Annotated in this window: 50 protein-coding genes, 1 tRNA gene, 2 pseudogenes, 1 riboswitch and 1 other annotated feature (1 of these 55 running past the window's edge); of the genes and pseudogenes, 39 read left to right on the forward strand and 14 right to left on the reverse strand. The window is 43.0% G+C overall.

Features of this window, described 5'->3' with window-relative positions:
• The first annotated feature begins 128 nt into the window (after window positions 1-128).
• The 6 genes from DXB52_RS05470 (at window position 129) to DXB52_RS05490 (ending at window position 6,179) form a co-directional block, all read left to right on the forward strand.
• Window positions 129-2,111, forward strand: a complete 1,983-nt coding sequence (locus tag DXB52_RS05470) for a sodium-translocating pyrophosphatase (RefSeq protein ID WP_117542092.1) — start codon at window positions 129-131, stop codon at window positions 2,109-2,111.
• 282 nt (window positions 2,112-2,393) lie between these two features.
• On the forward strand, window positions 2,394-2,963 hold the full coding sequence (locus DXB52_RS05475) for an ECF transporter S component (RefSeq protein WP_117542091.1): 570 nt from the start codon (window positions 2,394-2,396) through the stop codon (window positions 2,961-2,963).
• Between the two features lie 70 nt (window positions 2,964-3,033).
• On the forward strand, window positions 3,034-3,435 hold the full coding sequence (locus DXB52_RS16725; protein WP_472519972.1) for a hypothetical protein: 402 nt from the start codon (window positions 3,034-3,036) through the stop codon (window positions 3,433-3,435).
• The gene (locus tag DXB52_RS05480; RefSeq protein WP_472519973.1) at window positions 3,435-4,202 is read left to right on the forward strand and encodes a M24 family metallopeptidase; all 768 of its coding nucleotides are present in this window, start codon (window positions 3,435-3,437) and stop codon (window positions 4,200-4,202) included. The genes DXB52_RS16725 and DXB52_RS05480 overlap by 1 nt, the downstream gene beginning before the upstream one ends.
• 175 nt (window positions 4,203-4,377) lie before the next feature.
• Window positions 4,378-4,914: a nitroreductase gene (locus DXB52_RS05485; RefSeq protein WP_055173405.1), complete on the forward strand. Its 537-nt coding sequence runs from the start codon at window positions 4,378-4,380 to the stop codon at window positions 4,912-4,914.
• Window positions 4,915-5,060: 146 nt separating this feature from the next.
• A complete protein-coding gene (locus tag DXB52_RS05490) occupies window positions 5,061-6,179 on the forward strand; it encodes a 5-methyltetrahydropteroyltriglutamate--homocysteine S-methyltransferase (RefSeq protein ID WP_118106700.1) in 1,119 nt (372 codons plus the stop codon).
• A gap of 48 nt (window positions 6,180-6,227) precedes the next feature.
• Here the strand turns inward: DXB52_RS05490 and DXB52_RS05495 are convergent, their stop codons facing one another.
• A complete protein-coding gene (locus DXB52_RS05495) occupies window positions 6,228-6,467 on the reverse strand; it encodes a hypothetical protein (protein WP_015528097.1) in 240 nt (79 codons plus the stop codon).
• Window positions 6,468-6,653: 186 nt separating this feature from the next.
• Between DXB52_RS05495 and DXB52_RS05500 the strand changes: the two genes are divergently transcribed.
• The 3 genes from DXB52_RS05500 (at window position 6,654) to DXB52_RS05510 (ending at window position 9,868) form a co-directional block, all read left to right on the forward strand.
• A complete protein-coding gene (locus tag DXB52_RS05500) occupies window positions 6,654-7,538 on the forward strand; it encodes a LysR family transcriptional regulator (RefSeq protein WP_117542088.1) in 885 nt (294 codons plus the stop codon).
• A 181-nt stretch (window positions 7,539-7,719) separates the two neighbouring features.
• On the forward strand, window positions 7,720-8,520 hold the full coding sequence (locus tag DXB52_RS05505) for a DUF4866 domain-containing protein (RefSeq protein ID WP_117542087.1): 801 nt from the start codon (window positions 7,720-7,722) through the stop codon (window positions 8,518-8,520).
• A gap of 16 nt (window positions 8,521-8,536) precedes the next feature.
• Window positions 8,537-9,868, forward strand: a complete 1,332-nt coding sequence (locus tag DXB52_RS05510; RefSeq protein ID WP_117860887.1) for a threonine/serine exporter family protein — start codon at window positions 8,537-8,539, stop codon at window positions 9,866-9,868.
• A gap of 69 nt (window positions 9,869-9,937) precedes the next feature.
• Here the strand turns inward: DXB52_RS05510 and DXB52_RS05515 are convergent, their stop codons facing one another.
• Window positions 9,938-11,815 (reverse strand): Na/Pi cotransporter family protein, encoded by a 1,878-nt coding sequence (locus DXB52_RS05515; RefSeq protein ID WP_117542085.1) that lies wholly within the window; start codon window positions 11,813-11,815, stop codon window positions 9,938-9,940.
• A gap of 176 nt (window positions 11,816-11,991) precedes the next feature.
• Window positions 11,992-12,924, reverse strand: coding sequence for a D-2-hydroxyacid dehydrogenase (locus DXB52_RS05520; RefSeq protein ID WP_117542084.1), 933 nt, complete (start codon window positions 12,922-12,924; stop codon window positions 11,992-11,994).
• A 261-nt stretch (window positions 12,925-13,185) separates the two neighbouring features.
• Between DXB52_RS05520 and DXB52_RS05525 the strand changes: the two genes are divergently transcribed.
• From DXB52_RS05525 to DXB52_RS05595, 16 genes are all read left to right on the forward strand, one after another.
• Complete coding sequence (locus tag DXB52_RS05525) at window positions 13,186-13,728, forward strand: stage V sporulation T C-terminal domain-containing protein (protein WP_117960438.1); 543 nt, start codon at window positions 13,186-13,188, stop codon at window positions 13,726-13,728.
• A gap of 76 nt (window positions 13,729-13,804) precedes the next feature.
• Window positions 13,805-14,185, forward strand: a complete 381-nt coding sequence (locus tag DXB52_RS05530) for a TIGR04086 family membrane protein (protein ID WP_117541967.1) — start codon at window positions 13,805-13,807, stop codon at window positions 14,183-14,185.
• 97 nt (window positions 14,186-14,282) lie between these two features.
• Complete coding sequence (gene scfA / locus DXB52_RS05535; RefSeq protein ID WP_015528090.1) at window positions 14,283-14,426, forward strand: six-cysteine ranthipeptide SCIFF; 144 nt, start codon at window positions 14,283-14,285, stop codon at window positions 14,424-14,426.
• Window positions 14,427-14,651: 225 nt separating this feature from the next.
• Complete coding sequence (gene scfB / locus DXB52_RS05540; protein ID WP_118106701.1) at window positions 14,652-16,052, forward strand: thioether cross-link-forming SCIFF peptide maturase; 1,401 nt, start codon at window positions 14,652-14,654, stop codon at window positions 16,050-16,052.
• A gap of 36 nt (window positions 16,053-16,088) precedes the next feature.
• Window positions 16,089-18,497, forward strand: a complete 2,409-nt coding sequence (gene secD, locus DXB52_RS05545; RefSeq protein WP_118106702.1) for a protein translocase subunit SecD — start codon at window positions 16,089-16,091, stop codon at window positions 18,495-18,497.
• 102 nt (window positions 18,498-18,599) lie between these two features.
• Complete coding sequence (gene recJ / locus DXB52_RS05550; protein WP_118106703.1) at window positions 18,600-20,324, forward strand: single-stranded-DNA-specific exonuclease RecJ; 1,725 nt, start codon at window positions 18,600-18,602, stop codon at window positions 20,322-20,324.
• A gap of 136 nt (window positions 20,325-20,460) precedes the next feature.
• Entirely contained in the window at window positions 20,461-22,764 is a 2,304-nt protein-coding gene (locus DXB52_RS05555) for a RelA/SpoT family protein (RefSeq protein WP_117579806.1), read from the forward strand.
• A gap of 28 nt (window positions 22,765-22,792) precedes the next feature.
• Window positions 22,793-23,413, forward strand: a complete 621-nt coding sequence (locus DXB52_RS05560) for an MBL fold metallo-hydrolase (RefSeq protein WP_117579808.1) — start codon at window positions 22,793-22,795, stop codon at window positions 23,411-23,413.
• Entirely contained in the window at window positions 23,410-24,003 is a 594-nt protein-coding gene (locus tag DXB52_RS16730; protein ID WP_472519974.1) for a hypothetical protein, read from the forward strand. Before DXB52_RS05560 ends, DXB52_RS16730 begins: the two co-directional genes overlap by 4 nt.
• Window positions 24,003-24,836, forward strand: a complete 834-nt coding sequence (gene hemZ, locus DXB52_RS16735; RefSeq protein WP_472519975.1) for a coproporphyrinogen dehydrogenase HemZ — start codon at window positions 24,003-24,005, stop codon at window positions 24,834-24,836. The genes DXB52_RS16730 and hemZ overlap by 1 nt, the downstream gene beginning before the upstream one ends.
• A 212-nt stretch (window positions 24,837-25,048) precedes the next feature.
• Complete coding sequence (locus DXB52_RS05570) at window positions 25,049-25,219, forward strand: hypothetical protein (RefSeq protein WP_020436816.1); 171 nt, start codon at window positions 25,049-25,051, stop codon at window positions 25,217-25,219.
• 77 nt (window positions 25,220-25,296) lie between these two features.
• Window positions 25,297-26,562, forward strand: coding sequence for a histidine--tRNA ligase (gene hisS / locus DXB52_RS05575; protein WP_015529458.1), 1,266 nt, complete (start codon window positions 25,297-25,299; stop codon window positions 26,560-26,562).
• Between the two features lie 26 nt (window positions 26,563-26,588).
• A complete protein-coding gene (gene aspS / locus DXB52_RS05580) occupies window positions 26,589-28,391 on the forward strand; it encodes an aspartate--tRNA ligase (protein ID WP_118106704.1) in 1,803 nt (600 codons plus the stop codon).
• A gap of 98 nt (window positions 28,392-28,489) precedes the next feature.
• Window positions 28,490-28,732, forward strand: a binding site (T-box leader).
• Between the two features lie 136 nt (window positions 28,733-28,868).
• Window positions 28,869-29,888 (forward strand): ABC transporter substrate-binding protein, encoded by a 1,020-nt coding sequence (locus tag DXB52_RS05585; RefSeq protein WP_118106705.1) that lies wholly within the window; start codon window positions 28,869-28,871, stop codon window positions 29,886-29,888.
• Between the two features lie 26 nt (window positions 29,889-29,914).
• Window positions 29,915-30,802, forward strand: coding sequence for an ABC transporter permease (locus DXB52_RS05590; RefSeq protein ID WP_118106706.1), 888 nt, complete (start codon window positions 29,915-29,917; stop codon window positions 30,800-30,802).
• A complete protein-coding gene (locus DXB52_RS05595) occupies window positions 30,789-31,562 on the forward strand; it encodes an ABC transporter ATP-binding protein (RefSeq protein WP_118106707.1) in 774 nt (257 codons plus the stop codon). The genes DXB52_RS05590 and DXB52_RS05595 overlap by 14 nt, the downstream gene beginning before the upstream one ends.
• Before the next feature lie 69 nt (window positions 31,563-31,631).
• Here the strand turns inward: DXB52_RS05595 and DXB52_RS05600 are convergent, their stop codons facing one another.
• The gene (locus tag DXB52_RS05600) at window positions 31,632-31,910 is read right to left on the reverse strand and encodes a type II toxin-antitoxin system HicB family antitoxin (RefSeq protein WP_015529464.1); all 279 of its coding nucleotides are present in this window, start codon (window positions 31,908-31,910) and stop codon (window positions 31,632-31,634) included.
• Window positions 31,911-32,040: 130 nt separating this feature from the next.
• A tRNA-Gly gene (locus tag DXB52_RS05605) sits at window positions 32,041-32,113 on the reverse strand.
• A gap of 247 nt (window positions 32,114-32,360) precedes the next feature.
• Here DXB52_RS05605 and DXB52_RS05610 point away from each other — a divergent pair.
• From DXB52_RS05610 to ilvN, 8 genes are all read left to right on the forward strand, one after another.
• Window positions 32,361-33,638 carry a homoserine dehydrogenase gene (locus DXB52_RS05610; protein ID WP_117836581.1) on the forward strand — a complete coding sequence of 426 codons (1,278 nt, stop codon included), beginning with the start codon at window positions 32,361-32,363 and terminating at the stop codon, window positions 33,636-33,638.
• A gap of 21 nt (window positions 33,639-33,659) precedes the next feature.
• Window positions 33,660-34,508 carry a thymidylate synthase gene (thyA, locus tag DXB52_RS05615; RefSeq protein WP_118106708.1) on the forward strand — a complete coding sequence of 283 codons (849 nt, stop codon included), beginning with the start codon at window positions 33,660-33,662 and terminating at the stop codon, window positions 34,506-34,508.
• 12 nt (window positions 34,509-34,520) lie between these two features.
• Window positions 34,521-35,009, forward strand: coding sequence for a dihydrofolate reductase (locus DXB52_RS05620; protein ID WP_117579363.1), 489 nt, complete (start codon window positions 34,521-34,523; stop codon window positions 35,007-35,009).
• 52 nt (window positions 35,010-35,061) lie between these two features.
• Entirely contained in the window at window positions 35,062-36,138 is a 1,077-nt protein-coding gene (locus DXB52_RS05625) for a metal ABC transporter substrate-binding protein (protein ID WP_118106709.1), read from the forward strand.
• Entirely contained in the window at window positions 36,138-36,848 is a 711-nt protein-coding gene (locus DXB52_RS05630; protein ID WP_118106710.1) for a metal ABC transporter ATP-binding protein, read from the forward strand. The genes DXB52_RS05625 and DXB52_RS05630 overlap by 1 nt, the downstream gene beginning before the upstream one ends.
• Complete coding sequence (locus DXB52_RS05635; RefSeq protein WP_117579360.1) at window positions 36,841-37,665, forward strand: metal ABC transporter permease; 825 nt, start codon at window positions 36,841-36,843, stop codon at window positions 37,663-37,665. Before DXB52_RS05630 ends, DXB52_RS05635 begins: the two co-directional genes overlap by 8 nt.
• A gap of 255 nt (window positions 37,666-37,920) precedes the next feature.
• A complete protein-coding gene (ilvB, locus tag DXB52_RS05640) occupies window positions 37,921-39,639 on the forward strand; it encodes a biosynthetic-type acetolactate synthase large subunit (protein ID WP_117541944.1) in 1,719 nt (572 codons plus the stop codon).
• Window positions 39,640-39,690: 51 nt separating this feature from the next.
• Entirely contained in the window at window positions 39,691-40,188 is a 498-nt protein-coding gene (gene ilvN, locus DXB52_RS05645; RefSeq protein ID WP_330580631.1) for an acetolactate synthase small subunit, read from the forward strand.
• An 89-nt stretch (window positions 40,189-40,277) separates the two neighbouring features.
• On the opposite strand, the gene mgtE is transcribed toward ilvN, so the two are convergent.
• From mgtE to DXB52_RS05665, 4 genes are all read right to left on the reverse strand, one after another.
• Complete coding sequence (mgtE, locus tag DXB52_RS05650) at window positions 40,278-41,609, reverse strand: magnesium transporter (protein WP_015529472.1); 1,332 nt, start codon at window positions 41,607-41,609, stop codon at window positions 40,278-40,280.
• Between the two features lie 156 nt (window positions 41,610-41,765).
• Window positions 41,766-41,958, reverse strand: a riboswitch (M-box (ykoK) riboswitch).
• Between the two features lie 176 nt (window positions 41,959-42,134).
• On the reverse strand, window positions 42,135-42,497 hold the full coding sequence (locus DXB52_RS05655; protein WP_181966582.1) for a hypothetical protein: 363 nt from the start codon (window positions 42,495-42,497) through the stop codon (window positions 42,135-42,137).
• Complete coding sequence (locus DXB52_RS05660) at window positions 42,494-42,847, reverse strand: PqqD family protein (RefSeq protein ID WP_118106711.1); 354 nt, start codon at window positions 42,845-42,847, stop codon at window positions 42,494-42,496. Before DXB52_RS05660 ends, DXB52_RS05655 begins: the two co-directional genes overlap by 4 nt.
• Window positions 42,848-42,851: 4 nt before the next feature.
• Window positions 42,852-44,756, reverse strand: a complete 1,905-nt coding sequence (locus tag DXB52_RS05665; protein ID WP_118106722.1) for an OPT family oligopeptide transporter — start codon at window positions 44,754-44,756, stop codon at window positions 42,852-42,854.
• 544 nt (window positions 44,757-45,300) lie between these two features.
• On the opposite strand from DXB52_RS05665, the gene DXB52_RS05670 reads away from it, so the two are divergent.
• The 6 genes from DXB52_RS05670 to DXB52_RS05695 all read left to right on the forward strand — a co-directional run bounded on the left by DXB52_RS05670 (window position 45,301) and on the right by DXB52_RS05695 (window position 52,467).
• Window positions 45,301-46,059 carry a class I SAM-dependent DNA methyltransferase gene (locus DXB52_RS05670; protein ID WP_118106723.1) on the forward strand — a complete coding sequence of 253 codons (759 nt, stop codon included), beginning with the start codon at window positions 45,301-45,303 and terminating at the stop codon, window positions 46,057-46,059.
• A 47-nt stretch (window positions 46,060-46,106) separates the two neighbouring features.
• Complete coding sequence (gene hslO / locus DXB52_RS05675) at window positions 46,107-46,982, forward strand: Hsp33 family molecular chaperone HslO (protein WP_117861685.1); 876 nt, start codon at window positions 46,107-46,109, stop codon at window positions 46,980-46,982.
• 59 nt (window positions 46,983-47,041) lie between these two features.
• Window positions 47,042-48,958 carry an NAD(+) synthase gene (locus DXB52_RS05680; RefSeq protein WP_118106712.1) on the forward strand — a complete coding sequence of 639 codons (1,917 nt, stop codon included), beginning with the start codon at window positions 47,042-47,044 and terminating at the stop codon, window positions 48,956-48,958.
• A 165-nt stretch (window positions 48,959-49,123) separates the two neighbouring features.
• Entirely contained in the window at window positions 49,124-50,140 is a 1,017-nt protein-coding gene (locus DXB52_RS05685) for a molybdopterin-binding protein (protein ID WP_118106713.1), read from the forward strand.
• 22 nt (window positions 50,141-50,162) lie between these two features.
• A complete protein-coding gene (locus DXB52_RS05690) occupies window positions 50,163-51,137 on the forward strand; it encodes an XdhC family protein (RefSeq protein WP_118106714.1) in 975 nt (324 codons plus the stop codon).
• 55 nt (window positions 51,138-51,192) lie between these two features.
• Window positions 51,193-52,467 carry an amidohydrolase family protein gene (locus DXB52_RS05695; RefSeq protein ID WP_118106715.1) on the forward strand — a complete coding sequence of 425 codons (1,275 nt, stop codon included), beginning with the start codon at window positions 51,193-51,195 and terminating at the stop codon, window positions 52,465-52,467.
• A gap of 114 nt (window positions 52,468-52,581) precedes the next feature.
• Here DXB52_RS05695 and arcC read toward each other — a convergent pair whose 3' ends face one another.
• The 5 genes and pseudogenes from arcC to DXB52_RS05720 all read right to left on the reverse strand — a co-directional run.
• On the reverse strand, window positions 52,582-53,526 hold the full coding sequence (gene arcC, locus DXB52_RS05700) for a carbamate kinase (protein ID WP_020436837.1): 945 nt from the start codon (window positions 53,524-53,526) through the stop codon (window positions 52,582-52,584).
• Between the two features lie 117 nt (window positions 53,527-53,643).
• Complete coding sequence (gene ygeW, locus DXB52_RS05705) at window positions 53,644-54,840, reverse strand: knotted carbamoyltransferase YgeW (RefSeq protein ID WP_117498195.1); 1,197 nt, start codon at window positions 54,838-54,840, stop codon at window positions 53,644-53,646.
• Window positions 54,841-54,986: 146 nt separating this feature from the next.
• A pseudogene (locus DXB52_RS05710) lies at window positions 54,987-56,296 on the reverse strand (YgeY family selenium metabolism-linked hydrolase).
• Window positions 56,297-56,367: 71 nt separating this feature from the next.
• Window positions 56,368-57,572 (reverse strand): annotated as a pseudogene (gene dpaL, locus DXB52_RS05715) (diaminopropionate ammonia-lyase).
• A 28-nt stretch (window positions 57,573-57,600) separates the two neighbouring features.
• Window positions 57,601-57,671, reverse strand: the 3' portion of a protein-coding gene (locus tag DXB52_RS05720; protein ID WP_055171883.1) for a helix-turn-helix transcriptional regulator. It continues 568 nt past the right edge of the window; the window shows 71 of its 639 coding nt (coding positions 569-639); its start codon lies off the right edge, out of view — the gene reads right to left on this strand; the stop codon is at window positions 57,601-57,603.

Consider the following 57,671-nt stretch of genomic DNA (forward strand, 5'->3'; position numbering starts at 1 on the left):
ATGTGAAAAAAATACTATTTTATGTAAAGAGAGTTAAATAAATATAAAATTTTTCTTTAAAAACCTAAAAAAATGTGATATAGTGTAATACAACATATGATATTGAAATTCAGGAGGGAGAATTAAGAATGAACAATTATATGTATCTGGTTCCAGTTGCAGCTGTCATTGCTCTTCTTTTTGCAGCATACCTTGCAGCAAAGGTTAGCAAGCAGGATGCCGGAACTGAAAGAATGAAGGAAATCGCCGGTGCGATCGCAGAAGGTGCACGTGCTTTCCTGACAGCAGAGTACAAGATCCTTATTGTATTCGTAGTAGTACTTTTCGTACTGATCGGATTAGGAGTAGGTAATTGGGTAACAGCAGTTTGCTTCGTAGTTGGTGCTCTGTTCTCAACAATCGCAGGTTACTGCGGAATGACAGTTGCTACTAAGGCAAATGTCAGAACAGCTAACGCAGCTAAAGAGAGCGGAATGAACAAAGCTCTTTCCATCGCATTTTCCGGTGGTGCCGTTATGGGTATGTGTGTTGCTGGACTTGGTGCACTTGGTGTCAGCCTTGTGTACATCGTAACTAAGAATGTAGATGTATTATTTGGGTTCAGCCTTGGTGCTTCTTCCATCGCATTGTTTGCACGTGTTGGTGGTGGTATCTATACAAAGGCAGCAGACGTTGGAGCTGACCTTGTAGGTAAAGTAGAAGCAGGTATCCCGGAAGATGACCCGCGTAACCCGGCTGTTATCGCTGACAACGTTGGAGATAACGTAGGTGACGTAGCTGGTATGGGAGCTGACCTTTTCGAGTCTTACTGTGGGTCTCTGATCTCAGCACTGACACTTGGTGTTGCAGTAAGCGAAGTTTCAGGAGTATTATTCCCACTTGCAATCGCAGGATGCGGACTGATCGCTTCTATTCTTGGTACATTCTTCGTAAGAGGCGGAGAGAACACAAATCCTCAGAAAGCTCTTACAAAAGGAAGCTATGCTTCTTCAGCAATTGTAATCATTGCTTCTTTAGCACTTAGCTGGGTGCTTTTCGGAAACATGAACGCAGCAATCGCAGTTATCGCTGGTCTGGTTGTTGGTGTTATCATTGGTAACATCACAGAGTACTACACATCAGCAGATTACAAACCGGTTAAAGGAATCGGAGAGCAGTCTGAGACAGGTGCAGCTACAACAATCATCAGTGGTCTTGCAGTTGGTATGAAATCAACAGCTATCCCGCTGCTTCTGATCTGTGTTGGTATTTTTGTTTCTTATAATGTATTTGGTCTGTATGGAATTGCTCTTGCAGCAGTTGGTATGCTTTCTACAACAGGAATCACTGTTGCAGTTGATGCATATGGTCCGATCGCAGACAACGCTGGTGGTATCGCAGAGATGTCCGGTCTTGATGAGTCCGTTCGTGACATCACAGATAAGCTTGACTCTGTAGGTAATACAACAGCAGCTATGGGGAAAGGATTTGCTATCGGTTCTGCAGCACTTACAGCTCTTGCGCTGTTCGTATCTTATGCAGAGACAGTAGGTCTGAAATCCATCAACCTTCTTGACTACAAAGTAATCATCGGTATCTTTATCGGTGGTATGCTTACATTCCTTTTCTCAGCATTCACTATGGAGTCTGTATCTAAGGCTGCATATTCAATGATCGAGGAAGTTAGACGTCAGTTCCGTGAGAAACCGGGCATCATGAAAGGTGAAGAGAAACCTGACTACAAGTCATGCGTTGCTATTTCTACAACAGCAGCACTTCACGAGATGCTTCTTCCAGGTCTGATGGCAGTTATCGTTCCTGTAGTAGTAGGTGTTCTTCTTGGAGTTGATGCTCTTGGCGGACTTCTTTCAGGATCCCTCGTAACAGGAGTTCTTATGGCCATCTTCATGTCAAATGCAGGTGGCGCATGGGATAACGCTAAGAAGTATATCGAAGAAGGAAACCACGGCGGAAAAGGTAGTGAGGCTCATAAGGCAGCCGTTGTTGGAGATACTGTAGGAGATCCGTTCAAGGATACATCAGGTCCGTCCATCAATATCCTGATCAAACTTATGACAGTTGTATCACTTGTATTCGCTCCACTGTTCCTTTCTATCGGAGGACTTCTGTAATACTTTTGCAATCCATATATGGATGATATTAAGAATATAAGTTGAAAGAAAACGTTCTCCGGGGATTTCCCCGGGGGACGTTTTTTTTCTGTGTTGCTTTTACTTGTTTTGTTATATAACTATAAAACTGGCTTGTATAAATATTTTAAAACTGGATATATCTAACAGACCAGGGCGCTGATATAATAAGGCGGTATGTTGGGGAAATTCACTTACAAGTCTGACATTATCCGTCAGGTAATTACTCAACATAAGAGATAACAAACAGGAGATTTACAAAATATGAAAAACGAAAGTATCAGCACAAAGAAAATCGTAATGACTGCATTTTTTGCAGCTATTATTTATCTGGGAATCCAGTCTTTCCGTATTCCGCTTCCGGCGGCTGTCGGAACACCATTTCTGCATTTCGGACACATTTTCGTAATGCTTGCAGTATTAATGCTTGGACCTAAGCTTTCAACTGTGGCAGGAGTTCTCGGACTTCTCGTCTTTGATGTATTGAACGGTTATATTCAGGCAATCCCGAATGTATTCGTCAGCACAATTATCAAATGTCTGCTTGTGGGCATGATCTTTCAGTCTCTGAAGAAAAAAGCTCAGGGAGATGCGAAGAAGGAATATGGTTATGCAGTCCTCTGTGCGGCTATCTACGGTATTACGAATATTATCGTAGACTTTATCTGGTCAACAGTTGAACTGGTCGTTCTCGGCAGTTCCTGGAGCGCAGCGTTGGCGGCAGAGATCACATCTATCCCGGCTACGATCATCAATGCAGGATTTACAGTAGTAGGAATTGCGATTCTGTATGTGCCGGTGAAGAAGGCTTACAAGAGAATTCTTGGAGCATAAGGAATCAATGAGTATAGGAAGTCAATGCCATAGTACGTATGCCTGATAATCAAAAAGGAGAATTATTAAGTTGGATATTGCAAAGATACAGAAGTTATTGCAGGAAGCAAAACTTGACGGATGGTTATTTACAGATTTCCAGGGACATGATTTTATCACAAAAGAGTTTCTTGAGCTTGGAAATCGTTTCTGTACAAGAAGGTTGTTCTATCTGATTCCGTCGCAGGGAGAACCCACCAAGGTTCTTTCGGCAATTGAACCGCTTCTCCTTGATCATCTACCGGGGAAGAAAATATTATATCAAGGGATCGAAGGACAGAAGAAAGTGCTGTCAGAATTATTGAAGCCGGGTATGAAGATTGCCTGCCAGTACTCTCCGGGTGGAAATGTCCCGACAATCAGCTCTATGGATGCCGGCCTGATCGAGTATCTTAGAACTTACGGAATCGAGCCGGTTACAAGTGCAGACTGATGCAGCACTTCGGTGCAGTACTAACGGAACATCAGATAGAAACACACCGACAGGTCGGAGTTATCATACATAAGATCCTTACTGATACGTTTTCTTGGATCCGAGAGAAGATTGATGCGGGAACATATATTGATGAGTATGCAATGCTTCAGAAGATGCAGGAGCTGATCAGGCAGGAAAACATTTATATGGATTCTCCGCCATTTTTCGGTATTGATGAGCATGCTTGTGATCCGGGATATGAACCGAAGGAAAATGGTTCGAAGCAGATTCGTGAAGGCAGCCGTCTGATTATAGATATCGCCGGCCGTCTCCCTGAGGAAGATGCGGTATATTATGATGTATCCTGGTGCATGAATGTCGGAGAAAAGATTGATCCGGAGTACAAAAAATGGTTTCAGATTGTATATGATGCGCGTAAAGAGGCAAGACAGTTTATTCAGGCAAGATTAGATGCAGGAGAAACAGTCAGAGGATATGAAGTAGACCGCAGGCTGAAAGAACGGTTTGAACAGCTTGGATGTGCACAGTATCTGATGCACCGGACAGGACATAATATCGGTCACAGATGTCATGGAATCGGCGCAAATTTGGATGATTATGAGACACATGATGACCGCTGTCTGCTTCCGGGGACGATGTTTTCCATAGAGCCGGGACTGTATACAGAGAAGTATGGTGTAAGACTGGAATATGATGTTCATATTACTTCGGAGAGAGAAACGAAAGTGTACGGACCGGTGCAGGATGAGATTCTTGTGATTTGATCAAGGGTGAAAGGAATATAGTTGAAAAAGTGAAAGAAAAGGCGAAGATTTGTACCGATGAGGTGTAAGCTTCGCCCTTTTTGTTAAATACAATTCTTGATAATGTATAATAGGTGTAGTATTCTTATTAGAAACAATACATCAATGAAAGAAATCAACAGGGAGGGAATCCAAAATGAAACAAGTAGAGACAACAAGAGAAGCAATGATCAACAGACGAAGTGTTCGCAAGTATAAAACTGACATGATTCCAAGAGACATAATAGAGCGAATTGTAGAGGCAGGTACTTATGCAGCAAATGGAAGAGGACATCAGGCATCTATTATTCTGGCAGTGACAAATAAAGAATTACGGGATAAACTTTCAGAGATGAATCGTAAGATTGGTGGATGGGACGAAGGATTTGATCCGTTCTATGGAGCACCTGTGGTATTGGTTGTACTGGCAGAGAAAGACTGGCCAACACATGTGTATGATGGAAGTCTTGTAATGGGTAATCTGATGCTGGCAGCACATACAGAAGGAATTGGAAGTTGTTGGATTCATCGTGCAAAGGAAGAGTTTGAGAGTGAAGAAGGAAAGCAGATTCTGTCTGATCTTGGAGTGACAGGAGAGTATGAAGGTATCGGACACTGTGTACTTGGGTATCCGGATGAAGAAACAGCAGAGGCGAAACCAAGAAAAGATGATTATGTTTTTTGGGTGGAGTGATAGCCCATAAATATAATAGAGGGTTACTCACCATAGTTTCAAACTATGACAAACGCATAAATTTATATATTTTTCAAAATAAGCATGGAATGATAAGATGATTGCAGATAAAACATCACTTACAAAAATAAAAGGAGAATTAATTTATGAGTAAATATCAGACACCATGCAGATACGATTTTGTGGGAAGTTTTTTGAGACCGGAAGAGGTTAAGAAAGCGAATGCAGATTATCAGGAAGGAAAGATCAGCGAAGCAGAAAAGAATCAGATCATTGATAAAGCGGTTACAGAAGTTGTAGCAAAGCAGAAAGAGCTTGGATTTCATGTGATCACAGACGGAGAGTTCAGAAGAACTTACTGGCATCTGGATTTTATGTGGGGATTTGAAGGTGTCGGTCATGAACAGAGCGGCAGCGGGGTACAGTTTGATGGAGAGCTGGCATCACTGGAAGATACTTATCTGACAGGAAAGATAAAGGCAAAGGCGCATCCGTTTGTAGAACATTTCAAATTCCTGAAACAGTTTGAGGATGAGAACACAGTTGCAAAATATACAATTCCGGCGCCGGCGCAGATGTTCCAGCAGATGATTATTCCGGTCAACTATAAAAATACGAGAAAATATTATGAGACAAACAAAGAACTGATCCACGACATTGGAACAGCTTATCAGGAAGTGATCCGTCAGTTCTATGAAGCAGGATGCAGAAATCTTCAGCTTGACGACTGTACCTGGGGAGCAATTGTCGGAGATGCGGCAAAGCAGAGATACAAACTTCTTGGAACGGATATTGAAGATGTGAAAAAAGAGCTTCTTGAAGTGAATAACCTTGCACTGGAAGGAAAACCGGAGGATATGGTAATCACTTCCCACATCTGCAGAGGAAATTATCATTCAACATTTTTTACAAGCGGACCGTATGATTCTGTAGCGGATTATGTCTTTGCAAAAGAAAATGTGGATGCATTATTCCTTGAATATGATGATGCAAGATCTGGCGGATTCGCTCCTCTTGCAAAGGTGTCTCCGGATAAAAAAGTGGTATTAGGGTTAATTACAACGAAGACACCTGAGCTTGAGGATAAAGAAGTTGTGATCAAGAGAATTCATGAAGCTGCAAAATATATCCCATTAGACAGACTTTATCTCAGTCCACAGTGTGGGTTCGCTTCCTGTGAAATCGGAAACAAACTGACAGAAGAGGAACAATGGGCAAAGTTAAAACTTGTGAAAGAAATTGCAGAAGAAGTCTGGGGAGAGTAATAAGAGTTGAGTTGCTGCTTATACAGAGTGTAAACGGCAACTCAATTTTTATGCACAATACTTCTTCAACATTCTTCTGGCCATTTTTTCATCTTCTCCATGAATAACGAGGAGAAACGGAAGACCAAGCTGGATCGTGGCAAGCTCAGAAAGATCTTTTCCGTTGATATCTACGCGATTGTGGTTCTCAAGATCCTGGATGCGCACATCCGAAGAAAGATTTTTACAAGTGTGTGAAAAAGTGAGAAATTGTCCGGTTGTGAGAAATTTAATGTTTTGCTTGATCATGATATCGCCCCTCGTAAATGAATGTGTTTGATTTTTTCGTCATTCAGTATATAATAAATAACAAAGAAATAAAAATACATATTTGTTATGACAGATATACATTTCTTATATGATTTATCAGATGTGGTTTGACTCCCACCTCTGCAGGTGGAGAGTAACAGATTAGTGTCAGTTTAGGGGGGACTTATGGAAATTACTTATGATTATTACCGGATTTTTTATTATGTAGCAATGTATAAGAGCTTTTCTAAAGCGGCGAAAGTATTGATGAGCAACCAGCCGAATATTACTCATTTTATGAATAATCTGGAGAATCAGCTTGGGTGTAAATTGTTTGTCAGATCTAATCGAGGAGTTACGCTTACAGCGGAAGGAGAGAAGCTGTATCAGCATGTTTCTGTTGCATATCAGCATCTTCATGCGGCTGAAGCGGAGCTTGCAATGGAGCGAAGCATGGAGAGCGGAAGTATCACGATCAGTGCGAGTGAGATTGCACTTCATCTTTTACTTCTTCCTATACTGGGGCGCTTTCATAAGCAATATCCGGGTGTTCGGCTGAGACTTCTGAATCATTCCACGCCGGAGGCAGTTGAGTCCGTCAAGAATGGACTGGCGGACTTTGCAGTTGTGACTACGCCGCTTCAGGCAAAGAAGCCGTTGAAAAGTACTTCTTTGATGTCTTTTAAGGAAATTGCAGTGGGAGATCATTCTTTTCAGGGGAAAGAAAAACCAATAAGGCTGAAAGACTTAATTGAGAATCCGTTGATTTCTCTTGGGCAGGGAAGCACAACCTATGAGTTCTATTCCAAATTTTTCCTGGAGAACGATCTGGTTCTATCTCCGGATACGGAAGTTGAGACGATCGATCAGGTGTTGCCGCTTATTATGAATGGACTGGGCATTGGATTCCTTCCGGAGCTGTTCGTAAGACCAGTGATCGAGGAAAGAAAGGTCTGTCAGATTCCACTAAAGGAGAATATTCCGGAGAGAAAAATCTGTCTGGTTGAGAATCATACATTTCCGCCAAGTATTGCGGCGGAGATGTTCAAAAAAATGTTAGTTCTGAAATAAGGTATTGTTTAAGAAGATATTATGGATTCAATCTATTCCTATGTAGAAAATATATATCAGATATGTGAATAAAACAGTATGCGCCGGTTTGACTTTAGAACCGGCGCTTTCTATATTAATAAGTAGGATTTTATTCTGTTTTAACAGGTGAAAAACAAGAAATAACAAAGGAAGTGTGAGTATGCAGACAGTATTACCACGTGAAGAAGCTGTAGAAGGAGTTATATCTAAGGTTCTTGAGTCACAAGAGGCCTGTGATCGGCTAAATGAAGTATTTTATGAGCATTTGGAGAATTATCAGGAAATAAATGATGATGGTGACAGACATTTTGCAGAGGTCTTGCTCCAGGCGTATAAAAATGGAGATGTCAGCGCGTTGCTACTTGAATTGTGCGGAGGAAGTATGTTTGATCTGCTTCGGGACGCATATCTGATTCCAAAGAAATTTCATGGAAAATCAGGAGAGAATCCGGTTCTCCTGACTGATGTAGAGGGAAAGCTTCTGGAGAGTAAGAAAAGGGAAGTAACAGCTCGTGAATATGAAAAGTTCCATGAGACATACAGGCAACATCAATGTGCACCGAGATCAAAACTGTATCTTGCTGATGGATATGACATAGTTCGTTCCTATACAGAGGGCATGCAGATTCAGGAGAAAAAAGAGAACAAGAAGCGTGGCGTGATGGCGTTATATGCATTACCGGATACCAGAAAGCTTGGACTGACAGAAGCACAGGCCTATGCAGTTGTCTGGGATACTTTCCAGAAGATTCAGAAACAGGCTCCGAGAGTAGAAGTTTATTATGGGCAGGATACCGGTGAGAAGCGTCAGAAAGGATTTGACGAGATAGGGGTTTTACTTCCAATTCATGGATTTGAGAAACGAATGCTTCATCATTTGGATGAGATTGATGGGATTGTTCTTTCATGCAGAGAGAAGATGATGAAAAAGGCCGGAGCGGAAAGCCTTGACCTGGAATAAAGAGGAAGTGAATGAGATGCAGACACAGAAAATAAGAAAAAATCATATGGATATTCTCTGGCATGAATATACAGATAAAGGTGGAGAAGAAACACCGGTAACACAAGCAAGTTTGACGGAGAAAGCATCAATTGTCGGAAGAGTGGGGATTATGCTTCTCTCCTGTGGAACCGGAGCTTGGAGAGTGAGAAGTTCTATGAATGCTCTGGCAGAAGAGATGGGGATAACGTGTACAGCGGATATTGGTCTGATGTCGATTGAGTATACCTGTTTTGACGGTGACGACGGATTCACGCAGTCCTTGTGTCTGACGAATACGGGCGTGAATACATCAAAATTAAACAGGTTGGAGCACTTTATCCGTGAATTTGAGCAGGGAGAACAGGAAATGTCCGGAGAAGAACTGCATAAGCTGCTAGATCAGATTGAAGAGATTCATGGACTCTATTCTCCAACTGCATTGGGAATGGCAGCAGCATTGGCATGCGGTGGATTTACATTTCTGCTTGGCGGTGGATTGATTGAAATGTTCTGTGCCTTTGTCGGTGCAGGGATTGGAAATTTTATCAGGTGTAAATTGAGTAAACATCATTTTACATTGTTTTTGTGCATAGCCTCATCTGTTTCAGCAGCCTGTCTGGTTTATGCGGGACTTTTGAAAGCAGCAGAACTTTTGTGGGCAATTTCAATTCAGCATGAGGCGGGCTATATTTGCGCAATGCTATTTATTATTCCTGGTTTTCCTTTCATCACAAGTGGAATTGACCTTGCAAAATTGGACATGCGTTCTGGCATGGAACGACTCATGTATGCACTGATTATTGTTTTGGTAGCTACAATGTCTGCATGGATCATGGCGTTGATCTTAGGATTACAGCCGGTGGATTTTCAGAAGCTTGACCTGACGCAGGCAGAATGGATTGTTTTCCGTCTGCTTGCAAGCTTTTGTGGTGTGTTTGGATTCTCGATTATGTTCAACAGCCCTACGCGCCTTGCAGCAGTGGCAGCCGGAATCGGTGCTATTGCCAATACACTGCGATTGGAACTGGTTGATCTGACGGCATTGCCTCCGGCGGCAGCAGCATTTGTCGGAGCATTAACAGCCGGACTTCTGGCAACTATGATTAAAAATCAGGTTGGATATCCGAGAATTTCTGTCACGGTTCCGTCGATTGTAATCATGGTTCCTGGATTGTATCTGTACCGTGGATTTTATAATCTGGGAACAATGAATCTTTCTACATCAGCTTCCTGGTTTGCGGCGGCAATATTGATTGTTGCAGCTCTTCCGTTAGGGTTGATCTTTGCAAGAATTCTTACGGATAAGACATTTCGGTATTGCACGTAAGGAGAATACATACAAAAAAGGAACAGCTCTTTGTGAACTGTTCCTTTTTCAAATAAAATAGAAAGGAATTTATTTCTTTTTATCTTTTTTCTTGTCTTTGTCTTTCTTCTTTCCGGAAGATTTCTCGTTGTCTTTATCCTTTGCTTTCACAGAGATTTTCTTATCTGCTTCAGCTTCCGGCTGATATCCGTTGATATCATATTTCTTCTCATATTCCTCAAAGGCTGTAAGATAAGTTTCATCCTTCAGCTTGCGGACACTCTTTGTATATTCATGAATATCAAAGTTAGAAGAATCAAGCTCGAGAATCGCTACAGCAATGTTAGAACAGTGCGCTGCGATACGCTCGTAGTTTGTAAGCAGGTCATTAAAAGCAAATCCGGTATTCAGATCACACTGACCATTTCTAAGTCTCTTAATGTGACGAAGTTTCAGATCATTACAGAGAATACCAATCAGTTCGCGCAGAGGTTCAACCTTTGCAGCAGTCTCAAGATCTTCATCTACAAAAGAATTTACTGTAAGATCAACAATCTCAACCAATGCCTTCTCAAGCACATTCAGCTCATAAGTAGCAGATTCAGAGAATGTACGGGACTTTTCGTGAAGTTCCTGGGCAACTCTGGAAATGTTGACTGCGTGGTCACCAAGTCGCTCGAAGTCACTGATCGTATGAAGGAACTTGGAGGTCTGCTTCGCCTGATCAGGTGTCATATCATGCATACTTAACTGCATCAGATAAGTACCAAGTTTATCCTCGTACTTGTCGATCATGTTTTCCTTTTCCTGGATCTTATTGAACTTGCTGTCGCTAAAGTCTGTCAGAAGTTCGAAAGCGCGCATGAGATTCTTGCGGGCATTCTTCGCCATACCGTTAACAGCCATCTGACTCTGACTGATCGCCAGCGGCGGGTAATCCAGAAAACGTTCCTCGAGCAGATCAAAATCAGCCTGCTCTTCGTTGTCTTCGTCTGTATCCTTGATCAGGAAGAAGACAAGCTTCTCAATCTTGCTGATAAATGGAGCAAGGATCAGGATCGTAGCGATACGGAATACTGAGTTCAATAAAGCAATGCTGACAGGACTCATGACCATGTCCATAAATGTAAAGTGGACAACAGCATTTACTGAGTAAAATACGATAGACCAAAAGATCATTCCGAACAAGTCATTCAGCAGGTAAATAAGTGCTGTACGCTTTCCGTTCTTGTTTGTACCGATAGAAGAAAGCAGTACAGGACAGGCAGCTCCGACACCGATACCCATTGTAATAGGAAGTGCGGCAGCAAATGTAATAGAGCCTGTGATTGATAATGCCTGAAGAATACCGACAGATGCAGATGCACTCTGAAGCACTGCAGTAAATGCGATACCAACAAGGATACCCATGAATGGATTCTTAAACATTGTCAGAAGGCTGACAAAATGTGGGTTCTCTTTCAGAGGTGAAACCGCACCACTCATTGTCTGCATTCCGAACATCAGGATCGCAAAACCAAGCATAATGTCACCGATATCGGAATAAGGTTTCTTCTTTACAAATGTACGGAAGATGATACCGATGATCGCAACGATCGCAGAGATTGTCGCGGTGGACAGAAGCTGCGCGATGCCACTGGAGCCATCAATGTAAGAAAGACATAAAATCCAGCCTGTGATACTTGTTCCAATGTTGGCACCCATAATGATTCCGATTGCCTGAGCAACTTTCATCATACCGGAGTTTACGAATCCTACGACCATAACAGTAGTAGCTGATGACGACTGAATGATCGCTGTTACGACTGTACCCAGCAGCAATCCTTTGATTGGGGAGTTTGTGAGCTTGTATAAGATAAGTTCCAGTTTGTTACCGGCAACCTTCTTAAGACTGTCTCCCATGAGTGCCATTCCGTACAGGAAGAGGGCAACTCCGCTGAGCAAGGACAAAACCATTGTAATTCCCATTTTCTTTTTTCCTTTTTCTTAAGTTATTAAGTTGACATGTTACGTCTTGCAAAAAATTACGTACATGGCTATTATAAAACACTTTACCCAGAGTTTACAATTATTTTCTTTAAACTTTACAGAAAAATATTGATTGCAAATTGCAAAAAATTGTAGGGATAAACAAAATGTTGATCTTAAGCAAAAAAATCCTTGACTTGTCCGTGGATAATTTCCATCAGATGAGTTCTCGCTTCCACGCTTGCCCAGGCAATATGTGGCGTGATCAGCAGGCGCTTGCTGTCTTTGAATTGAACCAATGGATTATCTGCGGACATTGGTTCCTCACAAAGGACATCTAATCCTGCTGCGGCAATCTGATTCCTGACCAGTGCATTATATAATGCCTGCTCATCGACGATCGGTCCTCTTCCGAGATTCAGGAAAATACAGGAAGATCTCATTTTTTCAAACGCTTTGCTGTTGATCAGTCCTTCCGTATGCTCGTTGAGTGGAGCGTGGACGGAAATAATATCAGACTGCGTAAGCAATGTCTCAAAGTCAACCTGTTCATAACCTTCCTGCGCCGGAGCACCGGAGGCGGAGTAGTAAATGACCTTCGCTCCGAACGCACGCGCAACCTCAGCGACACGTCTGCCAATCGCTCCAAGTCCAATGATCCCCCAGGTTTTTCCATGGATTTCTGTGAAATGTTCTGCAAAATGAGTGAAAGAGACATCATTTACATAGCGCTCTTCTTTCACATAATCATCATAATAGCGCAGCTTTTCTAATAGAAAGAGAAGCATTGCAAATGTGTGTTGTGCGACAGTCTCTGTAGAGTAGCCGGCAACATTTCTCCAGGCAATTCCTTTTGAATCAAGATATTCCTTATCCAGGTTGTTCGTGCCTGTGGCTGTGACACAGACAAGTTTCAGATTCTTCGCAATTCCAATTGTCTGCTCATTGACCGGAACTTTATTTAATATAATCACATCGGCATCCGTGACACGCGCCGGGACTTCTTCCGGTGAAGAAAAGCTGTACTTTACAACTTCGCCGAGTTCATCATATGCGGAAAGATCAATATCCTCTCCAATTGTTTTGACATCTAAAAATACAATTTTCATTTAAAATCTCCTTGTTTCATAATCAGTATTAATTATTTTATCGTAACTGTTCAGAGCCAACCTCCAAAATGCTACGCATTTCGTCGGTGTAGCGTATCCGCTAAATAAAATTTCAAAAACAGTCTTAAAAATGCAAGCATTTTACACCTGTTTTATGAAATTTTGCTTGGCTCTGAACAGTTACATTTTATCATAAAAAGAACATAATTTCCTATATTTTACCACATACTAATTAAAATATAATTATGGAGGAAATGTGCCATGAAAGCCACAGGGATAGTCCGGAGAATAGATGATCTTGGAAGAATCGTAATTCCGAAAGAAATAAGAAGGACATTGCGGATCCGCGAAGGTGATCCACTGGAAATTTTTACAGACAGAGAAGGAAAGGTGATTTTAAAGAAATATTCTCCAATCGGTGAATTAGGAACACTGGCAGGGATTTATGCAGATAGTCTTTCAAAGACACTTGATTGTACAGTCTGTATCACTGATACAGATCAGGTGATCGCGGCAGCAGGAAACGGGAAGAAAGAACTTCAGGAAATGCTGTTGAGTGCAGAGCTGGCAGAAGTGTTTCAACAAAGAAAGACCGTGTTGACAAAGAGCAGTGACGCTGAGTTTGTAGCAATTACAAAAGACAGAAGTGAATACAGAGAGGAAATAATCAGTGTGATTCTCAGTGAAGGTGATATTGCAGGCGGAGTGATCTTTCTGCAGAAAAATGAGAAAAAGCATTTTGGAGAAATGGAAAAGAAGTTTGCGTCGGGTGTGGCAGATCTTCTTGGGAGGCAGTTGAGCTAAAAGCGTCATATTTTTCCAGAGGGATGCATAGAATAGTATCAGTGGAAAACCGGACATGCATCGAAAGGAAAAGAAAATGAGAGAAAATCATGGAAAAAAAGGGATAATATACGCAGAAAATCTGGTGAAGGCATTACTTTGCGCCTATCTGGTCACAGGAATGTTTCTGTTAATTCTTGCACTTCTCCTTTACAAAGCAGGATTGAGTGAAGAAAATGTAAATCTGGGAATTATTCTCATCTATGTAATAGGAACTTTTTCCGGAGGTTTTGTGATGGGAAAACTGGAAGGCCAAAAGAAGTTCCTTTGGGGGCTTGGAACCGGTGTGGTTTATTTTGTTTTATTACTGATCATCTCATTTGGAATGTACCGTGAGGTTTCATCGGGGGCAGGAGATTTGTTTCTGACATTTGTACTTTGTACCGGAGGTGGAATGCTTGGCGGGATGGTCGCATGAAGAAAAACCCGACGGATGTGTGAAAAAATACTTTAAAAACCTGGCTGTGTGTGCTATAATAGCGAAAGCAATATGTGCGAAGTTAGGAGGAGTAAAAATGAAACACATTAAAACACTGAATACACAGACACTGAACAACACAGTTAAAAAAGGTGGATGCGGTGAGTGCCAGACATCTTGCCAGTCTGCATGTAAGACATCCTGTACAGTAGGAAACCAGACTTGCGAAAACGCAAAATAAGAAAACCTGAAAATGAAGATTATGTTGCTGCAGAGTTGCTTTGAGCGGTGATACTGCCTGCAATTATGCGAAAAACAGCAACAGGATTACAGGTGAGGCAGCGGTGCAAATCGCTGCCTTAAGCATGTTTTAGACGTATCTGCTTAGAGCTGCCTTGGGGAAAGAATCCGGCTTTGAACAGTTACAAATAGATTTACAAATACATATAGAAAGCGAGGTATCCACGTGATACATCAGTACCAAAATAATGGATATAATATCGTCCTTGACGTGAACAGTGGGGCTGTACATGTTGTGGATCAGGAAGCGTATGACGTTATCAAAGTGCTTAATCGCATGAATGAAGATCATACAGTGGAGACATTAAAGGCTCCGGAAACAGCAGAAGCATTGAAAAAGGAACTCGGAGAGAAATACTCTGAGACAGATCTGATCGATATTTTAGAGGCAGTAACAGAACTGACGGAACAGGGACGCCTGTTTACAAGAGATATTTATGAGAGCTTTATCGATGTTGTAAAGCAGCGTAAGACAGTTGTTAAGGCATTATGCCTTCATATTGCACATGACTGTAACCTTGCCTGTAAGTACTGCTTTGCGGAAGAGGGAGAATATCACGGCCGCAGAGCTTTGATGTCTTACGAGGTTGGTAAGAAAGCACTTGATTTCCTGATCGCGAATTCAGGAACAAGAAGAAACCTTGAAGTTGACTTCTTCGGTGGTGAGCCGCTGATGAACTGGCAGGTTGTCAAAGACCTGGTTGCTTACGGAAGAGAGCAGGAGAAACTTCATGACAAGCATTTCCGTTTCACACTTACAACAAACGGAGTTCTTTTGAACGATGAAGTTCAGGAGTTCGTGAACAAAGAGATGGACAACGTTGTCATCAGTCTTGACGGAAGAAAAGAAGTGAATGACCAGATGCGCCCGTTCCGTAACGGAAAAGGAAGCTATGATCTGATCGTTCCGAAGTTCCAGAAGCTGGCAGAGAGCCGTAATCAGGAGAAGTACTACATTAGAGGTACATTTACAAGAAATAACCTGGATTTTTCCAAGGATGTAGAACATTTCGCAGATCTTGGATTCAAGCAGATGTCAATCGAGCCTGTAGTAGGTGATGACACAGAACCATATGCAATCCAGAAAGAAGATCTTCCACAGATCTTTGAAGAATATGATAAACTCGCAAAATTCCTGATCGAGCGTGAGAAGAGCGGAAGAGGATTCAATTTCTTCCACTTCATGATTGATCTTGAAGGAGGACCGTGTGTGTCCAAGCGTCTGTCCGGCTGTGGCTCAGGTACAGAGTATCTGGCAGTGACACCTTGGGGTGATTTCTACCCATGTCATCAGTTTGTAGGACAGGAAGAATTCCTCATGGGAAATGTTGATGAGGGAATTACAAAACCGGAGATTGCGGAAGAATTCCGAGGATGCAGCGTATATTCCAAGGAAAGCTGTAAAACCTGCTTTGCCAGATTTTACTGCAGTGGTGGCTGTATGGCGAATTCTTACAAGTTCCACAATACGATCCATGATACTTACGAAGTGAGCTGTGAGATGGAGAGAAAACGTGTGGAATGTGCGATCATGATAAAGGCTGCCCTGGCGGATGAAGAACAATAAAATTACAGAGCAGTAGTCAAGAAAGGAAAGAAAGAGATGAAGAAAGGCAAGAGTATTCTAAGCCTCATTCTCGTAATCGCAGTTACAGCACTCTTCGGTATGACCTGTGTGCTTGGACTTGATTTAAAGGGAATGGGAGCTGCAAAGAACATCAATCTTGGTCTTGACCTGGAAGGTGGAGTCAGCATTACATATCAGGTAAAAGGTGACAAGCCATCTCAGGCAGACATGGATGACACCGTGTACAAGCTTCAGAAACGTGTGGAGCAGTACAGCACAGAGGCACAGGCTTATCAGGTTGGAGACAACCGTATCAGTATCGAGATTCCGGGTGTGAGCGACGCGAACAAGATCCTGGAAGAACTCGGACAGCCGGGTTCACTGTACTTTATCAAGCATAAAGACAGTGAGGGAAATGAAAACTATTCCCTGACAGCTTCCGGATACACACTGAATAAGTCGATCGATGAACTGAAAGATACAGACTCCATTGTACTGACAGGTACAGAAGTAAAGACAGCTTCAGCCGGAGCGATCAATGACTCAACAACAGGAAACAAAAAGTACGGAGTTGACCTTGAACTGACAGAGGAAGGTGCTGAAAAATTTAAGGCAGCAACAGAAGAAGCTTATAACAACAATCATGATACAATTGCTATTTACTATGATGGTGCTCTGATCAGTGTTCCAAGTGTAAAAGCAGTGATCGAGAATGGAAAGGCTCAGATTTCAGGAAATATGGATTACGAAGAGGCTGATAATATTGCTTCCACGATCCGTATCGGTGGACTGAATCTGGAACTGGAAGAGCTGAGTTCAGAAGTCGTTGGTGCACAGCTTGGACAGGACGCTCTGAAAGGAAGCTTGATCGCCGGAGCAATCGGTCTGGCGATCGTATGTGTATTCATGTGTTGGGTATACCTCCTTCCGGGACTTGCATCCAGCCTTGCACTGATCCTTTATACAGAGCTGATCCTGATCCTTCTGAATGCATTTGACATTACACTGACACTTCCGGGTATCGCAGGTATCATCCTCGGTATCGGTATGGCAGTAGATGCGAACGTTATCATCTTCGCCCGTGTGAAAGAAGAACTGACAGAAGGAAAGAGCGTACATGCTTCTCTGAAATCAGGATTCCAGAAAGCAATGTCCGCAATCGTTGACGGAAATATCACAACACTGATCGCAGCCGGTGTGCTGTGGCTTCGCGGAAGCGGTACTGTAAAGGGATTCGCCCAGACACTTGCACTTGGTATCATCGTATCCATGTTTACAGCACTCGTGATCACAAGACTGATCATCTTTGCATTCTATGGAGCAGGTATCCGTAGCGAGAAAGTATACGGAAGACATCTGAAAGAACGTAAACCGGTTGATTTCCTTGGAAAGAAAAAGATCTTCTTCATTGTTTCCATTATCCTTTGTCTGGCCGGACCGGTCATGATGGGTGTGAACCATGCAAGAGGAATCGGTGCGATGAACTACAGCCTTGATTTCGTAGGCGGTACTTCAACAAATGTAACATTTGATAAAGAATATACACTCGAAGAGATCGACAGCCAGATGATCCCAAGTCTGGAAGAGATCACAGGAGATAAGAATATTCAGGTTCAGACAGTAAAAGAGAGCAACCAGGTAGTCTTCAAGACACAGACACTTGATCTTGAGAAACGTGAAGCACTTGCTTCATATTTAAATGAAAACTACGGTGTAGAGGCATCTGATATCGCAACAGAAAATATCAGTTCAACAGTAAGTTCCGAGATGAGAAGAGATGCGGTTATAGCTGTGATCATTGCTACAATCTGTATGCTGCTTTACATCTGGTTCCGTTTCAAAGATATTCGTTTCGCAACAAGTGCTGTTATTGCACTGATGCATGACGTACTTGTAGTTCTTGGATTCTATGTAATTGCAAGAGTATCTGTCGGAAATACATTTATCGCATGTATGCTGACGATTGTCGGATATTCTATCAACGGTACGATCGTTATCTTTGACCGTATCCGTGAGGCACTTGCAACAAAGAGCCGCACAGAAGATCTGAAGGATCTTGTAAACCGTTGCATCACTCAGACACTGACAAGAACAATCTACACAAACTTTACAACATTTGTCATGGTTGTTGCATTGTATATCCTTGGTGTAAGCTCCATTAAGGAATTCGCAGCACCACTGATGGTAGGTATCATCTGCGGTGGATATACATCCGTATGTATCACAGGCGCACTGTGGTATGTGATGAAGACAAGACTTGGCGAGGAAGCGAAGGCTGCAAGAATAGCTTCTGCCACAAAGACAGCGTCTGTAAAAGCAGCAGACAAGAAAGAAGGAGCTACTTCCACAGAGAGTAACGCAGCAGATACATCTGCAGATAACAGCTCCAAGAAGAAAAAAGGAAAGAAGACCTCTTTCAAGAACAAAAAGAGTAAAAAGCGCTAAGAAATAAAATCTGTCGTATCGGAAATGAAAAATGATTTTCGATACGGCAGATTTTTGTTATAATAAGAAGATACGATACTGACAGACAGGGAGGATGTTTGGATGGAAAAATGGTTCGTCACGATGAAAAAGGCGGATTTTAATGGAATAGCAGAGAAATATCAGATTTCCCCGATCATTGCACGACTGATGAGAAACCGTGATGTGATCGGAGATGAAGCGATTGATTTTTATCTGAATGGAACAGTGGAGGATCTGTATGACGGCTTACTGATGAAAGATATGGATCGTGCGGTAGATATTCTTAAGGAGAAAATAGAAGAGGGAAAGAAAATCCGTGTGATCGGTGATTATGATATTGATGGAGTCAATGCAACGTATATTTTGCAACAGGGGCTTGCAGGACTTGGGGCAGATGTGGATACGGATATTCCGGACAGGATCAAAGATGGATATGGATTGAATCAGATGCTGATCGACCGTGCACTGGAGGATGATGTAGACACGATCGTTACCTGTGATAATGGAATTGCGGCAATGAGCGAGATCGCTTATGGAAAAGAAAATGGGATGACGATCGTTGTGACAGATCACCATGAAGTTCCGTATCTGGAAGAAAATGGGAAGAAAAAGTATCTCCTGCCACCGGCGGATGCAGTGGTCGATCCGCACAGAGCAGACTGTGAGTATCCATTTAAAGGGCTGTGCGGCGCAGCTGTAGCGTATAAGCTGGTTGAGGTTTTGTACAGAGTGTCTGGAAAGTCAGAGCAGGAGGTAGAACATCTGCAGGATAACCTGATGGAAAATGTTGCGATCGCCACGATCGGGGATGTGATGGATCTGGTTGGAGAGAATCGAGTCTTTGTGAAAAAAGGACTTGAGCTTCTGAAGACAACGAAGAATGAAGGGCTTCACGCCTTGATGCAATGTACCGGGGTAGATACAGCGAACCTGAATACTTATCATATCGGCTTTGTGCTCGGACCGTGCATCAATGCCGGTGGAAGACTGGATACAGCCAAGCGTGCACTGGAACTCCTTAATGCATCAAACCGGAGAGAGGCAGTGACACTGGCAGCAGATCTGAAAGAATTAAATGACAGTCGGAAAGAAATGACCGAAGAAGGTGTAGAAGAAGCTGTCCGGCAGATTGAATCAAGTTCCTGGAAGGACGACCAGGTGCTGGTCGTGTATCTTCCAAAGTGTCATGAAAGTATCGCCGGAATTATTGCGGGAAGGATCAAGGAACGTTATTATCGTCCGACCTTTGTACTGACAAGGGGAGAGACAGGAGTAAAAGGCTCCGGACGGTCGATCGAAGCATATGATATGTTTGCAGAAATGAGCCGCTGCAGGGAATTATTTACGAAGTTTGGAGGACATAAGCTGGCAGCAGGACTTTCCTTAGAAGAGGAAAATGTCGAAGTTTTTCGGAAACGGATCAATGAACTGGCGGATCTGACAGAAGAGGATCTGCAGATGAAGGTGTCGATCGATATGCGGCTTCCGTTTCCATATATTAATGAAGAGCTGATCCATGAGCTTAAGATATTGGAGCCTTTTGGAAAAGGCAATGGGAAACCGTTATTTGCAGAAAGTAAACTGCGTGTGATCCGGCCAAGAATCTTCGGAAAGAACCGGAATGTGCTGAAATGCAGACTGGAGGACCAGCAGGGAAATCAGATGGAAGCAGTTTATTTCGGAGAAGTGGAAGACTGTCTGCAGCAGATGGAAAAGAAGCAGATTATGTCTTTTACATACTATCCATCCATCAATGAGTACATGGGACGAAGAACAATTCAGCTTACAATTGTCAATTATCAGTAGATAATATCGAAAAAACCGTACAAATTGCTTAAAATGCAGAAGAATGGGAAGTTCTTATTTGAAAAAGGAAAAAATAGTGATATACTAAATCATATTAATTGTTCAGAACTAAGGATGAATGAAGGGGGAAGACGATATGGCAGGCACTCGGGAATATGAAGATCTGAATAAAAATCTGGAGATGGTGGACGGACATGCAGTAAAAGCACCAGAGGATTATCAGGATCCGGAGGAGTTATATCAGGCCTTAATAGCTCGTGTGCGTAAGTATCATCCTTCTGCGGATATTACGATGATTGAGAAGGCCTATCAGATAGGCAAAGAAGCGCATAAGGACCAGTTTCGTAAATCCGGAGAACCTTATATCATCCATCCACTCTGGGTGGCAATCATACTTGCAGATCTTGAGATGGATAAAGAGACGATCGTGGCAGGAATGCTTCATGACGTGGTAGAAGATACGACAATGACACTCGACGAGATCTCAACAGAGTTCGGCGAAGAGGTGGCACTTCTTGTAGACGGCGTTACCAAGCTGGGACAGTTGAACTATTCCAAGGACAAGCTGGAGGCCCAGGCAGAGAACTTGAGAAAGATGTTCCTTGCAATGGCGAAGGATATCCGTGTCATCATTGTAAAACTTGCAGACCGTCTGCATAATATGCGTACGATGGAGTTTATGACACCGGCGAAGCAGAAAGAGAAATCAAGAGAGACGATGGATATCTACGCTCCGATCGCTCAGCGTCTCGGTATTTCAAAGATCAAGACAGAACTCGATGACCTTTCTCTGAAATATTATCAGCCGGAAGTTTATAATCAGCTGGTTCATGATCTGAATGCACGTAAGACGGAACGTGAAGAATTTGTGCAACAGATCGTTGCTGAAGTATCAAAGCATATGAAGAATGCTGATATTGAAGCGAAAGTATACGGACGTGTAAAACATTTCTTCAGTATTTATAAGAAGATGGTGAATCAGAACAAGACACTTGACCAGGTGTATGACCTGTTCGCTGTCCGCATTATCGTAGATTCAGTGAAGGACTGTTACGCAGCACTCGGTGTGATCCATGAGATGTATACGCCGATTCCGGGGCGCTTTAAAGATTATATTGCTATGCCAAAGGCAAATATGTACCAGTCCCTGCACACAACGCTGATCGGACCGTCCGGACAGCCGTTCGAGATCCAGATCCGTACAGAAGAGATGCATAAGACAGCGGAATATGGTATCGCAGCACACTGGAAATATAAAGAGACAGGCGGAAGCAACACGAAAGGACTGAACACACAGGAAGAGAAGCTGAACTGGCTGCGTCAGATCCTGGAATGGCAGAGAGACATGTCTGATAACCGTGAGTTCTTAAGCCTGCTGAAAGGTGACCTGGATCTGTTCCAGGAAGATGTATACTGCTTCACACCGAACGGGGATGTGAAGAACCTTCCGAATGGCTCCACACCGGTTGACTTCGCCTATGCGATCCACAGTGCAGTCGGCAATAAGATGGTTGGCGCAAGAGTGAATGGCAAGCTTGTGAACATTGATTATAAGATTCAGAACGGAGACCGAATCGAGATCCTTACATCTCAGAATTCCAAGGGACCGAGCCGTGACTGGTTGAATATCGTCAAGAGTACACAGGCAAAGAGTAAGATCAATTCCTGGTTTAAAAAAGAATTTAAAGAAGATAATATTATCCGCGGAAAAGATCTGATCAGCGCTTACTGTAAGAGCAAGGGGATTAACCTGCCGGATGTGCTTAAACCGAAATATCAGCAGATCGTTCAGAAAAAGTACGGATTCCGTGATTGGGATGCAGTACTTGCAGCAATTGGACACGGCGGACTGAAAGAAGGGCAGGTTGTAAACCGTCTGCTCGAAGAGTATGAGAAAGAGCATAAGAAAGAGATCACAGACGAAAATATTTTAGAGAAGATTTCAGAAGCAAATAAACAGAGAGTACACATTGCCAAATCAAAGAGTGGAATCGTAGTGAAAGGAATCAATGATATGGCAGTACGTTTCTCAAAGTGCTGTAACCCGGTACCGGGAGATGAAATCGTCGGTTTTGTGACAAGAGGACGCGGAATGTCGATCCACAGAACAGATTGTATCAACATTATCAATCTGTCTGATGTGGAAAGATCCCGTTTGATCACAGCAGAGTGGGAAGAAAATGATCAGGATGAAGGCGGTCAGTATCTTGCAGAACTGAAGATATTTGCAGATGACAGAAGAGGTCTTCTGCTGGATGTATCAAAGGTATTTACCGAAGAGAAGATTGATGTGAAGTCCATGAATACCCGAACGAGCAAGAAGGGTACAGCGACAATGGAGATGGGATTTGTCGTACACGGAAGAGAAGAATTGAATCGTGTGATCGGAAAGCTCAGACAGATTGAAAATGTAATTGATATTGAGAGAACAACAGGCTGATCAAGGAAAAGTCGATGGAGGGAAAAGAATGAAGGTTGAAAGTATTGTACTTGGGTCTATTGGAACGAATTGCTACATTGTAACTAATGAAGAGACAAAGGAATGTTTTGCCGTAGATATGGCAGAATGTCCGCAGGAATATGTCAATTATATCAAGAACAATGGACTAGAAATGAAAGCATTGTTTCTGACGCATGGACATTTCGATCACATCATGGGAATTGATGATTTCCTCAAAGCCTTTCCTGTGCCGGTTTACGCAGGCGAAGACGAACTTCCTGTAATCGAAGATGACCGCCTGAATGTATCTTCTATGTACGGACCGAAATACGCATTCCACGGAGCAAAGCCGGTGAAAGACGGCCAGGTGATCGAATGCGCAGGGATTGAAGTTGATGTACTTCATACACCGGGACATACAGTAGGAGGATGCTGCTATTACCTTCCAAAAGAACACAGACTGTTCAGCGGAGATACACTGTTTTGTGCTTCCATCGGAAGAACAGACCTCCCAACAGGAAGCAGTAGCCAGCTGGTTCGCTCTGTGAAGGAGAAGATCATGATACTTCCGGAAGATACAAAGATCTATCCGGGACATATGGAAGAGACATCAGTTCAGTTTGAGAAGGAGCATAATCCATTCATATGATAAAGATAGAAAGTAAGAAGAACAAATTTACTTATAATGTATATCATGTCACGAAAGCATTTTATCCGAAAGAGGATATCGTGCAGACAGTAGATGAGAAGCAAGAACCACTGGTGAAGATACATTTGCCGGAAGGGACTTGCTTTTCCCTTGCACCGGAAGAATGCGTGCAGACAGAAGATGTGCAGGAAGAGAAACGCAATGTAACGAAGAAAGTCTATCAGTTTCTCTCAAAGCAGACAGGACAGGAACTTGCCTGGGGCATGCTGACCGGAGTCCGTCCGACAAAACTTGTAATGCAGAAAATCGAGCAGGGAATGACAAAAGAAGAAATCTTTGAATTTCTAAAAGAACAATATTGTGTTGGTGATAAAAAAGCACAGATCGCTTATGAAATTGCCTGCCGTGAGAAGGCACTTCTTGATCAGTTGGACTGCAAGAATGGCTATAGCCTGTATGCAGGAATTCCATTCTGTCCAAGCATCTGTTCCTACTGTTCCTTCAGCTCTTCACCAATTGCTGAGTGGAAAGATCAGGTCGATCGTTACCTCGATGCGATGATCAAAGAATTGAAGCTACCGCAAAGCTGATGCAGGGAAAGACACTGGATACCGTATATATCGGCGGCGGAACACCGACGACACTCGAGGCAGATCAGCTTGACCGACTGCTCGGTACAATCCGGGAGAATTTTGACTTAGAACATGTGCTTGAGTTTACAGTTGAAGCCGGAAGACCAGACAGTATCACACGAGAAAAACTTGAGGTAATCCGCAAATATCCGGTAACCCGCATCTCTGTCAACCCACAGACAATGCAGCAGAAGACACTGGATCTTGTCGGAAGAAAGCATACGGTAGAAGATGTAGAACAAATCTTCCACCTCGCACGTGAGCTTGGATTTGATAATATCAATATGGATCTGATCGCCGGACTTCCGGGAGAAGATGCGGCAGATATGCAGGATACACTTGAGAAGATCGAGAAGCTTCATCCGGATAGCCTGACAGTACACGCACTCGCGATTAAACGTGCTGCGAAGTTTGGCCAGGAAGGAAGAACAATGGATCCGGGAACAGAGATCACACAGATGGTCGAGGCGGCAGCAGCGTCAGCAGAACGCATGGGGCTTGTGCCATATTACCTGTATCGCCAGAAGAACATTGCCGGAAACTTCGAGAATGTCGGTTATGCAGAGCAGGACAAGGCTGGGGTGTATAACATCTTGATCATGGAAGAACGCCAGACAATTATTGCCTGCGGTGCCGGCTCTACGACAAAGCTTGTTTTGCCGGAGAAGATCAAGACAAGCAGTGGCAAAGAAACAAATCTGATCCGTGTAGAAAATGTGAAGAATATTACAGAATACATTGACCGTATTGATGAGATGATAGAGCGGAAAGAAGCGCTTTTTGAGAAATAGGAAAATTGAAAAGAATATGAGGGAGTGCAAGAAAGGACGGAGCTGCCGTGAGGCAGAGACGTCCTTTTAAATCATTACCCCAATCTACAGCTTCGCAAAACTTCCTAAGATAACCACAAGTTTGGTGTTAGAATAGCAATTCCCCTACATTAATAGTTGACATTTCGTATTACGAAAGTATAATAGTATAGGTGAGAGAAAGGAGAAGGCCTATGGCTAAGATGGGACGTCCGAAGTCAGACGTGATCAAAGATAAAATTGTGACAATCCGAATGTCTGCGGAGGAACATCAGAAACTTAGGGACTATTCTGAGAAGCATCAACAGACGATAACGGAAACCCTTAAAGAAGGAGTTGACTTATTATATAAGACTCGTGATTAAGGTGCATTTTTTATGAAGAACATTACGAAATCAAGAGATTATAGTAGTGAAAAGATAGAACGAAAAGGAGAAGTGCTATGGCATTAAAGAAAAAACCGGTAACAGGAATGAAAGATATTCTTCCTGCAGAGATGGAGATCAGAGATTATGTGATCGGTCTGATCAAAGAGACATATAGAAGCTTTGGATTCTCATCCATTGAGACACCATGTGTAGAGCATATCGAGAACCTGTGCAGTAAGCAGGGGGGAGATAATGAGAAGCTGATCTTCAAGATCTTAAAGCGTGGAGAGAAGCTGAGACTTGCAGAGGCGAAGGAAGAAGCTGATCTTGTAGATGGGGGACTTCGTTATGACCTGACACTTCCGCTGTCCAGATATTATGCAAATCATTCTAATGAGCTTCCGGCACCGTTTAAAGCACTCCAGATGGGAAGTGTATGGCGTGCCGACCGTCCGCAGAGAGGACGTTACCGTCAGTTTATGCAGTGTGATATCGATATTCTTGGCGAGCCGTCTAACCTTGCTGAGATCGAGCTGATCCTTGCTACAACATCTCTGCTTGGAAAACTGGATTTCAATAACTTTACAATCCGTATCAATGACCGCCGTTTCCTGAAGGCAATGGCAGCTTACAGTGGATTTGAAGAGAAAGATTATGACAGCGTATTCATTACACTGGATAAGATGGACAAGATCGGTCTTGATGGTGTTGCAGCAGAGATGAAGGAAAATGGATATGCAGAGGAATCTGTTGAGAAATATCTTCAGTTGTTCAAGGAGATTACAGGGGACGTAGAAGGTGTTCGTGCATGTAAAGAGAAACTTCAGGGATTTCTTCCGGAAGATGCAGCAGATTCTCTTGAAATGATCATTACAAGTGTAGAGAGTGCGAAGGAAGCAGATTTCCGTATGCTGTTTGATCCTACACTGGTACGTGGAATGTCTTACTATACAGGAACTATTTTTGAGATTTCTATGGATGAGTTCGGCGGATCTGTAGGTGGCGGCGGACGCTACGACAAGATGATCGGTAAGTTTACAGGACAGGATACACCGGCAGTTGGATTCTCTATCGGATTTGAACGTATTGTCATGCTTCTGATGGAGCGTGGATACAAAGTTCCGACAAGTAAAGAGAAGAAGGCATTCTTGATCGAGAAGAATATGCCGAAGGAAGGTATGCTCAAGGTTCTTGATCTTGCGAAGAAGGAGCGTGCAGCAGGCCGTCAGGTAATGATCATGAACATGAAGAAGAATAAGAAGTTCCAGAAGGAGCAGCTTGCAGAACAGGGATACACAGATATTACAGAGTGCTACAGAGATTCTGTTGATAACTTATAGAAAAAAGGGAAAGGAAGTAAATAACCATGGCTGAATCAATGCAGGGGCTTAAGAGAACACACCGTTGTGGTGAACTCTCAGTAGCCAATGTTGGGGAAACTGTAACTATCATGGGATGGGTACAGAAGAATAGAAATAAAGGAGGACTTGTATTTACAGACGTAAGAGATCGTTCTGGAATTATACAGGTTGTATGTGAAGAAGGAACTACAGACGCAGCGATCATTGAGAAAGCAGCATCTTTACGTGCAGAGTATGTAGTTGCTGTTGTCGGAAAAGTTGAGAAACGTTCCGGTGCAGTGAATGATAAGATCGCGACAGGTGAGATCGAGGTGATCCCTAGCGAACTTCGTGTACTTTCTGAGTCACAGACACCTCCGTTCCCGATTGAAGAAAACTCAAAGACAAAGGAAGACATCCGTCTGAAATATCGTTATCTTGACCTTAGAAGACCGGATCTGCAGAGAAATCTTCGTATGAAGAGTCAGGTTATGACACTGACACGTCAGTTCTTCTCAGATGAAGGATTCCTTGAAGTAGAGACTCCAATGCTTGGAAAGACAACTCCGGAAGGCGCGAGAGATTATCTTGTACCAAGCCGTATTCATCCGGGATCTTTCTACGGACTTCCACAGTCTCCGCAGCTTTATAAACAGCTTCTGATGTGTTCAGGCGTAGACCGTTACATCCAGATTGCAAGATGTTTCCGTGATGAGGATCTTCGTGCGGACAGACAGCCGGAATTCACACAGATCGATATGGAGCTTTCTTTCGTTGACGTAGATGATGTTATCGAAGTAAATGAAAAGTATCTTAAGAAACTTTTCAAAGAAGTTCTTGATGTAGACGTACAGCTTCCAATCCAGAGAATGACATGGCAGGAAGCAATGAACCGTTATGGTTCTGACAAGCCGGATCTTCGTTTCGGAATGGAACTGAAAGATGTATCTGATGTAGTGAAAGGCTGTGGATTCGCAGTATTTACAGGCGCGCTTGAGAATGGCGGAAGTGTTCGTGGTATCAATGCCAAAGGACAGGGCAGCATGCCGAGAAAGAAGATCGACAAGCTGACAGCATTTGTTAAAGATTACGGCGCTAAGGGACTGGCTTATGTTGCACTCCAGGAAGATGGAACAGTGAAGTCTTCATTTGCAAAATTCATGACAGACGAGCAGATGGATGCACTTGTAAAAGCAATGGATGGAGAGCCGGGAGACCTGCTTCTCTTTGCTGCTGACAAGAATAAAGTAGTATGGGATTCTCTTGGAGCACTCCGTGTTGAGCTTGCAAAACAGCTTGAACTTCTTGATAAAAATGAGTATCGTTTTGTATGGATCACAGAGTTCCCGCTGCTTGAGTGGAGCGAGGAGCAGAATCGTTTCGTTGCAATGCACCACCCATTTACAATGCCGATGGAAGAAGATATCCAGTATATCGAGTCTGATCCGGGAAGAGTTCGTGCGAAAGCATACGATATCGTTCTGAACGGAAATGAGATTGGTGGCGGTAGTGTCAGAATCTTCCAGGATGATATCCAGGAAATGATGTTCAAGGCACTTGGCTTTACAAAAGAGCAGGCTTACAGCCAGTTCGGATTCCTTCTGGATGCGTTTAAATACGGAGTTCCGCCGCACGCAGGACTTGCTTACGGTCTTGACCGTCTTGTTATGCTTATGGCAAAACAGGACAGCATCCGTGACGTAATCGCATTCCCGAAGATCAAAGATGCATCCTGCCTTATGACAGAGGCTCCGACACCGGCTTCCGAGAAGCAGCTGGAAGAGCTTAGCCTTGCTGTGGAGGCACAGGAAGAAACAGTTGAAGAATAAATGGTAATTTTTCTGACAATATCAAAAGAAATTTGAAATATAATAAAATTTCTCTTGACAAATAGAAAGTGAACGACTACAATAAGACACATCAAAAGCAAAAACCGATGAGAAAGAGAAGTAGGTTTTAGAAGAGATCACAGAGAGCAGCAGGTGGTGGGATTGCTGTATGGATTCTGATTCTGAATGGACTTTCGAGGGCGGCCTGAAATGAAAAGAGTAGGAACCGCCGGGAACCGAACCCGTTATCAATCAGGAGCGTATGTTAGTACGTGAGAAAGTGGACGAACGTCAATTTGAGTGGTACCGCGATAATAATGAATTTTATTACCGTCTCAAGCAATAAGCTTGAGGCGGTTTTTTGTATATCAGGAAAGTTGATTTATAAAAAGAAATCCACAGTTTATTGACAAGAATCCCAAATCGGCTCCTTTGCTTTTGCAGAAATATTAAAAAAGAAAAAAGGAGACAACAATTATGAAAAAGAGAGTATTAGCAGTTATTTTAGGAGCAGTAATGACAATGAGCCTTGCAGCATGCGGATCATCTGATGCAGGAAAGACATCTTCCAATGATGGAGAGAAGAGCTACACAATCGGTATTTCCCAGTTCGCAGAGCATGGTTCTCTTGATAATTGCCGTGAGGGATTTTTAGAAGGATTGAAAGAAGAAGGAATCGAGGAAGGTAAGAACCTGACAGTAGAAGTGAAGAATGCAGCTGCAGATCAGGGAACAGCAAAACAGATCAGTGATGGATTTGTTTCAGACAAAGTGGATCTTGTATGTGCAATCGCAACACCGAGTGCGCAGGCTGCTTATAATTCAGCAATGAACTCCGACATTCCGGCTGTATACACAGCAGTTACAGACCCGGTTGCAGCAAAGCTTGCGAAAGAGGATGGAACACCTGCAGGAAATGTAACAGGAACAAGTGATGAACTTCCGATCAAAGCACAGCTTGAGATGATCCGTGAGATGCTTCTGGATGCAAAGAATATTGGAATCCTTTACACAACAAGCGAAGCAAACTCTGTATCCGCTCTTGCAAAATATAAAGAGCTTGCCGGAGACTATGGATTCACGATCGTTGACAAAGGAATCGCACAGACAGCCGATATCTCTCTTGCAACAGATGAGCTTCTGGCAGAGGTTGACTGCCTGACAAATCTTACAGATAACACAGTAGTTGCTTCCCTTGCAACAATCCTTGATAAAGCAAATAAGCAGAACATTCCGGTGTTCGGAAGTGAGATCGAGCAGGTAAAGATAGGATGTCTGGCAGCCGAAGGACTTGACTATGTAGCTCTTGGAAAACAGACAGGTAAGATGGCAGCAGAGATTCTGAAAGGTGAGAAGAAAGCATCTGAGATGAACTTTGAGACGATTATAGAACCAGGTTTCTATGTAAATGAAAAAGTTGCTGAAAACCTTGGGGTTACAGTTCCACAGGATCTTGCAGATGAAGCAGTAGAGCGCTTTACAGAGATTACAAAATAGTATTGAAACAGAGAGGTTAACACATTATGGGGATTTATATTACGATTTTAGAACAGGGACTGATCTACGGAATCCTGGCGCTTGGGGTATACATCACTTATAAGATCCTGGATTTTCCGGATCTGACAGTAGATGGAAGCTTTCCACTTGGAGCCGCACTGACAGCGACGATGATCACAAGAGGCGTTCATCCAATTCTGACACTGCCGGCATCATTCCTGATCGGTGTGCTTGCCGGAGCCTGCACAGGCCTGATTCATGTAAAATTCAAGGTAAGAGATCTCTTATCCGGAATTATCATGATGACAGCACTGTGGACGATCAACTTAAGACTGGCAGGAACAGCAAATGTCCCAATCTTTGGAGATGACAGTATCTTTGATAATGCATCCGTAAATGGAATCTTTCAAGATGGCCTTTCTAATTATAAGGTACTTGTGATCGTGTTAGTCATAGCAGTGATCAGTAAAGTGTTATTAGATCTTTACATGAAGACGAAATCAGGTTTCTTGCTCCGTGCGGTAGGAGATAATGACGTATTGGTTACATCTCTTGCAAAAGATCAGGGAAATGTAAAAATCTTAGGACTTGCAATTGCAAACGGACTTGTTGCTCTTTCAGGAAGTATTTTCTGTCAGGAGCAGCGCGTATTTGAAATCTCAAGTGGAACCGGTGCAATCGTAATCGGTTTGGCAAGTGTTATTATCGGAACAAGTTTATTTAAAAATCTATCCTTTATGAAAGCAACAACGGCAGTGCTGATCGGGTCTGTGATCTATAAAGCCTGTGTCGCAGCAGCGTTGAAGTTCTTTGAACCACAGGACATGAAACTGATCACAGCGGTATTATTCCTTTTGATCCTGGTGATCGGGGGAGAACGCAGAAAGAAGGTGAAGAAGAATGCTCGAGCTTAGAAATATTGAAAAATACTACAATCCGGGGACCATCAATGAGATGTGCCTGTTCGACAAATTCAATCTGACCGTAGACAAGGGAGAATTCGTCTCTGTAGTCGGAAGTAATGGTTCGGGTAAGACTTCTATGCTGAACATCCTCTGTGGAAGTATTCCGGTAGACGGCGGACAGATCCTGATGAACGGTGAAGATATCACAACGAAGAAAGAATTTAAGAGAAACCAGAAGATTGGCCGTGTCTATCAGAATCCGGCAATGGGAACCTGTCCGACAATGACGATTCTTGAAAATATGTCTCTTGCAGACAATAAAGGAAAATTCTTTGGCCTCAGTTCCGGAATCAATAAGGCGCGTAAAGAATATTATCGTGAAATTTTAAGCCAGCTTGGACTTGGACTTGAGAATAAAATGGATGTGAAAGTAGGATCTCTTTCTGGTGGACAGCGTCAGGCAATCGCTCTTCTGATGTCTACGATGACACCGATCGATTTCCTGATCCTTGATGAGCATACAGCGGCGTTGGATCCGAAAACAGCAGAACTGATCATGGAATTGACAGGGAAGATTGTAGAAGAGAAAAAGCTTACAACGATCATGGTTACGCATAATCTTCGCTACGCGGTGGAATACGGAAACCGCCTGCTGATGATGCATCAGGGTGAAGTTGTGATGGATCTCAAAGGAAAAGAAAAAGAAGAACTTCAGGTAGAAGATATCTTGAGCAAGTTCAATGAGATCAGTATAGAGTGTGGAAATTAAATACTCAAAAATACAAAGAAAGGATTGATAGCTGTCATTTAGACAACTGTCAATCCTTTTTAAAGCTTTTTATTCGTCCCATCCTTCGTAGAATCGGATATTTACGGAAATATTCCTTACAATCTCATCTTCAGCAAGTTCAATATCTTCCAGATCAGATACATGTGGGAAGATTGGATCCTCTTCTTCTAATTCAACAGTGATCCATGTTCTTGCAGCTTCGTTTGCATTGTCGATCGCGTCGTCCAAAGTTTCTCCGGATGCCTCGCAGCATTCGAGATCCGGGAAATGTGCGTCATAGCCTCCATCTTCCTTCTTACGGAATACGGCTGGATATATAAATTTCATTTCATAATTCCTCCTGGTTTCTAAAACATAATCTGTTACTTAGTATAGTTGATAAAAAATAAAATGGCAAGAGGGGAACGTTTTAGATATGAAAAAAGCACTTAAATCTTTAAAGATCTAAGTGCTTCAGAGCGACAGACGGGGTTCGAACCCGCGACCCCAACCTTGGCAAGGTTGTACTCTACCAACTGAGCCACTGTCGCATAACTTATTGTTCCGACGAACAATAGATATGTTACTACAAGATCATTAAAATGTCAACAGAAAATAATAAAAAAATTAGAGAAAATGAAAAAATTAAGTCTAAGACTTCCTAGTGAAAGAAAATCATGCTATACTGTGGTTACTGTGACTTAAAACAACAGATGTGAAAAGAAGGATGTTGTAAATCTTTGTTCTATAATAAAAGAACAAATTACACAGGGATAAAAGATGAAAGAGGTGTCCATAATGAAAACAGTAAAGGTAGCAATTCTCGGACTTGGAACAGTAGGATCCGGTGTCTATAAACTGATTCAGAAGCGTGCTGATGTGATGGAGAAGACAATCGGTGCTCAGATGGAAGTGAAGAAGATTCTTGTTCGCAATATAAATAAGAAGAGAGAGGGTGTAGACGCTTCTCTTTTGACAGATAATTGGAACGATATTGTTGAAGATGATGAGATTCAGATCGTAATTGAAGTTATGGGCGGTATGGAGCCGGCGAAGACGATGATCCTTGAGGCACTCAGAGCCGGTAAGAATGTAGTTTCTGCGAATAAGGACCTGATTGCAGAGGAAGGACATGTACTTCTTGCAACAGCAGAGGAGCATCATGTTGATTTCCTGTTTGAGGCAGCAGTTGCCGGAGCAATTCCGATCATTCGTCCGATGAAGCAGTGCCTGGCTGTAAATGACATCTCTGAAGTTGTCGGTATCGTGAATGGTACTACAAACTACATTTTGACAAAGATGACAGAAGAAGGAATGGATTTCTCAGATGCACTTGAGAAGGCTCAGGAGCTTGGATTTGCTGAGGCTGACCCGACATCAGATGTAGAAGGTCTTGATGCGGGACGTAAGGTAGCGATCATGGCTTCGATCGCGTTCCATTCCAGAGTAGTATTTCCTAACGTATTTACAGAAGGAATCACAAAGATCACAGCGAAAGATATCGAGTATGCGAAAGAATTTGACAGTGTGATCAAACTGCTTGGTGTAGCACATAACACAGAGAGTGGAATTGAAGTAGGTGTTTACCCAATGATGATCCATAAGGATCACCCACTTGCATCTGTAAGAGATTCTTTCAATGCTGTATTTGTTCATGGAGATGCAGCAGATGATGCAATGTTCTATGGTCGTGGTGCAGGAGAGTTCCCGACAGCCAGTGCAGTTATGGGAGATGTGATCGATGTTGCGAGAAATATGGCATATGGCTGCAATGGAAGAATCAGCTGTACATGTTATAAGAACCTTCCGGTAAAAGACATCGGGGATGTGAAGAATAAGTTCTTTATCCGTATGCAGGTGACAAATGAACCAGGTGTTCTTGCAGCAGTTGCAGAGGTGTTTGGTAATCATAAGGTTAGTATCACAAGAGTTGTTCAGGAACATACACAGCCACAGCAGGCAGAGCTTGTTATTGTAACTGAGAGTGTGAAAGAGAAATATATGAAGCACGCCCTGGAAGAGCTTCTGGCACTGCCTAGCATTCTGGAAGTGAGCAGTATTATCCGCGAGTATTAATCAGAAGAAGGAGAAAAATAGTTGAGTTACGCAGATAAAGTATTTATTGATATGTGCAGAGACATTATAGAGAATGGAACAAGCACAGAGGGTGAGAAGGTACGCCCAAGATGGGAGGACGGAACACCGGCATATACCATTAAGAAATTTGGAGTGGTCAACCGCTATGACTTGTCTAAGGAATTTCCGGCACTGACTCTTAGAAGAACCGGGATCAAGAGCTGTGTGGATGAGATGCTCTGGATCTGGCAGAAGAAGTCGAATAATATTAATGATCTGAACAGTCATATCTGGGACAGTTGGGCTGATGAGGATGGTTCGATCGGAAAAGCCTATGGTTATCAGATGCAGGTGAAGCATCAGTATAAAGAAGGCATAATGGATCAGGTAGACCGCGTGATTTATGATTTGAAGAATAATCCGTATAGTCGTCGTATTATGACAAATATTTACGTGCATCAGGATCTTCATGAGATGAATCTGTATCCATGTGCATATAGTATGACATTTAATGTGACAAAGGAAAAAGACAGTGACAAGCTTACACTAAATGGAATTCTTAACCAGCGTTCTCAGGATGTCCTTGCGGCAAATAACTGGAATGTGTGTCAGTATGCGGTATTGCTTCATATGTTGGCACAGGTATGTGACATGAAGGTCGGAGAGTTTGTTCATGTGATCGCAGATGCACATATTTATGACCGACATGTTCCGATGATTGAGGAACTGATCTCAAGAGAACCGCTTCCGGCACCGAAGTTCTGGCTGAACCCGGAAGTGAAAGACTTCTATGATTTCACACCGGATGATGTGAAACTGGAAGGATATGAGACACATCCGCAGATTAAGAATATACCAATCGCTGTGTAAAGGAGAAGAAGTATGCAGGCAATCGTAGCAGCAGATAATAATTGGGGAATCGGTTACCAGAACAGACTGCTGGTGAGCATTCCATCAGATATGAAGTTCTTTCGCCAGAAAACAACAGGAAATGTTGTAGTTATGGGACGAAAGACACTGGAAAGTTTCCCAAACGGACTTCCTTTGAAGAATAGAGTGAATATTGTTCTTACGAAGAATAAAAATTATCAGGTGAAAGATGCAGTGATCGTTCACTCAGAGGAAGAACTTTTAGAAGAATTGAAGAAGTATCCGAGTGAGAAGATTTATGTGATCGGTGGCGAGAGCATTTACAAGATGATGCTTCCATATTGTGATACTGTATATGTAACAAAGATAGACCGTGAATTCCAGGCAGACACTTATTTCCCGAATCTGGATCATATGGAAGATTGGAAGATGACGGAAGAAGGAGAAGAACAGACTTGTTTTGATCTGGAATTTGCTTTTACAAAATATGAGCGCTGCTAAAACAGATGCTGTGAAAGTGTAAAAGCGTAAAAGTGAGAAGATGAATTTGAAGATGAAGAAGAGAAGAGTAAGAGACTTTCTGCTTGCAGGAAGTCTTATTCTTGGAATGATGCTGACCGGGTGTGGAATGTCCGGGCAGCAGACAGAGCAAAACGGGGGAAAAGAACAGAATAAAGTAGAAAATGAAAAGATTAGTGTTGTAGCGACAATCTTTCCGCAGTATGATTTTGTGCGTCAGATCGCGGGAGAGAATGTGGAACTTAAGATGCTTTTAAAACCGGGTGAGGAGACACATTCTTATGAGCCGACGCCACAGGATATTATTGCGATCCAGAACAGTGATCTGTTTATCTATGTGGGCGGCGAGAATGATGCCTGGGTAGAAGACATTCTTGAATCAATGCCGGACAACGGGAGAAAGACTCTGAAGCTGGTGGATTGTGTTGACACGGTGGAAGAGGAACATGTGGAAGGAATGAAAGAAGAGCGTGGTCATGATCATGACGAGGATGATGCGGAGCATGAAGAGCACGAAGTGGAGCATGAAGAGGACGAAGCAGATCATGAAGAGCATGGACAGGAAGAAACACATTCTGTACATGAAATTGATGAACATGTGTGGACATCTCCGTTAAATGCGGTGAAGATCGTCGAGCAGATCAAAGAAGAGCTCTGCGAGATTGATTCGGAAAATGCACCTGATTATGAAGAAAATGCAGAAGCTTATGTAGCACAATTGAAAGAATTGGATCAGGAATTTCAGGATGTGGTGGATCAGTCAAAACGAAAGCTGATGATTTTCGGAGACAGATTTCCGTTCCGTTATTTTGCAGAAGCGTATGGTCTGGATTATTATGCAGCATTTTCAGGATGTGCTTCGGACACAGAGCCAAGCGCAGCTACAATGGCATTTTTAATCAATAAAGTACAGGATGAGAATATTAAAACAGTATTAAAAATGGAACTTAGCAACGAAAATATTGCGAAAGCTATTGCAGAAGCAACAAACGCTGATGTGAAAGAATTTTATAGCTGTCATAATCTGACAGCAGAGCAGTTTGCAGATGGAGAGACATATCTGAGTCTTATGGAGAAAAATGTTGAAACATTAAGGGAGGTGTTGAACTGATGGCGTTGATTAAATGTGAAAATGTATCCATTGGATATGAAGGACAGATGGTCGTACATGACTTGGATTTTGAGATTAATCAGGGAGACTACCTCTGTATTGTCGGAGAAAATGGTTCCGGAAAAAGTACACTTGTAAAGAGTCTTTTGGGACTGAAGAATGTGGATAAAGGCAAGATTGTTTTTGATGATGGATTAAAACAGACAGAGATCGGATATCTTCCACAGCAGACAGATGTGAAGAAAGATTTTCCGGCCAGTGTTTATGAGGTGGTTCTTTCCGGTCGGTTGAACAGCAGAGGGATGAAACCGTTTTATACAGCAGAAGATAAGAAGCAGGCGTGGGAGAAGATGGACATGCTTGGAATCCGTGATCTCGCAAAACAATGTTTCCGAGATCTGTCCGGTGGACAAAGACAGCGTGTTCTGCTTGCAAGAGCATTGTGTGCGACCAAGAAACTCTTGCTTCTTGACGAACCGGTCACAGGATTGGATCCAATTGTGACAGCAGAATTCTATCAATTGATCAGTCGAATCAATAGGGAATCCGGGATTGCAGTTGTTATGGTTTCGCATGATATCGAGAGTGCTGTAGAATATGCAAGTCATATCCTTCATTTACAGGAAACAGTGCTGTACTTTGGAAAAGCAGATGGATACGAGAAGAGTCGTGCCGGCAAGACATTCTTAGGAGGTGAGACACATGTTTAATACAGTGATTGAGATGTTGTCTTATCCTTTTATGACAAGAGCATTTCTTGTAGGATCATTGGTCGCATTGTGCTCTGCATTATTGGGAGTCAGTCTTGTGTTGAAACGCTATTCGATGATCGGTGACGGACTTTCTCATGTAGGGTTCGGCGCTATGGCGATCGCGGCCGCAATGAACGCAGCTCCACTTACAATCGCAATCCCGGTTGTTATTGTAGCAGCGATTCTGCTTCTTCGAATCAGCGGGAATGCAAAGATCAAAGGAGATGCGGCAATTGCACTGATTTCTACAACGTCACTAGCAGTTGGCGTGATGGTGATCTCATTGACAACAGGAATGAATACGGATGTATATAATTATATGTTTGGAAGCATTCTTGCGATGAGTGCGGAGGATGTGAAGTTAAGTCTTGTACTTTCCGTTTTTGTACTCATCCTGTTTATTGTTTTTTATCACAAGATATTTGCAATTACATTTGATGAGACATTTGCCCGTGCAACAGGTGTAAAAGCAGGAGTTTACAATACGTTGATCGCTGTACTTACAGCAGTGACGATCGTGCTTGGAATGCGTATGATGGGAGCATTATTGATCTCGAGCCTGATCATTTTCCCGGCATTGACATCAATGAGAGTGTGCAGGACATTTAAAAGTGTCATAATAAACGCAGCAGTAATCTCTGTGGTGTGTCTGATTGCAGGAGTAACTCTTTCATATGTTGCGGCAACCCCGGCGGGAGCCAGTGTTGTTCTTGCCAATCTTGTAATGATGGTTCTGTATACAGTAGTCGGAGTTGTGAAAAATCATATGCGATAGATTAAATAAGATCAAGAACTCGACGTTGACAAGATATTTTTTAACACTTATAATTAATTTACGCTTTACGCAAATACGAAGACAGGGAGTCGTACACAGCTTGTGGATGTACAGAGGCTTATCTCTGAATTCAGATGATGACATGGATAGATCTGGTTGTTGATACAGGTACTGTGAACGGTAAATACTGGATATTCGCCCTGGGCATGAAGGTCATGCTTGGGGCTTTCTTTTTTGAAAAGGGAGGTATATAGATTGAAACAGATTTCAGGAAACAAATTACTTGTAAGAGCGCTGAAGGAAGAAGGCGTGGATACCATTTTCGGTTATCCGGGAGCATGTACGATTGATATCAGTGACGAATTGTACAAGCAGGATGATATTCGGATCATTCTGCCAAGACATGAGCAGGCACTGGTTCATGAGGCGGATGCTTATGCCAGAACAACGGGGAAGGTAGGTGTCTGTCTTGTTACAAGCGGACCGGGAGCTACAAACCTTGTTACAGGGCTTGCAACAGCGAATTATGACAGTGTACCTCTTGTATGTTTTACTGGTCAGGTAGCAAGACCACTGATCGGAAATGATGCATTCCAGGAGGTTGATATTGTAGGAATTACACGCAGTATTACGAAATACGGTGTTATTGTACGAAACAGAGAGGATCTTGGAAGAATCATTAAAGAAGCCTTTTATATTGCAAGAACGGGAAGACCTGGACCGGTATTGATCGACCTTCCGAAGGATGTGATGGCAGAGCTTGGAAGTGCGGATTATCCGGATACAGTCAATATCCGCGGATATAAGCCGAATACGAACGTGCATATGGGACAGATGAAGCGTGCGCTTAAGATGCTGAAAAAGGCAAAGAAGCCGTTATTCCTTGCGGGAGGTGGTGTGAATATTGCACGTGCGAATGAGATATTTACAGAAGTTGTAGAGAAGACGGAAGTTCCGGTTGTTACAACGATCATGGGGCGTGGAGCAGTTCCGACAGATCACCCGCTTTATATAGGAAATCTTGGAATGCACGGAGCATATGCTTCGAATATGGCGGTCAGCGAATGTGATCTTTTATTCTCGATCGGAACACGCTTTAATGACCGTATTACAGGTAAGCTGCATGAATTTGCACCGAATGCACAGATCGTTCATATTGATATCGATACAGCGTCTATTTCAAGAAATATTCATGTTGATGTGCCGATTGTTGCGGATGCGCTTGAGGCAGTAACAAAGATGAATGAATATGTAGAGCACTGCGAGACGAAGAAGTGGAGAAAGCAGATCGCAGAGTGGAAGGAAGAACATCCTCTGACAATGAAGAACCGCGTGGATATGGGACCACAGGATATTATAGAAGAGATCAATCGTCAGTTTGACAACGCGATCATTGCAACAGATGTAGGTCAGCATCAGATGTTTACAACACAGTATATCGAGATCACCAAGAATAAGCAGCTGATCACTTCCGGTGGACTTGGAACAATGGGATATGGTTTCCCGGCTGCAATCGGAGCGAAGCTTGGTAATCCGGATAAGGACGTTATTGCAATCTCCGGAGACGGTGGTATGCAGATGAACATTCAGGAATTTGCCACAGCAGTATTGGAAGAACTTCCATTGATTCTCTGTGTATTTAACAATGAATATCTTGGTATGGTACGTCAGTGGCAGAAGCTGTTCTATGGAAAACGTTACAGTATGACGAACCTGAAATCAGGAGCACTTTTCCGCAGAACAAACGGGCAGGAGATGCCGGAGTACACACCGGATTTTGTGAAGCTTGCAGAGAGCTACGGAGCTAAAGGAATCCGTGTTATGAAGAAAGAAGATATCGCAGCTGCGTTTGAAGAGGCGAAGAAGAATACAAAGACACCGACACTGATCGAGTTCGTTATCAATCCGGAAGAACTTGTATATCCGATGGTTCAGCCGGGCGGAACACTTGAAGATTTGATCATGGATTGTTAATCGATTAGAACAGAAAATATAGGTTAGCGAGGAAGAGATATGGATAATAATATGAAAAAGAGATGGATTTCTCTCTATGTAGAAAACCAGGTTGGTGTACTTTCGAAGATTTCCGGTTTATTTTCCGGGAAATGTTATAACCTGGACAGTCTGACAGTTGGAACAACAGAAGACCCGACCGTTTCCAGAATGACAATTGCAACAGTCAGCGATGATGAGACATTTGAGCAGATCAAGAAGCAGCTTAACCGTATGATTGAAGTAATTAAAGTAATTGATTTTACAGACGTATTTGTAAGAATGAAAGAGATTCTTTATGTAAAAGTCTTAAAATGTACACCGGAAGATAAGGTTGAGATCTTTCAGATCGCAGAGACATTTAAGGCGAAAGTAATCGATTACGGAAAAGATAGTCTTCTGGTTGAGTTTGTACAGACTGCGACAAAGAATGATGCAGTTGTGAAGTTGATGAAGGAAGAATTTAAGAGCATTGAAGTTGTCCGAGGCGGAAGCGTTGGAATTGAGTCGATCAGCATGATGGAAAGATAATTAATAAAAAAGTATCAGAAGCAAATTTAAAAGTTTCTGATATTTTTATTTATATGTTTTTTGATTTTGTATCCATTTGTGATTTGCTATTACAAACGGAATAATACTGTTGCAATATTAAAGTAAATCAGGATTGAGAAGGTATCCACCAGTGTTGTGATCAGTGGAGATGCCATGATCGCAGGGTCGAGATTTACTTTCTTGGCAAGAAGTGGGAGGATACATCCAACCAGCTTTGCCATGATTACGGTTCCCATCAGGGAGCAGGCAATCACAACTGCAAGTCCTGGATTGTGATACTGTATAAAGATACGTACGCCGTTGGCAACAGCAAGAAAAGCACCGACGATCAAAGAGATACGGAATTCTTTGAACATGACTTTGAAAAGATCTGTAAAACGGATCTCATCCAGTGCGATTCCACGGATGATCAGTGTTGCGCTCTGGGAACCACAGTTTCCACCGGTATCCATCAGCATTGGGATGAAGGATACAAGAAGAGGGATGGCTGCGAATGCATTTTCATATCTTGTAATGATCGTTCCTGTGATGATGGAAGTGAACATCAAGATCAAAAGCCATGGGATACGGTTCTTTGCATGCTGAAGAACGGATGTTTCAAAATATGTCTTCTCACTAGGGTTGATGGCAGCCATCTTTGTGATATCCTCTGTGGCCTCATCTACCATAACATCCATAGCATCGTCGAATGTAACAATACCAACCATGCGACCGTCCTGGTCAATAACAGGGAGCGCAAGCAGGTCATACTTTGTGAACAGCTGTGCAACCTGTTCCTGGTCAGCGTGTGTATACACGGAGATGATCTCTGTCTCCATCAGGTCTTTGATCGGAACATTGTCATCTGTTGTCATCAAATCTTTTGCACTTACGATACCGACCAGTTTTCTTCGTTCTGTGATATAGCAGGTGTAAATGGTCTCTTTATGGATTCCGGTCTTCTTGATATGTGCCATCGCCTGTCCGACAGTCATTTCCTCACGCAGGTCTACATATTCCGTTGTCATGATACTTCCGGCACTGTCTTCCGGATAGTTCAGCAGCTGGTTGATCATGCTACGGTCTGACGCGCTGACGGTAGCCAGAATTCGCTTTACAAGATTTGCCGGGAGTTCTTCCAGCATATCGACCGTATCGTCCATATAGAGGTCGTCTAAGAGCTCTTTCAGCTCTTTCTCAGTAAACATTGTTACCAGATAAGTCTGCATGGAAGTGTCCATATTGGAAAATACTTCAGCAGCTTTATCTTTTGGAATAAGACGAAAAGCAAGAGCCAGTTCTTTATCACTTAAAGTTGAGAGAAGAGAGGCTATGTCCACTTCGTTCATTACATCGAGAATACTTCTGACAGCTTTGAATTCGCGCTGCGCCAGAAGCTTTATAAAAATATCTTTGTCCATGATAATTACCTCGCATTATTTTATTTTTGTCTATTGAGCCACATATGTGGTAACTACTGGCACCAGAGTCCATAACCTCACCTCCCTTGTTCGTATTTTATGAGAAACAAAAAACTCCATCATTGCCTGAACAATGACGGAGTCGTATTGACTTCTTATAAAATGCATCGTTCAAGCTTTAGTATCACAGGGCATATCAATTGCATTAGGTTGTGCCTTCTCGACACAGCCTGCTGACCAACTAATCGTGTCTCCACAATCTCGCGGCAGCAATCTCCGGGTCCTATCGAATGCTTAAGCATGTCAAATATCCCAATCCCTGTGGTAACCTCACCTACCGAAATGATGTAGTTGTGTTGTTTTTACCATAGATTATTGTATCCCACGCAGCGGGGCGTGTCAAGGAAAAATGCGATAATCTGTGTAAATTGGTGTAAAAAGAAAGAAAAAAGTGGAAAAAGATGAAAAGACAAAAAGGATATCTGTCAGAGTAATCATTACTTCTGGCAGATATCCTTTTTGTTTTCAATCCTTGCGGATCTGATATACAATTTTCCCATTCACTTTTTCCTCAGTGATCATTTTTTGCTTTACCATATAGGGAAGAATTGAATCAAGAAATTGTCTTGGATCAGTCACATTGATTTGTTCTTGCATAAATGGCTGTCGCGCTGTCAGATCTTTCACATATGGTTCAAGAGCTGTGCGGGTCATAGGACCATTTTTCTTCAATGTCTTTTTGACTTTGGAGATTCCTTTGGAACTGAGCATATTAGCAAGATCGCTTCCCTGTCTCATCGTACGCCACAATCCCCATCCGTAGACGATCATTGTAGCAACTGCAAAGAGAAGTACATAAGGAAGATATTTCAGAATCGTATGCATCATTTCCGTTTCTCTCCTTTCCAGTAGATCAGGTGATTATCATGAAGGATCTCAAGGTATTTGATCAGTCTTGTCAGCGGCTGTTCCATAGAAGGAAATTCTGCTTCAAGCTCTTTGGAGATTGCATGTACATCCTTTTTATCATTGATGGAGTTCCACACAAAAGTTCCAAGCTTGTCTAACTTGATTTCACTTACACGGGGACGACGGAAGAAGCGCTGAGCCAGCTTGTGATAAAATCCCTTCCATTCGATAAGGACGGTAATAATACCGTCCTCACCTGTTTCATATTCAATTTCCGGATTCTTCTCCGGGATAAAGTCAAGATAGTTTTTACTGTCTTTCTTTTTCATTGAATTATTTTTCCTTATCAGCTTTCATACATACAACGTACAGAAGTACGAGTAATGCAATGTAAAGCACCAGACTGCCAACCTGTGGTAAGTGGAATGGCAGAATGATCTTAGAATCAATCTTAACTACTGCAAATACAGCAAGAAGGATACCGATGATACCTTCTCCGGCGATCATACCGGATGTAAAGAGAAGACCTCTGTCTATACGTGCTTTTTTCTCTGCCTCTGTACCTTTTTTCTTCTCAACGAAGATACGTACAATACCACCAGCCATGATACCAGCACTCAGAGAGAATGGAAGGTACATACCAACTGCGAATGGCATAACCGGCATCTTGAGGATCTCAACAACGATTGCAATAAATACACCGATCAGGATCATAGCCCATGGAAGTTCCTCATTCATGATACCTTCAACGAGCATCTTCATCATTGTAGCCTGAGCTGCCGGAATCTTTTCTGTTCCGTATCCCCAAGCTTCATTCAGAAGGTAAAGAACGAATCCGATTGCTGCTGAAGAAGCAACAACACCGATGATCTCACCAACCTGCTGTTTGGAAGGTGTAGCACCTACGATGAATCCTGTCTTTAAGTCCTGAGAAGCATCTCCTGCGATTGCTGCAACGATACAGATGATACCACCGATAGAGATGGCTCCAACCATGCCTGTAAGTCCTGTAGTACCTGTTACTTTCAGGATTACTGTAGCAAAGAGAAGAGTAGCGATTGTCATACCTGATACCGGGTTGTTAGAAGATCCGATCAGTCCAACCATACGAGAAGATACAGTTGCAAAGAAGAATCCGAATACAACGATGATCAGGGCACCAACCAGGTTAACCGGGAAGATCGGAAGAATCCAGATCAGAACAGCGATCACAAGGATAACTCCGATCAGTAATGGGAATGGAAGATCCTGCTCTGTACGAAGCTGTTTTCCAGATCCTGCATTCTTTTTCATACTTCCAATGGCCTGCTTAAATGTTCTTACGATCAGAGGAAGGCTCTTAATCAGACTGATGATACCACCAGTTGCAACAGCTCCTGCTCCGATGTATTTGATGTAGTTACTCCACAGAGCGGACGGACCACCACCTGGCATAGTGAGCAATTCATTGACTGTAACTGATGCAGGGAAGATTGTAGCATCTCCACCGAACAGTGCGATCATTGGCATAAGTACGAACCAGCTGAGTGTACCACCGGCGAACATGTAGCTGGAGATCTTCGGTCCACAGATATATCCTACACCACCAAGTGCCGGAAGAACCTGCATACCAATCTGTGCTCCGCTGTAGTTCTTGAATGCGTGTCCAATCTCACTTGGGAAGAGCTGCGTTCCGTCTGCAAGGAATTTGTAAACGGCTGCGATACCAAGTCCTGCGAATACTGTACCAGCCTTAGATCCACCTTCTTCTCCGGCCAGAAGAACTTCTGCACAAGCAGTTCCTTCCGGGAAAGGAAGTGTTCCGTGCTCCTCAACGATAAGAGCCTGACGAAGTGGTACCATGAAGCATACTCCGAGTATTCCACCAAACAGGGCAATCAGAGCGATGGAAAGGATGCTTGGGAAAGCAATCTTTCCTTCTTCAGCCCAAAGGAATAATGCAGGAAGTGTGAAGATAGCTCCTGCAGCAACAGACTCTCCGGCAGAACCGATTGTCTGTACCATGTTGTTCTCGAGAATAGAATCCTTACGGAGAATCACACGAATGATTCCCATAGAAATTACGGCTGCCGGGATGGAAGCGGAAACTGTCATACCAACGAGAAGTCCGAGGTATGCGTTAGCAGCTCCAAATACGATTGCCAGAAGGATACCAATCAAGAGTGCTGTCACCGTAAACTCAGGAACGACTTTGTCCGCTGGAATATACGGCTTGAATTCTTTCTTGTTGTTGTCCATTTTTTCAATGTCCTTTCTTTTGTTTTCTATACTATCCTGCTGTCCCCACAACAGATAGCGGCGCCTTTTGTTAATATAAAAATTTTTTATTAACACAGCTTTATGATTATAGCATATTAAAGTGCTAAAAGGAAGAATAAAACGCAAAAATGTTATGGAAATATGTTCACAGCTTTATGATTATAGCATATTAAAGTGCTAAAAGGAAGAATAAAACGCAAAAATGTTATGGAAATATGTTACAAATATAAAAATTTCATAAAAAATGGTAGATTTTAGGTGCTAAAAGGAAGAATAAAACGCAAAAATGTTATGGAAATATGTTACAAATATAAAAATTTCATAAAAAATGGTAGATTTTAGGACCTAATAGAACTGAAAATGAGAAGAAATTTCAGAATTCTTGATATAAAAAAGAGTTTTACTCATGATAACAAGAAATGGAGAAACACACACGAATATAGAAATGTATGATGTCAAGAAGAAAAAAATGTGGTAGAATAAAATGGATTATGTAGTAATAGGAAAGAACGGAGGTAAACAGTTGGAAGCTTATACAGGGTTTGCGGCGGTCTACGACATTTTCATGGATAATATACCTTACGAAGAGTGGGGGAAATATATTCACAGTCTCTTGAAAGAACGTGGAATAGAAGATGGGATTCTATTGGATCTAGGCTGCGGTACAGGTACGATGACGGAGAAGCTGGCGGATTATGGATATGACATGATCGGTGTGGATAATTCAGAAGATATGCTCGAACTTGCGATGGAGAAAAGAATGGAGTCAGGAAAGGATATTCTTTATCTGCTCCAGGATATGCGTGAGTTCGAATTATATGGAACAGTAAGGGCGATTGTCAGTGTCTGTGATTCGGTCAACTATATTACAGAACCGGAGGAACTAGAAGAAGTATTCCGTCTGGTGAATAATTATCTAGATCCAAAGGGTGTCTTTTTGTTTGATTTTAATACTGTATATAAATATAAAGAAGTTATGGGAGATACGGTGATCGCGGAAGACAGAGGTGAATGTAGTTTTATCTGGGATAACTTCTATTATGAAGAAGAAAGGATCAATGAGTATGATCTGACTCTGTTCATTCAGGAAGACGGAAGTGAAGATTTGTATCGGAGATATCAGGAGACACATTACCAGAGAGGGTATACTTTAGAAGAGATGAAAGAACTGGTAGAATGTTCAGGGCTTGTTTTTGAGGCGGCATATGACGCAGTTACACACGAGAAACCGACAGAGAAGAGCGAGAGAATCTATATCGTTGCGAGAGAATCCGGAAAATAAATTGGATACAATTCTTGAATAGATAAGAAAGACGAGGAGAATAAGACATGAATGATTATATTGTAAGAGCAACAGCAGGAAATGCACAGATCCGTGCATTTGCAGCAGTGACAACAAACCTGGTTGAGGAGGCAAGAGAGCATCACGGAACAAGTCCGGTAGCTACAGCGGCGCTGGGACGACTCCTTACAGGCGGAGTGATGATGGGAAGCATGATGAAGAATGATACAGATATGCTGACGATTCAGATTCAGTGTTCCGGTCAGATCGAAGGCCTGACTGTGACAGCAGACAGCAAGGGAAATGTAAAAGGATACGTATTTAACCCGGATGTGATGCTTCCGGCGAAGAATGGAAAGCTTGATGTCGGTGGAGCACTTGGACAGGGTGTCATGACGATTATCAAAGACATGGGACTCAAGGAGCCATATTCAGGGCAGACAATTCTGCAGACAGGAGAGATCGCAGAGGATCTTACTTACTATTTCGCAACATCTGAACAGGTACCGTCTTCTGTTGGACTTGGAGTTCTGATGAACAAAGATAATACTGTAAAATGTGCCGGTGGATTTATCGTTCAGGTAATGCCTTTTATCGAGGATGAAGTGCTTAATAAGCTGGAAGCAAACATTCAGAAGATCCAGTCTGTAACATCCATGCTGGATAACGGACATACACCGGAGCAGATGCTTGAGCAGGTTCTTGAAGGACTTGATCTAGAAATTACAGATACAATGCTGGCACAGTTCTATTGCAACTGCTCTAAGAAGAGAATTGAGAAAGCAATCATCAGTATCGGAAAGAAAGAGATTCAGGAAATGATCGATGAAGGCAAAGAGATTGAAGTGAAGTGTCATTTCTGTAATACAGCATATAAGTATTCAGTAGATGAATTGAAAGAATTGTTAAAACAGGCTCGATAAGTATTGCCGGGGCTTTTGCCCTGACATCATATAAATATAGAAGATGGGGTGAAGATGAGATGAAAAATGGATTTGTGAAGGTTGCGGCAGCGACACCGGATATCCGTGTTGCAGATGTGGAATTTAATACACAGAATATCATCAATGTTATGGAAGAGGCGCAGAAGAATGGCGCAAAGATTCTTGTGTTTCCGGAACTTTGTGTGACAGGATATACGTGTAGTGATCTGTTTGACCACAGTGTCCTTCTGAAAGCGTCCAGAAAAGCATTGCTTGAGATTGCAGAGAATACAAGCGATAAAGATATGCTTGTATTTGTCGGAGCGCCACTCGAAGTGAACGGAAAGCTCTACAATGTAGCTGCGGCGATGAATCAGGGCGAGATCCTTGGATTTACAACGAAGACATTTCTGCCAAACTATGGTGAGTTTTATGAGATGCGTCAGTTTACTCCGGGACCACAGACAGTGAGAGAGATTACATTTGAAGGAAAGAAGATTCCGTTTGGTCCGCAGATTCTGTTTCAGGCAAAAGGAATGGAAGAACTTGTGGTTGCAGCGGAGATCTGCGAGGATGTCTGGTCACCGATTCCACCGAGTATTCAGGCGGCACTCGAAGGTGCAACAGTGATCGTCAACTGTTCCGCAAGTGATGAGACGATCGGAAAAGATACATACCGTCGTGCATTGATCTCCGGACAGTCTGCAAGACTGATCTCCGGATACATTTATGCGAATGCAGGAGAAGGTGAATCTACGACAGATCTTGTTTTTGGCGGACACAATATTATTGCTGAAAATGGTACAATCCTGAAAGAAAGCAGTAGATATGTAAATGAAATCATTTACTCAGAGATCGATCTTCAGAGAATCATAGGCGAGAGAAGAAAGAATACAACATTCCAGCCTTTGGATGAAGAGACTCTGGTACGTGTTCCGTTTACAATTGAAGAGACAAAGACATTCTTGACAAGAACATTTCCGAAGAAGCCGTTTGTTCCATCTGATGAACAGACCCGCGCACAGCGCTGTGAGGAGATCCTGACGATCCAGGCAATGGGGCTGAAGAAACGTCTGGCTCATACGAATGCACGAACTGCTGTTGTCGGTATTTCCGGAGGTCTGGATTCTACACTTGCATTGCTTGTAACGGCACGCGCATTTGACATGCTTGGAAGAGATAAGAAGGATATCATCGCTGTGACGATGCCTTGTTTTGGCACAACAGACAGAACTTATCAGAATGCCTGTGAGATGTCGAAGAAAGTCGGAGCAACTTTGATCGAGGTTCCGATCGCAGATGCCGTGAATGTTCATTTCCGTGACATCGGACATGATCCGGAAGATCACAGTGTAACTTATGAAAACTGTCAGGCAAGAGAGCGTACACAGGTACTGATGGATATCGCAAACAAGACTTGGGGAATGGTCATTGGAACAGGTGATCTGTCAGAACTTGCACTTGGATGGGCGACCTATAATGGAGACCATATGTCCATGTACGGAGTGAATGCTTCTGTACCGAAGACACTGGTTCGCCATCTTGTAAAATATGCTGCGGATGATACAACAGACGAAGCTCTTAAGAATGTACTTTACGATGTACTTGACACACCGGTAAGTCCGGAGTTGCTGCCTCCGAAGGACGGAGATATTGCACAGAAGACAGAAGATCTTGTAGGACCTTACGAACTGCATGATTTCTTCCTGTACTTTATGCTTCGTTTTGGATATGAGCCGAGCAAGATCTTCCGTATTGCATGTATGACATTTGATGGTGAATATGACAAAGAGACCATTTTTAAATGGCTGGAAACATTTTGTAGAAGATTTTTCTCTCAGCAGTTCAAGCGTTCCTGTCTGCCGGATGGACCGAAGGTTGGTACTGTGGCACTTTCTCCTAGAGGGGACTGGAGAATGCCAAGTGATGCCTGCGTGGCGGTATGGATGAAAGATCTTGAGGCTTGCAGAGTATAAGAAAACTATGAGAAACACGCTCCGCGAGTTTCTCAAGTTATCGCGGCAGTCGCCAAGGTCTCGTGCAAGCACGGACTTTGGCTCGTTGCTCGCGTAAATAAAAATTGCGGGATGCAGGAAACATGCATTCCGCGCAAACTTGGGGAAAGAAAAGGAGAGGATAAGATGCAACTAATCAGAACAGAGGATGCGGTCGGCAGTGTGCTTTGTCACGACATTACCCAGATCATTCCGGGAGTCGTGAAAGACGCGGTCTTCCGCAAAGGACACGTAGTGACAGAAGAAGATGTACCGGTACTGCTTTCCGTAGGAAAAGAACATCTCTATGTGTGGGAGAAACAGGAAGGAATGCTTCATGAGAATGATGCGGCAGAAGTGCTGTGCCAGGTCTGCCAGGGAGAGCATATGAATGCATCCGAGGCAAAGGAAGGAAAGATCGAACTGACTGCACAGTGCGATGGCCTTCTGAAGATCAATCGCGAGAAATTAAATGAAGTAAATGCACTTGGCCAGATCGTGCTTGCATCCAGACACGGAAATTTTCCGGTGAAAAAGGGGGATAAGATTGTTGGAATGCGTGTTGTTCCGCTTGTGATCGAGGAAGAGAAGATGAATCATGTGAGAGAGCTCTGTGGGGAAGAGCCGATCTTCACAATTCTTCCGTTTCATCAGATGAAAGTCGGAATCGTGACAACAGGAAGTGAAGTTTATCATGGAAGGATCACAGATAAATTTACTCCGGTCGTAAAAGCGAAATTAGAAGAAGCGGGTATGGAAGTGCTTGGAAACGTACTTTGTGATGATGATTCACAGATGGTTACAGATGCAATCAATGACTGGATCGGAAAAGGTGCCGAGTTCGTTGTCTGTACAGGCGGAATGAGCGTTGATCCGGATGACAGAACACCGTTGTCTATCAGAAATGCAACAGATGAGGTAATCACTTACGGTGCGCCGGTACTTCCGGGTGCAATGTTCATGCTGGCTTATAAAGGAGAGATTCCGGTTGCAGGTCTTCCGGGATGCGTAATGTATGCAAGAAGAACAATCTTTGATCTGGTGCTTCCGAGAATTGCAGCAGGCGAGAGATTAAGTGTAGAAGATTTCACAGTGCTTGGAGAAGGCGGACTTTGCCTGAACTGCGAAGTATGTACTTATCCGAATTGTGGATTTGGAAAATAATAAGATGAAGGAGAATTGGGGAATGAATTCATTTTATGTAAATCTGCAGGCTGAGCTTGCAGATGCAAAAGAAGAGCTTTGGGCACAGACTCGGATTGATGGTGCTGAAGCAGGAAAGAAAATTCTGTTAAAAGGTGAACCGAAGGATACAGACAGTGTTTTTGTAGATGAAAGAGGTGAACGTATTTTCCAGGAGCGTATCAGCCGTCCGGCGAAGCTGGTGATCTGTGGGGCAGGGCATGTATCTATGCCAATCATTCGCATGGGAAAGATGCTTGGATTCCATGTTACGGTGGTAGAAGACCGTCCGAAATTTGCCGATGATGCGAGAAGAGCAGAGGCTGACCAGGTCTATTGCGAACCATTTGAAGATGGTCTTGCAAAGATCAAAGGAGATACAGATACATGGTTTGTTATTGTTACAAGAGGTCACAGATATGACACAGATTGTCTCAGAACAATCCTTGGAAAGCCAAGAGCTTATGTTGGAATGATGGGAAGTAAGAGAAGAACTGCAATCGTAAAAGACCAGCTGGAGGCAGAAGGGTTTGAGAGAGATGTGCTTGAAGCAGTCCATACGCCGATTGGGTTGAAGATTGCTGCCGAGACACCGGAAGAGATCGCGGTATCTATTATGGCAGAAATCATTCAGATTAAAAACAGTCGTGCAAAGAGCGGTGGATATTCCAGTGAACTTCTTGAAGAAATTCTGAAAGAAGATGAGTGTGGAAAAGTGCTTGCGACAATTATTTCCAGAAAAGGTTCTGCACCACGTGGCGTAGGAACAAAGATGCTTGTATGCGGAGATGGAAGGATCATCGATACAATTGGTGGAGGATGTGTGGAAAGTGAGATTATTCAGAAAGCACTCCTCATGATCCGTACGGAGCAGGAAGGATTCCAGGTATGCAAGGTAGACATGACAGCAGAGGCAGCCGAGGATGAAGGTATGGTTTGTGGCGGCGTTGTTGAAGTCATGCTCGAAAGGGTAAAATAGGCGCTTTGAAAAAAGTTAAAATGATAGTAGTAATTGAGAGTGGAGAATAAGAAAGATGGATGATATCAAAATTTTAAAAGGAAATATTATCTATACAAAGACGAAAGATGAATTTGAGATATGCGAACACGGTTATCTTGTGTGTAAAGATGGAAAAGTAGAAGGAATCTATCAGACACTTCCATTCCGACTTGGAGGGGAACCAATTGAGGATCATGGAGATTGTCTGATTATTCCGGGAATGACAGATCTGCATATACATGCACCGCAGTATACATTCCGCGGTACAGGGATGGATCTGGAACTTCTGGAGTGGCTGGAGACGAATACATTTCCGGAGGAAGCAAAATACAAGGATGTATTGTATGCGAATGAGGCGTATGCGAAGTTTGCCAAGAACTTGAAACATAGTTCAACAACAAGAGCATGCGTCTTTGGGACAATTCATAGAAGATCGACACTTGTTCTGATGGATCATCTGGAAAGAAGCGGTCTGGTCACGATGGTCGGAAAAGTGAATATGGACAGAAATTCACCGGATGAACTTCGTGAAGGTACACAAGAGTCTGCAGAAGAGACAGTTGAGTGGATGAAAGATGTGCAGCATAAAAAGTATAAGAATACGCTGCCGATCCTGACACCTCGTTTTATTCCGAGCTGTACAGATGAGCTTCTGGATATGCTGAAGATGGTTCAGATGCGTTACCAGATTCCGGTGCAGTCACATTTATCAGAGAATTTATCAGAGATCGAATGGGTAAAAGAACTTTGTCCGTATGCAGAGTTTTATGGAGATGCATATGATCATTTTGGTCTGTTTGGAGCAGATGCACCGACGGTTATGGCGCATTGCGTATACAGTACGGAAGAAGAAATCCAGAGAATGAAAGAGAACGGTGTGTATGTAGCACATTGTCCGGAATCAAATGAGAATCTTTCTTCCGGAATTGCACCAGTAAAACGTTATCTGGAAGAAGGACTTTCTGTAGGACTTGGAAGTGATGTCGCAGGAGGCTCGACAGAGAATCTTTTCCGGGCAATGGCACATGCAATTCAGATGTCAAAGATGCGCTGGAGACTTGTCGATCAGAAATATCCGGCATTGAAGTCAGAAGAAGCATTCTATATGGCAACTAAGGGTGGCGGATCCTTCTTCGGAAAAGTCGGAAGTTTTGAAGAAGGATATGAATTCGATGCTGTTGTATTAGATGACAGCAGACTTGAATCCTCCCGTCAGATGAGTGTGAAAGATCGTTTGGAAAAAATGATTTATCTTGCTGATGAGAGAGAAGTGAAAGCAAAATACGTCAGAGGAAATAAAATCATATAAAACACATGAAAAAACTCAGGTTCGGGTGTTGCAGCACCGTTCCCTGAGGTTTTTTCATTTTCTATTTTAGGAGTTTTAAGTAATTGACTTATTCAATAATCTGATTTTTCTGTTTTACAGGTGGATTCTTGTTCCAGTCTCACCAAGAATTCCATCTTTTGCTTTCTCAAGCAGTGTGATCAGTGACTGTCTTCCAGGTTTGGACTCAGCAAAGTCAAGAGCTGCCTGTACCTTAGGAAGCATAGAACCAGGAGCGAAATGTCCTTCTTCTACATATTGTTTTGCTTCTTCAACTGTCACATCATCAAGCCATTTTTCATCCGGCTTTCCGTAGTTCAGTGCAACTTTTTCTACAGCAGTTAAGATGATGAGGAAGTCTGCGTCGAGCTCTTTGGCAAGGAGAGCACTTGCAAAGTCTTTATCAATAACTGCACTTGCACCTTTGAGGTGGTTGCCCTGGCGCATAACCGGGATTCCACCGCCGCCACAGGCAATTACAAGGTCACCGGAGTCAACCATTGTACGGATTGTACCGATCTCAACGATCTCCTGCGGTTTTGGAGATGCTACAACACGGCGGTATCCGCGTCCTGCATCTTCTTTCATGATATAATCATATTTCTCAGCCATAACATCAGCTTCTTCCTTAGAAAGGAATTTACCGATTGGCTTGGATGGTGTCTCGAAAGCCGGATCATCAGCATCTACACGAACCTGAGTGATCATTGTAGCAACCGGAATATCATGGATTCCTCTGTTGAACAATTCTTCTCTCAGGGCATTCTGCAGGTCATATCCGATGTAAGCCTGGCTCATTGCAACACATACAGAAAGTGGTGTGTTTGGCTGTTTCTCATCCTCATGTGTTAATGCGATCATAGCGTTGTTGATCATACCAACCTGAGGACCATTTCCGTGTGCTACGACTACTTCGCAGCCTTCCTGAATCAGGTCTACGATCGCGCGTGCTGTAATCTTAACAGCAGCCATCTGCTCAGGAAGAGTATTGCCAAGGGCATTTCCGCCGAGGGCAATGACAATACGTTTTTTCTTTTCCATTTTAGGATCCTCCGTATTTACTGTAAAGGTATTGTACAGGTCTGAAAGATTCAGGCCTGTACAATAAGTTACTAATTAAGGTAACTGTGAAACTATTTTTGTCTGAGAAATTTAAACTTACTCAAAAATTCTGGACATTCCTCTCTCTTCGAGTTTCTTCAGGATTTCCTGTGGGTTCTCGAATTTAGCAAGGAAGATCATAGCTGCGATGATGTATGGTTTGAAGCTGGCTTCTTTGTAAAGTGGATCTCTGTAACGATCGAATACGGAAGCGTCAACTTCACCTTCTTCACAGCTTACGCCTGAGATGTCAGCTGGCAGACAGTGCATGTAAAGAGCTTTTCCGTCTTTTGTTGTAGCCATGAGCTCTTCTGTACAAGCCCAGTCTTTGTGCTCTGCATTCTGAGCAAGAAGTTCTTTCTCAAGAGCTTTGATACCTTCTGTATCTCCGTTTCCGTAAAGCTCTGTACGTTTTTCCATAGCTGCAAATGGAGCCCAGCTCTTTGGATATACGATATCAGCATCTTTGAATGCTTCAGCCATGTTGTTAGTCTTCTTGAAGGATCCGCCTGATTTCTTAGCGTTCTCTTCAGCAACTTTCTCAACATCCTCGAATACTTCGTATCCTTCTGGATGAGCAAGAACAACGTCCATTCCGAAACGTGTCATCAGACCGATGATTCCCTGTGGAACAGAAAGTGGTTTTCCGTAAGATGGTGAGTAAGCCCATGTCATAGCAAGTTTTTTGCCTTTCAGGTTCTCAACTCCGCCGAACTCATGGATGATGTGAAGCATATCAGCCATAGCCTGTGTTGGGTGGTCAATGTCACACTGAAGGTTTACAAGTGTAGGTTTCTGCTCAAGAATTCCGTCCTTGTTTCCTTCTGTTACAGCGTCAACAACTTCGTGCATGTATTTGTTACCTTTTCCGATGTACATATCATCACGGATACCGATAACATCAGCCATGAAGGAGATCATGTTAGCTGTCTCACGAACTGTCTCACCATGAGCAACCTGAGATTTTCCTTCGTCAAGATCCTGAACCTCAAGACCAAGAAGGTTACAAGCAGAAGCGAAAGAGAAACGTGTACGTGTGGAATTGTCACGGAACAGAGAAATTCCAAGTCCGCTCTCGAATACCTTTGTGGAAATGTTGTTCTCTCTCATGTAACGAAGAGCATCAGCTACTGTAAATACAGCCTCGATCTCGTCGTCTGTTTTCTCCCATGTAAGGAAGAAGTCACCATTGTACATCTCTTTGAAGTTGAGTGCGTTCAGTTTGTCAATATATCCCTGTAATTTTGCGTCCATCTTTAAAATCCTCCTGATTAAAATGAATTATTTGTTTTTAGGTTTATTAGCCAAGGCAGTTCCGGCCGGAAATTATCCGGTCAGAACGCCATAGGTTCAATGAATTGGTTGCGTGATCACACGCAAATGCGTTAGCAAATACTGAATTACTCAGCGTAAGACAGTGGAAGTGCAGCGTATACTGCAGCACATGTTACGAGATCCTGTTTCCATGTCATCTCGTTTGGTGCGTGAGCCTGAGCCTCAGCTCCAGGTCCGAATCCGATACATGGGATTCCGTTTCTACCCATGATAGAAACACCGTTTGTAGAGAATGTCCACTTATCTGTCAGAGGACGAGCCTGACGCATCTCAAGTGTGTCAGCAGCACCGATTCTCTGATCTCCGTAAAGTCCTGTGTAAGCTTTCTCAAGAGCCTTAGTTACTTTGTGATCCTTCGGAATAGCCCATGTTGGGAAGTAGCACTCGATCTCGTATACACATCCTGTGTAGGACGGACGATCATAGTTGTACATAGAAACAACAACGTCATCACCGTATTTCTTAACGCTTGGCAGGTTACGGATCTCATCTAAGCAGCTCTCCCATGTCTCTCCGAATGTCATACGACGGTCAAGAGATACAGCACAGGAATCTGCTACTGCACAACGGCTTGGTGATGTGTAGAAAATCTGAGATGTTGTAACTGTTCCACGTCCAAGGAAACGAGCCTCTTCGTAGTCAGGGTTGAATTTCGGGTTAAGCATTTTAACAAGACCTTTGATCTCTGTCTCGTCAGCGTCATCGTTCTCGTTAAGAGCACGAACATCCTGAAGAATGTCAGCCATCTTGTAGATCGCGTTGTCTCCACGCTCTGGAGCAGAACCGTGACAGGAAACTCCCTTAACATCGATACGGATTTCCATACGTCCTCTCTGTCCACGGTAGATACCACCGTCTGTAGGCTCTGTAGAAACTACGAACTCCGGACGAATCTTGTCTTCGTTGATGATGTACTGCCAGCAAAGTCCGTCACAGTCTTCTTCCTGAACTGTACCAACAACCATTACTTTGTATCCTTCTGGAATGAGTCCGAGATCTTTCATGATCTTTGCTCCGTATACACCAGATACGATACCGCCACACTGGTCAGATACTCCACGTCCACCGATCTCTGTCTCTGTCTCGTATCCATCGTATGGATCGAATTTCCAGTTATCGATGTTACCGATACCTACTGTATCGATATGTGCGTCAAATGCGATGATCTTGTCGCCAGTTCCCATGAATCCCATAACATTTCCCTGTGGTCGATGACAACTTCGTCAAATCCAACTTTCTTCATCTCAGCAGCGATTGTCTCTACGTGAGCTTTCTCATCACAGCTTTCTCCCGGATTTTTTACGATAGCACGAAGGAAAGCAGTCATGTCTTTCTCATAGCCTTTTGCATACTCTTTGATTTTGTTAAGATCCATTGTTCTTCTCCTTTTGAAATAAAATCTTGTTTTGGTGTTACAGTTTCTTCTTATTGTATTGCGAGAAATGATTATCTCTCATTTCCGTCCCAGACAATTGATTTGTATCTATCCGGATCAGTGTCTCCCTCAGTAGAGAAGAGAAGTACTTTTGAGTTCTCATCCAATCCGAGGTGCTCTCTGAGCGGTTTGTACTCATCCATTGTCATGATGCACGCAAGTGTTCCAAACGGTGCGGCTCCGGATTCTCCGGAAGTAACAGGCTGATCACCTTTGAAAGGTGCAGCAAGCATACGCATACCTTTGGCAGCAACCCAGTCAGGTGTTGCGATAAATGTATCAACGTGGTTTTTCAGAATATCCCATGAAATTGTGTTCGGCTCTCCACAGGCAAGACCAGCCATGATTGTAACCATGTCTCCGTCTACGATGCGGATAGCTCCGTCCTTAGCACATGCTCCTTTGTAAAGACATGCAGCAGGCGCAGCTTCAACAACAACAACTTTCGGTGGATTTTCCGGATAGCGGTTAGCGAAGAATCCCTGAACTGCTCCGGCAAGTGAACCAACACCAGCCTGAATAAATACATGTGTCGGACGCTCACATCCAGCTTCGTGAAGCTGATCATCAGCCTCGTTAGCCATTGTTCCGTATCCCTGCATGATCCATGCCGGAATCTCTTCATATCCGTCCCAGGCTGTATCCTGAACCATTACGCCGTTCTCTGTCTTCTCTGCCATAGCGTTAGCCATACGAACACATTCGTCGTAGTTTTCCTCTTCGATTGTAGCTTTCGCTCCTTCTTTCAGGATGTTGTTCAGTCTTGTCTGAGTGGATCCCTTCGGCATAAGTACTACGGATTTCTGTCCAGCTTGTTCGCTGCCCATGCAACACCACGTCCGTGGTTACCATCTGTTGCAGTGAAGAAAGTAGCCTGTCCGAATTCTTTACGCAGTTCGTCAGATGTAAGAACGTTGTAAGGAAGTTCTGAAACATCCTTTCCTGTCTGCTTTGCAATGTAGCGAGCCATTGCGAAAGATCCGCCGAGTACTTTAAATGCGTTCAGTCCGAAACGATAAGACTCATCTTTTACATAGACCTCTTTCAGTCCAAGGTATGCAGCCATGTGATCCAGTTTTACAAGTGGTGTAACACTGTACTGCGGGAAGCTCTCATGGAATGCGCGAGCTTTCGCTACATTCTCAAGTGACATTACCTGAAGCTGAGAGTCATCTGTTTTTGGCATTTCGTTTACTGCCCATTTGATAGTTTCCATTATAGTGACCTCCTTAAATTAATACGTGTCATTTGCCCATGTAACTGTAAAGTGTGAATTTCGATATCCCCAAATACGAAGAAACTTTATCGCCGGACT

The sequence above is a fragment of the Ruminococcus sp. OM04-4AA genome (assembly GCF_003462585.1).
GTDB lineage: Bacteria > Bacillota > Clostridia > Lachnospirales > Lachnospiraceae > Mediterraneibacter > Mediterraneibacter faecis.

Excerpts from the sequence above, each read along its gene's own strand:
- DXB52_RS05470 (WP_117542092.1), top strand. The coding sequence starts at position 129 with ATGAACAATTATATGTATCTGGTTCCAGTTGCAGCTGTCATTGCTCTT.
- DXB52_RS05475 (WP_117542091.1), top strand. The coding sequence starts at position 2,394 with ATGAAAAACGAAAGTATCAGCACAAAGAAAATCGTAATGACTGCATTT.
- DXB52_RS05480 (WP_472519973.1), top strand. The coding sequence starts at position 3,435 with ATGCAGCACTTCGGTGCAGTACTAACGGAACATCAGATAGAAACACAC.
- DXB52_RS05485 (WP_055173405.1), top strand. The coding sequence starts at position 4,378 with ATGAAACAAGTAGAGACAACAAGAGAAGCAATGATCAACAGACGAAGT.
- DXB52_RS05490 (WP_118106700.1), top strand. The coding sequence starts at position 5,061 with ATGAGTAAATATCAGACACCATGCAGATACGATTTTGTGGGAAGTTTT.
- DXB52_RS05495 (WP_015528097.1), bottom strand. The coding sequence starts at position 6,467 with ATGATCAAGCAAAACATTAAATTTCTCACAACCGGACAATTTCTCACT.
- DXB52_RS05500 (WP_117542088.1), top strand. The coding sequence starts at position 6,654 with ATGGAAATTACTTATGATTATTACCGGATTTTTTATTATGTAGCAATG.
- DXB52_RS05505 (WP_117542087.1), top strand. The coding sequence starts at position 7,720 with ATGCAGACAGTATTACCACGTGAAGAAGCTGTAGAAGGAGTTATATCT.
- DXB52_RS05510 (WP_117860887.1), top strand. The coding sequence starts at position 8,537 with ATGCAGACACAGAAAATAAGAAAAAATCATATGGATATTCTCTGGCAT.
- DXB52_RS05515 (WP_117542085.1), bottom strand. The coding sequence starts at position 11,815 with ATGGGAATTACAATGGTTTTGTCCTTGCTCAGCGGAGTTGCCCTCTTC.
- DXB52_RS05520 (WP_117542084.1), bottom strand. The coding sequence starts at position 12,924 with ATGAAAATTGTATTTTTAGATGTCAAAACAATTGGAGAGGATATTGAT.
- DXB52_RS05525 (WP_117960438.1), top strand. The coding sequence starts at position 13,186 with ATGAAAGCCACAGGGATAGTCCGGAGAATAGATGATCTTGGAAGAATC.
- DXB52_RS05530 (WP_117541967.1), top strand. The coding sequence starts at position 13,805 with ATGAGAGAAAATCATGGAAAAAAAGGGATAATATACGCAGAAAATCTG.
- scfA (WP_015528090.1), top strand. The coding sequence starts at position 14,283 with ATGAAACACATTAAAACACTGAATACACAGACACTGAACAACACAGTT.
- secD (WP_118106702.1), top strand. The coding sequence starts at position 16,089 with ATGAAGAAAGGCAAGAGTATTCTAAGCCTCATTCTCGTAATCGCAGTT.
- recJ (WP_118106703.1), top strand. The coding sequence starts at position 18,600 with ATGGAAAAATGGTTCGTCACGATGAAAAAGGCGGATTTTAATGGAATA.
- DXB52_RS05555 (WP_117579806.1), top strand. The coding sequence starts at position 20,461 with ATGGCAGGCACTCGGGAATATGAAGATCTGAATAAAAATCTGGAGATG.
- DXB52_RS05560 (WP_117579808.1), top strand. The coding sequence starts at position 22,793 with ATGAAGGTTGAAAGTATTGTACTTGGGTCTATTGGAACGAATTGCTAC.
- DXB52_RS16730 (WP_472519974.1), top strand. The coding sequence starts at position 23,410 with ATGATAAAGATAGAAAGTAAGAAGAACAAATTTACTTATAATGTATAT.
- hemZ (WP_472519975.1), top strand. The coding sequence starts at position 24,003 with ATGCAGGGAAAGACACTGGATACCGTATATATCGGCGGCGGAACACCG.
- DXB52_RS05570 (WP_020436816.1), top strand. The coding sequence starts at position 25,049 with ATGGCTAAGATGGGACGTCCGAAGTCAGACGTGATCAAAGATAAAATT.
- hisS (WP_015529458.1), top strand. The coding sequence starts at position 25,297 with ATGGCATTAAAGAAAAAACCGGTAACAGGAATGAAAGATATTCTTCCT.
- aspS (WP_118106704.1), top strand. The coding sequence starts at position 26,589 with ATGGCTGAATCAATGCAGGGGCTTAAGAGAACACACCGTTGTGGTGAA.
- DXB52_RS05585 (WP_118106705.1), top strand. The coding sequence starts at position 28,869 with ATGAAAAAGAGAGTATTAGCAGTTATTTTAGGAGCAGTAATGACAATG.
- DXB52_RS05590 (WP_118106706.1), top strand. The coding sequence starts at position 29,915 with ATGGGGATTTATATTACGATTTTAGAACAGGGACTGATCTACGGAATC.
- DXB52_RS05595 (WP_118106707.1), top strand. The coding sequence starts at position 30,789 with ATGCTCGAGCTTAGAAATATTGAAAAATACTACAATCCGGGGACCATC.
- DXB52_RS05600 (WP_015529464.1), bottom strand. The coding sequence starts at position 31,910 with ATGAAATTTATATATCCAGCCGTATTCCGTAAGAAGGAAGATGGAGGC.
- DXB52_RS05610 (WP_117836581.1), top strand. The coding sequence starts at position 32,361 with ATGAAAACAGTAAAGGTAGCAATTCTCGGACTTGGAACAGTAGGATCC.
- DXB52_RS05620 (WP_117579363.1), top strand. The coding sequence starts at position 34,521 with ATGCAGGCAATCGTAGCAGCAGATAATAATTGGGGAATCGGTTACCAG.
- DXB52_RS05625 (WP_118106709.1), top strand. The coding sequence starts at position 35,062 with ATGAAGAAGAGAAGAGTAAGAGACTTTCTGCTTGCAGGAAGTCTTATT.
- DXB52_RS05630 (WP_118106710.1), top strand. The coding sequence starts at position 36,138 with ATGGCGTTGATTAAATGTGAAAATGTATCCATTGGATATGAAGGACAG.
- DXB52_RS05635 (WP_117579360.1), top strand. The coding sequence starts at position 36,841 with ATGTTTAATACAGTGATTGAGATGTTGTCTTATCCTTTTATGACAAGA.
- ilvN (WP_330580631.1), top strand. The coding sequence starts at position 39,691 with ATGAAAAAGAGATGGATTTCTCTCTATGTAGAAAACCAGGTTGGTGTA.
- mgtE (WP_015529472.1), bottom strand. The coding sequence starts at position 41,609 with ATGGACAAAGATATTTTTATAAAGCTTCTGGCGCAGCGCGAATTCAAA.
- DXB52_RS05655 (WP_181966582.1), bottom strand. The coding sequence starts at position 42,497 with ATGATGCATACGATTCTGAAATATCTTCCTTATGTACTTCTCTTTGCA.
- DXB52_RS05660 (WP_118106711.1), bottom strand. The coding sequence starts at position 42,847 with ATGAAAAAGAAAGACAGTAAAAACTATCTTGACTTTATCCCGGAGAAG.
- DXB52_RS05665 (WP_118106722.1), bottom strand. The coding sequence starts at position 44,756 with ATGGACAACAACAAGAAAGAATTCAAGCCGTATATTCCAGCGGACAAA.
- hslO (WP_117861685.1), top strand. The coding sequence starts at position 46,107 with ATGAATGATTATATTGTAAGAGCAACAGCAGGAAATGCACAGATCCGT.
- DXB52_RS05680 (WP_118106712.1), top strand. The coding sequence starts at position 47,042 with ATGAAAAATGGATTTGTGAAGGTTGCGGCAGCGACACCGGATATCCGT.
- DXB52_RS05685 (WP_118106713.1), top strand. The coding sequence starts at position 49,124 with ATGCAACTAATCAGAACAGAGGATGCGGTCGGCAGTGTGCTTTGTCAC.
- DXB52_RS05690 (WP_118106714.1), top strand. The coding sequence starts at position 50,163 with ATGAATTCATTTTATGTAAATCTGCAGGCTGAGCTTGCAGATGCAAAA.
- DXB52_RS05695 (WP_118106715.1), top strand. The coding sequence starts at position 51,193 with ATGGATGATATCAAAATTTTAAAAGGAAATATTATCTATACAAAGACG.
- arcC (WP_020436837.1), bottom strand. The coding sequence starts at position 53,526 with ATGGAAAAGAAAAAACGTATTGTCATTGCCCTCGGCGGAAATGCCCTT.
- ygeW (WP_117498195.1), bottom strand. The coding sequence starts at position 54,840 with ATGGACGCAAAATTACAGGGATATATTGACAAACTGAACGCACTCAAC.